Below are 57,671 nucleotides of genomic sequence, written 5' to 3' on the forward strand. Positions count from 1 at the left end.
ATCGAACTCAACGAAGAGCTGGAAAACTATTTCAGAAATACGATTATTCCCAAGCTGTTTGTCGATGCACATTTGATACTGAGAAAATTCACGCCTCCGGCCATGCGCCAGTTCAGTTTAAAGTATACTGATGTAGGAAGGCCTATTGAAGATATCAAAGAAAATTTTCGTTTTCCAACTATTATCGATAACATTAAGCATGTTATTGATTGTGGGGAAGTGCTGGAAAAGGAAATCCAGACGACAGACCTGCGTTGGTATCAGATGAATATTCTGCCTTATATTGTTCAGCGCGATAAGAAGACCAATGGCGTGATCATCACTTTTGTGGAAATTACGATGCGGATACGCGATTTAAAGGAACAGGAAAAACTGATTGCTGAACATGAGTTGCTTTTGGACACTATTTCGCATGATATAAAAACGCCGCTCACCAGCCTGGGCCTTACCATCGACATGCTGAGGAAACTACCAGAAAAAGGTATGGAACGTTTTCCGGTTCTTTTGGAAAAGGTGGAAAATAGCCTGACCAAAATGCAACAAATCATTTACGAGCTAACAGATTCCCGTGAGCAGGAGCATCGTTATAAGGCAGTGGAAGAACTGCTCGATTTTGAGCATATTCTGGAGGATGTTAGGCTCACGCTTGCCCCGCAGATAATTGAATCGTCTGGAAGTATAAAAACTGATATTGGTTTTTCCGAAATCTTATATATCCGTCGTAAACTGCGTAGTATAATTTATAACCTGGTCAATAATGCCATAAAATACCGTTCAAAGGAAAGAAAACCGGAAATACTTATTAAAACTCATCGTGAAGGGGATTTTATGGTGATTGCTGTAGAAGATAACGGAATGGGAATTGCTCAACATAACTTAAACGATATCTTTGGAAAATACCAACGAATCTCGCAATCTGGTGAGGGCTCAGGTATTGGGCTATACCTTGTTAAGGAAATTATAACGGCTTCGGGTGGAAAGATTACTGTAAGTAGTAATTTGGGAGAGGGGTCTGTATTTACCGTTTACCTGAAAATCAAGAATTAATCTTTTGTAAATCAACGCTGTTTTGGCAGGTATAAGTCATATTTAAATCATTTACCACTATTCTTCTTCAGTTACATTTTTGGAATTGGTATAATAATGAACTTAGCACGCAGCTAAGTTTCTATTAAACAAATAAGATAGTCGTATCAGTCGCATATTAGATGAATCAATGCTGACAGGTAACGGGCTTTTTTAGAAATGCAGGTCAGTTTTTACTTAAATTATGCTTGTCAGGATGCTGATGAATTAAACTAATGCTACGGATTTGATACCGTAGTAGCAGAAACATATTTCTTTCTCTCATTAATCCACTCCTTTAGCTTTGGGATAATATACAGGATTGCAAAAGCCAGGATAGAAATAACAGCTTGTAATAAAAGGTTTATTTTGGTCACTGGATTAACTTCTGCTTCACCCGTCACCACATAAAGGCGGTGGATACTTCTTATAATAATGATTATCAATAGATATTTGCTGATTTCAAACCTGCGTTTAATCAGGATGAAAAGAAGATAGCGCATGGACAGGATAGATAGAAATATAATAGTTTCCTGTGTACTCATGTAATCGTAAAAGAACAGGTTGACGATCCCGATCAGAAAAGTAAGTAAAATAAGCTTGGAGGACAAGGAATACTTGTTCTTCATTAGTTTAAAATTTGCCAACTGAAATATGAAATAGTTTATGACGACGAATGTTTCAAAGTTCAATAAAAAAATGCTACATAACTAATTTACATTGTAAAGAACTTTAAACAATTGATATTTGTCATTATTTTTTTGTGCCTTAGGAAAGGAAAGACAAAGGCCACTCATGGCGGCCTTTGATAGGTATTAATAAAATTAAATCTTATTCTTCTATGATACGTTCTTTGATTTTAACCGCGGGGTTACCCTGGTAAATGGTGTAGGGCATCAAGTTTTTAGTAGCCATACTTCCCATCGTCAATACCGAGTGGCTATACAGGATTACCCCGGGGCAAACCTTGGCCGATGCACCGATCCATACGCCGTCTTCAAGTATTATTGGAGCAGTTATCAGATCAAAACTGGTCGCTTTGTAATTATGATTACCCGTAATCAGAATTGCTTGTTGAGATATACAACAGTTTCGACCTATTTTAACCTGATCAAGGTTATCGATATAACAATCAGCTAGCCAGCTGTAATCGCCCAACTCAAGCTTCCAGGGATATTTAATATGGATACCTGGTTTTATACGTACTTCTTTACCTATTTTGGCACCAAATAACCTTAAAAAAGAGACAAGTACTGAACTGAATGGCACCATGCGGCTCTTAAAAAAGATAATATCTGTAAAATACCACAAAAACTGTTTGATTACGGAAGCACCAATTTTAAAGTTTCCGGTATCGAAATTCTTGTGTAACTGCGTTTTTAACAAAATTTACTAATATTATTGAGCATTTATTGGTTTATTACATTTTTTAATCCAGAGATATAATATGGTAAAAATGCATATATATATAAGGATATTGAATGCTTCATGATGATAATTAAAATTATGGCGCTGTGATTTAAAAAATCCAAGTAATACGCCCAGGCCTGCAATGCGGAGCACATTTAATACGTATATAGTGATTAATCCGACCACCAGCATTTTAAAAGTCGATTTCCATGGTGCAGGAAATGCCAGTACAAAAGCAGCTAAAAAGCTCATTACGCCTAAACCCAGGCACGAATAGTTAACCCGCAGATATGGTCCCGATATGACCATTACATCCATTTCGTTGTAGATGACATAAAAGCCAAAAGATTTAATAAGCCATACTGCAGGTACGATCAATGCCGACTTTAAACCCTGTATATAATTTAGATGATCGGAGATAAAAGGGTTGTAAAACCTGGAACCTGGCATCATCACACTGTTCATAAACAGGTTGCCCTGACTAAAAATGATGTATAACATAAACAGGGCAACCACAAATTTGATGGCCTTTTTACTTGCTTCTTTTTTTGCTTCTTCTGGAGTCATATCGGTATTATAAATTTAATGGCCTACCTTTTAGAATTACTTTAATTTTTTTATCTACCAGTCTTCTAAACCAGAAGCCTTGAAGATAATGAAATTTAATTCCAGTAGAGCCTTCCAATATACCAAGTTTGAAAAATATCCGGTAGCCAAAGTAAAGATAGGGACGCAATCCGAGTGGAAGTTTCCACCATAATTGTTTTAACCATGCCCGTTTTTCATCAGGGCTACCCAGTAAGTTGGGCTTTAAACTTTGCATCCGTAGCTTTAACATCCTTTCAACCTCTTCCTGCGCCACCAGATCACTATAGCGTTCATGTTTGGCTTTCCAAAAAGCAATATCATTCTCTTTTAGATTTTCTTCCAATATCCAGCCTTTTTTCCAGATTTTGGTTTTACCCGGCACAATAAACCGGTGATCCATGTTCTCGTTCAGATCAGAAAAACCGATTCCTGTTCTGAACATTTTTAAAAGGTAAAACGGATAGAAGGTGCCAAATCTGATCCAGCTTCCCTGAAAGAAGTTTTTGCGGTTAAAGTAAATACCGTTGATATCAGAATGGTCTTCATCTTTAAAGTTGATTAGCATTTCAAATAACTCCGGTGTAACGGTTTGATCAGCATCGAGGCCAATTGTCCAGGGAGTGTCCACCTTAAAATTTTTTAAGGCGAAATCCCATTGCCTGGGATGGTTTATAAAAGGATTTTGTTTTACCTCAGCACCATAGTCTTTAGCAATTTTCCGGGTTTCATCCGTACTACCGCTATCCAGAATAAATACCCTGGCGTTGAGTTTTTTGATGGATTCCAATAGCCTGGGTAGATGAATCTGCTCATTAAAGGTAAGAATAATGAAACTAAAATTTCGGTTCATGTAAGCGTTAAAGTGCTGATGGCTGGGCTAAAATTTTCTGGTAGTACTCCATGTATTGTTCAACCAAAGTATTATCGTTAAAATCTTCATTAATTAGTAAGCGTGCAATTTCTCTGATTTTTTTTCTTTTTTCAACATCCTGATAGGCCTGAATTATCCCGGTTTTAATCTCTTCGATATCTAGCCCCGTAATCCATCCCAGGTTTTTATCTGCAACATAATCAGCCAGGCCAACAAATTTACTGATCAATACAGGGGTGCCTACACCTAAACTTTCAACAATTACGTTAGCGAAATTCTCGTTGTAAGAGGTGAGCGCAGTTAAATCATGCTCTGCCATTAAATTAAACTTGTTCTCATTACTCACCAGTCCAAGCCAAATAATCCGATCGTTAAGTTTCAGGTTTTCAGCTTTTTCTTTTAAACTTCGCATATAATCATCATTCCCAGTACCGCCAATGGTTAACTGCCATGGGAAATTAATTAGGGATAAAGCCTCAAACAATAATTCGAGGCCTTTCTTTTCTTCAATGCGTGAAAGAAAAATGATTTTAAAAAAGTTTTTTTGATTTTTATTGTCTGATATTTCGTTTTCAATAGTTAATTCTTTTGACGGTAACTTAACCAGGTTAGAGACTATCCTGATGCTTTTTGGCGTTACAATTGCTGATACGTCTCTTTTTTCCTGATTGCTCGTAGCATGGATATGGCAATATTTTAATAACTGATTGCCCATTACTTTATGAATGCATCTCTTAAAAAATGAATTCCGGTTACCAAACGTATAGGTGGTAAGCATTCCCCTGGGAGACAAAACTACAGGTATTTTATACCATTTGGCAACTAAACAGCTCAAAACCGAAACTAAATTCCACCAGGAATGGATGTGGATAATGAGGTTGGAGTTTTGACTTTGAAGGATTTCTTTCCTCAATTTAAGTAACAGTTGAGGAGAAAAGTGACTGTGATCTTTTGTCCAGCGTTTAAAATAGCTTACTGCTACGTTATCAATTAAAATAGGTGTATCAGTATTTACCTGTAGTTCTTCAGTTCCATTGGCAGTTGTAGTTAATACCTTTAGTTGATGTATAGCAGTCTTATCTTCCCCAGCCGCTATCCGCCTATCGCTAAAGACTGTTAACGCCTCACATAACTTCGCTACACTTTGTATAGGTCCACCGTATACATAAGCGGGTTTATAGGAGGCTGTAATATGGATAATTTTCATTTGTTAAAATTAGTCAAAATTTGGGATTTAATACCTTTATCGTCCTGAGTAGATAAAATAGGAACCACATAATTACATAACCCCAAAAAATATTATTGAACATGAATTCGAAGTTATTTCCCCGCCAAAGTCCTTGAAAAATACTGTTAAACATAATTACGCAACCTAGTTCGTAACCGCCAAATATCTCCTCAGCTTTATCTGACAGGTGTTGTACCAGCATTCCGTATAACAACATAAAAAAGAAAACCCCAGAGATACCAAAGCTTAAATAAGCATCAACAACAGGCCGGGTTTTAGCAGAAACTGTCGACGTTTGATGTGCCACCCCTGCATCGTAAACCCGCTGCATCGAAACGGTTTCCATATTGGGTTTCTCTGACCAAAAAATCCTGGGGATGAGTCCTTCCAAAGAATTTTCTACTATTTCCCAATCATAATAAGGATGATGGCTGGGAACATAATAGACAAATTGTGTGAACATTTCTATTTCACTTAACCTTCTGGTAAGAAAGCCCCAGTTCGTATCTTCAATTTTTTCTTTATTTTTAGCACTCAGATTTTCGAAAGCCTCACTCTGTGCTTCTTCTGCGCTAACATCACCACTCCAGCTTTGCCGAACGGTATTATTATAGGTAGGCAAAAAGTAAAGCAATACGTAAGCCATAGGAATGGCCAAATAAAGGATTAACTTCTTGTAATAGGGAAAGAATACACAAGCAATTACAATGATATTGATAATAATTGGTTCCTTATAGCCAGATAATGATGCATGTAAAAAGTTAAGAAAGAAAATTGTGGCACCTATACCCAGGTATTTAATGTTTTTGATTTTGAAACCTTTAACAAATAAAACTGCTGCACAAGAGATTCCGACCAAAGTAAGTGGTAAGGCGATCTGGCTAAGACCTGAAAAACGTTGTGCTAATGAACCAATTCCAAAAACAATAATGCTGAGCCAGATTAAAAAATCATCATCTTCAAAGGTTTTTATACTTTTAATCATGATATGCTGCTTTTGGACTAAAAGCATGCCCGTAACCAATGCCGCATGAGCCAATAAACTAATTCGCTGGCAACTGGCGATGATTGCTGTTTGTTCATTTTCTTTAAATTGTGCGCCATAATTAATCTCCGTTAAATATCTGTAACCCAAATGATCCATAAAATAAAATATAGATGTAGTACACATAAAACCTGCAAATATGAGCTGCGTGAGGAATAAGGGGCGCATAATCTGCTTATGGATGGGCAAGTCTTGGTTAATAATGGCTACCGGAGATAATATGGTGGTATAGAAGATGAAAAGTGAACCAAACCAAGCCATAAAATAAGATATGATTGGACTATTGATTAATGAATATGAAACCAAAACGGGAAGGTACAATGTTAGAATAAGTTTCGTAGGGTTGCTATTTTGCATCATTATTATCAAATAGTGTCTATAATTGTTTCACCTGTTTTTCGAATGACCAGTTTTGAATAATACATTGGGATTGAATTCCAATTTTTGTTAATTTTTTCTTTACTTTCTGTCAGTTTTCCTAATTTTTGCATGAGATCTTGCAGAACATTTAATGGCTGATTAACAAAATCTATAGCGTAGCCAACTTTGTGAACCAAAACTGCTTTATCTGCTGCCATGGCCTCATTTATGGCTAAGCCCCAGGTTTCTGCTAACTCTTGCTGAGGTTTTTTCAAGAGCTTAAAAACCGGAGCGTAATATTGGATGGGGTAGGTAGTATGCTGGCTGGTTTTATCAACCTAGTTATTTGATAGTATGCTGTTAAAAAGGTCAATTTGTTTTTTTGTCAGATCATCTGACCTATACTTCTCAAACTCTTGCCAATTGGTTAATGGGTGAGCCTTCAGTTTTACATTATTAAAATACAATTTAAACACAACAAATGCCTGGTCTATATCACTATCCAATGTGGTTAAAAAGCCAGCATTACATTCTTCAATTATTTGAGCCGCGCTGCTTTTGGGGTGTAAAATTGCTAATATGTTTTTTTTTGCTAAAATGTAAGGATAAAGCTTAGAAGCAGTATAAGCGGGGTCATTTGATCCGGCAACAATTAAACCATCAGCGCGGAGTAAGTGATTTATACTTTGATAAAAACCAATTCGATCTGTATATTCCGAAACATAGTTTGCAAGACCTAGTTGGTTTGCAATTGGCATAAGTGTTGGAATACCACTTCCATTTGGTGCATAACTGGTTCCAATAAAATGGAAATGTACGTTTTTAAATGCATCAACATCCTGATCTATTCCTTTTTTAAAAACTTTTAATAATAAACTCACTGATTGTTGCATATCAAAGCCGCCACGGCCAACATAAACCAGATTAATTTTTCCATTATCCGTATTGTAAACAGATTCAGATAAGCATAAATTTTGTTCTGCAATGTCAAAATCTGGTTCATGTGCGCCAAATGTTATAATGCTGCAGGGGTTGTGCACTAAATTAGGATATCTGGTTTTTAATGTATTAATGTATGCTTCAGAGACACCGATTAAGCCATCTACATTTCGCATGGCTATAGGTTCTAAATATTTATTTAACCGATAAGAGAACCAATGTTTTTTTGGATGTTGAGACTTTGGCTTATCTTGATAGTACTCAGAATGCCAGGGGTCTTGAATATCAATAACATAAGGAATGCCGAACTTTTTCTTCCAGAATGCGCCTAAAATACACACGGGAAATTGAGTTGTTGAAAAGTAGATTAAATCAAAATGGTTGCTCTTTAAAAGTTTGTTTACTTTTCTTCTATAAAAATATAATGACCTTAAAGCAATGCTTCCTAATCCAAATTTGCTGGTCCATTTTTTTGAAAAGGCTTTTACTTTATGCACTTTTATTTCTTTTGGAATAGAAGTCAAAAGCAGAGGATCGGTAATCATATCACTATAGGTTTCTTCAACCACAACTACTTCTGGTTCCCAGCCATACTTCTGAAAATAAGGCAAGCTCATTCTGATTCGCTGCATATCTGCTGCATTGCAAGGTGGGAAATAAGGTGAAATAATTAGAAGTTTTTTACTCACCAATAGTATCTGTTATAATTTTTATAAATTTTTGTTCCTCTTGTTCCCAGTTTAGTTGATGGTTAGCATATTCCAAAGCCTGAGCTTGATGCATTTTTAATAGTTTTGGATTTGAAAGATAATTCTGAATAAGAATTGCCAATTGATTGGGATTATTTCTCTTATAAATCGAACCCATTTCGGGGTAATTTTCTAGCAGCCATTTCTGCCCGGAAGTGTCAGACGCGATAATGGCTAAACCAGCTTGAATGTATGTGAATATTTTGTTGCTTAATGCTAAGTCGTTATTTTTTGAAAATGCCGGCTCTAAACATAAACCAATATGAAATTGATTTGCAAAAGCAAATAAACAATGAGGTGGAAGGGGGGCATGAAAGAAAATTTTTGGTCTTTTGTCAAATTTTAGGCTGTTAATTAAGCGGTCAAAGTCTAATTTTGTTTGATTATTAATTTTACCTAGCAGATGGAGTTCAATCTCCTGCTCTTCTAATATTTTTATTGCTCTGAATATATCTTGTATTCCTCTTGAAATACCTATTGTTTGTGAGAACCAAAAAAGTTTTAGGGGACTATTTAAGCTATTAGGCAATGAAAGCAACTGTTTTGGAAAAGTATTGAGTATAGTTTTAAATTTTAAGTGAGGAAAGAATATTTTATATTGATTAGCAATAGTTTGGCTGCTAGTTGTTATGTAATTTGTTTTAGTAAAGTATTTCTCTTCCAAAAACGCTTTTAGTCTTACATCGTAATTTGTTTTATCATTACTCATCTCAAACCTATGTAAATCTTCAGCATCAAAACCGCATTTTGCTTTATTATAATTCGCTGCAGCTACCGCGGCGGGTATCGCTCCTAAATTATGGGCGATATATAAATCAGCCTTTATTTTTTTTGTTTTACTGATTAGAATTGAGGTGCCTCTAGAAATCGAATATTCACCAAGCATATACTTAAAGCCAGCTAAAGACGCTATTAGGTTTGCAAGTCTATGTTTTACCCTACTTTTCCAATAGAGCCACTTTTTTGTCTGCGGATTGCCCCCTACACATACTGCTTTCCAATTTTTAGTTCGCAGTAAATCACTATCAAATTTTGTTCCCCAATCATTCCAATATAAATAAACAACAGTAACATCATAGCCACAATTAGCCAAAGTATCAGCCTCTTTTACAAGACGCGGATTTAGTGATGGTTGACCTGAAGTAACCAGAACAATTTTTTTTTGCATCAAGACCAACGTGTTGAAGACCTTAATGAATGATCTTCCTTCATAAATAAAAAGTCAACCTGGAATAGGGCGTTATCGAAAGGTCTTTTCATCAACGAACAGATATCATATAAAACGAAACCTTTGGTTTTCATATATAGAATTACTTCATGTGCAAGAGGCGCATCTTTATATATACCTAATAGTGAAACCTCCATTAATACAATTTGGGCGGATTGTAACACATTTGATGCCCCCTTTAGTATTTCTAATTCATAACCTTGAGTATCAAGTTTAATAAAATCAATGGTTTCAAAATGGCTTTTTGCAACAATATCATCTAGTAAAGATAGTTTTATGGTGCTTATTTTAGCATTAGTTTTATTATCCTCTTTATATACTGAACTGGCAGTTTCGTAAATGTTAAATTCAACTTCTTTTTCTGTGGCACCTAGTAGGGCGATCACAACAGAAGAATTTTTAATAAGTTTAGATTTTTCTAGCAGAATTTCCCTTTTGGCTTCTTGAGCTTCAATCATCAATATATTTGATTTTGGGAATATTGATTTCATTTCTAAAGCCCAGTTACCCTCATATGCACCAATATCCAATATGTTTACCGGATTAAATCCTAACTTTTTTAAGTTTAATAGACTGGATTTTTGATTAGGAACGCCAAACTTGTTTTTTAAATTATTTACAAATCTGTTCGGAATAAGCCTTCTTATCATTTTATATATCATATTTTAGCATTAGTTTTATTATCCTCTTTATATACTGAACTGGCAGTTTCGTAAATGTTAAATTCAACTTCTTTTTCTGTGGCACCTAGTAGGGCAATCACAACAGAAGAATTTTTAATAAGTTTAGATTTTTCTAGCAGAATTTCCCTTTTGGCTTCTTGAGCTTCAATCATCAATATATTTGATTTTGGGAATATTGATTTCATTTCTAAAGCCCAGTTACCCTCATATGCACCGATATCCAGTATGTTTACCGGATTAAATCCTAACTTTTTTAAGTTTAATAGACTGGATTTTTGATTAGGAACGCCAAACTGGTTTTTTAAATTATTTACAAATCTGTTCGGAATAAGCCTTCTTATCATTTTATATATCATCTCTAGCTATTTTAAGATAATCATTAGTTATTACGCTTACATCAAACCTCTTAAGTGCCGTATATCTACATTTTGTTCTATCAATATTTTTTAGTTTAGAAAGGGCATCTATCATATCATTTTTATCTTTCACTATAAACCCTGTAATACCGTCTTCAATTACTTCAGGGACTGATCCTCTTTTAAAAGCAATTACCGGGGTGCCACACGCCATCGCTTCAACCATTACCATCCCAAAAGGTTCATCCCACTCAATGGGAACAAGTAATGCCTTTGCTTTTCCTAGATATTTGTTCTTTTCTATGTCGTTTAACGCACCAAGGTAAAGAATCTGTTTCCCATCAAATAACGGCTCTATTTCTTCTTTAAAATATTTATAGTTATCTGGCGTTTCTGGAATATTACCACCGACTAGCAATCTGTGATTTGATTTTAAAGCTACTTGTATAGCATGATGGAGACCTTTTACCCGATCCAACCTGCCTAAAAACATTAGTGGAGCATGTTCCTCGAACTTTTCTACTAATCTATATTGGGAGAAATCGATAGCATTGTAAACTGTTTTCCAAGCCCCTGCCACATTTCCGGTAGAAACACAAAAATTGCTGCAAGCAGTGAAAATTAGATTTTTATTTGGTAAACCGACAACCAATTTAATCCCTTTTTGAGCTACTGATCTCCCATAGGTCATTATTTTTTTTACAGGACTATTTAGAACTGGTGATAAATAAGCGAGACGTCCAAAATTATGAATCAAATCAAATTGGTTTCTTTGTATAAAAAGGTATTTCCAGACACTGAAAAGCTCTTTAACCTTCTGGAATTTAGAACGTTTAAGATTATTAATGCCAAAGACAATAGTTTGGCCGGAAATTTTGGAATTTGGCCCAGCAAGTAGCGTAACTTCATGTCCCAGTCTTTTATATTCTTCGGCAAACATATACACAAGGCGTTCGTGCCCACCATAAAGTGGGGGTGGGACGGGAATGCCAGGATCCATTATTAAGAGGATTTTCATTTTATTGTTCTGGCGATAATACTATTGGTGAGCTGAACATATGCCAAAGCTTGCGATTTGAGCGTTAAATTTTCTACAATATAACTTCTTGGTGTATATCTTCTTTGTATAATACCAGTTAAAAACAGATCTAAACGATCATTAAATTCTTCTAAATTTTTAAACTTCTCACCGCAACGTTTATCCCAGTATGGTACTGAACTCACCCCTTCAAAGCTTACAACATCTGGAAAATAGTCAGGGTCCTGCCAAAAGCCACCTCTGTCCCAAGCCAATATTGGAGTGTTTGTGGATAAAGCTTGTTGATACGCAAAACCTTGAGTTTCATGCTCGCATAAAAAAATCATTCCATCAACTTTACTTAATAATTTATGGTATTCATCCTCCTTATAATTACCATATCTGATGTATTCTATCGTGATTTGTTTTTGATCTAAAGCATTTAATATGGGTTTTAAAAAGGTAGATTCTAAATAATTATAATCCCATCTTATTTTATCATAGACTAGAATTCTCGATCTATCTCCAATTTTTTTTTTTGTTGGCATCCATTTTTCTGTTTCAATACCGCTTGGCCATACTGATATGTTTTTTTTATTCGGTAAATCTCGTTCATAGAGTATTTTCATCCATTCACATGGTGCCAGAAGGTGTTTTAGGTTGCTATCGTCCCAGAAATCGTAATCAGTAGGATGTGACGGTAATGCTGGACCATAAATTATAGAGGTGTGTGTTGGTATTTTGTCTATTACATGTGGCCTTCCAACTACTAATGCCCATTTCGTAGGGTCCTTTCTTAATGCCTGGTAGTTATTAATTTCATACGGATGTCCAATTTCATCTAAACCGTGAATTAAATTTACAAACCATCTTTTTACTCCGCTTACTGGTGCTTTTCCACGTATTAATCTTCTAATTATTGAACGCGGATAACGATCATATCTTATCCACCTATCTGCTTCTATTTCTTCGTAAAAAATATGCAATTTATTCATTGATCATTTTTAGTTTGTCATCAGGATTACCTGAAATGCCTGCTATGTAAAGCTTTTTAAGGTTTTGGGTATTTAGAGATAGCACATGTATAGCTTCGCCCATAGCACGTTCAATAGAGATTGTTGGGCAAAAAACATTATCTTCAGGGCTTAGATTTATTGCATTTTTTAAAACTCTAATGAAGCTTGTAGGACCAACAATTCTTGAAGAATAGGCATACATAAAGTTTAGTGCGCAAATCAAAACTTCGTGAAGAATATTTTTGTTCCTGAAGTAATAAGCTCGGGTAGAAATGGTTTTTGGACCATCGAACTTTCCAACAAAATCAAAATCTTTTAAATTTTTAAAATCCCATTGCTCAGTCAAAATATATCTGCCAGAAATTTTGAAAATAGGTACGTTATCCGGTAGGTTTCTAATCCCGAGTAATAACAAATAAATTTCTGAAAGACCTTTATTTTGATAGGGAAACACATCTATTGACCATAACCTGGCTGGTTTTAATCTATCTTTTTCCCTTTCTGATATAAAGGGAAAAGAATTGTCAAAAACATAAATATTGGTAAATTCTTTTAGGGAATTAATCGTTGCTTCAGTCTGTTTCAATCGTTGGTCATTAGAAATGAAGTTTCGATATTTGGTTTCCGAAGTAGCTGCAGGAGGAACTAGTGTAGAGCTTATTATTGCAATCATTAATTACGAAATATACTTTTGTTTAAGGTATTGTAGGTTTCGAGCCAGCTTCCAGTGTAGTTGATTTGCTATAAAATCAAAAAAGTGATTTCCAATATAAAGTTTTGGTATACGTTTTTCTCCAAGAATTTTAAGCGCATATTTAATACTTGTCTGACTGAGGTCTTTAAATTCCGGATACGCCCTTACAGCCAATTGCCAAAATGCATCAGAAATCATCGTCTTAAATTCCATGTCATTGGGATAATAGCCTATCAAAGTCTCCGCTTTGCAGTTTACACTTTTTATCGATGCAGCAATATTTTTTCTTCCATTAGCATTAGAAAGACTTCCAAATTCATGCTTACGGTAGTATACTAAACTTTCTGGAACATATATTACCTTTTTAGCCTTTAAAATCACTCGAAGAAAAAAATCTCCATCATCATCAACACTTAAAGTTTCATTCCATCTTCCTGCATTCTCAATAATGTTTTTTGGACATAACCAAGAATGGATTTCTACCATACCAGCTGGAAGATTATCTATTACTCCGTAAAGTTTTTTGATAAAATTTTTAGGAGTTTCAATAAATTTAATTTTACGTGCGATATGGCTATTTACAATATTATGTTTAGCGGTTGGTGATATTTTAAAGTTAATACAGTCGCCGAAAGAAATAGAGTTGGGATGTTTTAATAATTCGCGCATCTGCAATTCAATTTTATTCTCTGCCAACAAATCGTCTGCATCTAAAAACTGAATGTATGTACCGTTAGCATGTTTAAGCCCAAAGTTTCTAGCTGCACTGGCTCCTTTATTAATCTGTTTGAAAACTTTAACCCCGAGCTTTACATACCTTTGTGCAAGTTCAAAAGAGTTGTCTTCAGAACCATCATCTACAACAATGACTTCGATATATGGATAAGATTGATTAAGAGCCGATTTTATACATGCCTCTATAAAATTTGCTGAATTAAAGGTGGGGATAATAATGGATACAAGTTGGGGCATCAAGCAGAGAAATTAATTTTTTTCGACAGCTTTATTGATGGGCGTTCAACAATCAAAAAAAATATTGATGCAGCTGCTATAGCCACTATTACATGGAGTAGCAACATCCAAATTTCAAAATGAAGTAAAGAAGGCCACAGCCTTTTAATAATACCATGTGAATAAACCAGAATTAATGGGTGTGTAAGGTAGAGTGAGTAAGATATTTTACCTAGATAATTTAAATAAATATTTTTCTTATGGGTATACAAAACTATCAGAATTGAAAGTAATATAAGAAGTCCTAAAAGCCATCCGCTTAAGTATATAATCATTCCTAAAAAAAGGACTATTAATAATAGGAAAATTTTGTTTTGGCCAAACTGGTATTGAAAAGTTGCCATTCCAATCGAAAAATATGGGGCGTAGGTATTTATAAGATAATAATCATTTGTAAAATTTAAAAAACAACTTAACCCAAGAATACATAAAAACCAGACTTTGTAATGTTTAGATTTATTTAGGAAATAAAATAACCCAATGAGAATATAAAATTGAAATTCTATAGACAGTGTCCAAAACACGTGGTTATAATATTCATACTTTGTAAAAGGGATGTAGTAAAAGATATGTGCTAAAAACTGAAAAATATTAAAAGGGATAACTTTACCATTAAATAGTGAAAATCTATATAATAAACTAAATGTCATTAGTGTTAATATAATTACTGTAATGTAAACAATATCTATCCGTATAGATCTTCGCAAAATAAATTTAGGAAATAATGTCGTGCGATAATTTAACTTCTGCATAGAAAGGAGAATAACATAGCCGCTGATAAAAAAAAAGACTTGTACCCCCAACTGACCATAGTTGAATAAATTTTTCAGGCTTTGGTGTTGGCTGAGCGCCATACTGTAATGGCAAAGCACAACACTAATTGCCGCAATACCTCTTAAATATTGGATACCAAAGTTAAATTTAGTGGCTAACTCCATTAAAAATTTTTAACCATCGTTTATGGTTTGTTGTATCTTCAGGAACCCTGTTGTTTTTAAACCACGGTTCTCTTAGATAAGCTAGATACAAATCTGGGTCGTTATCAATTTCAATAATTCGATCAATTAATGGAGAGAAATCAAGTTGATTGGTTTGTAGTGTCATTTTTAATTGTCTGCCCCAGCTCTTAACTTTTCGTCTTAATCTTATTGGCAAGCTTTTGTAAAACTGTGGACGAATATCTACAAAGTTTTGCTGTGCTTTTTTTTCCAAAAAACTAATTATTCTACTGTCTTTAAAATTTAAATATTCTGAAGCATTTATGAAACTTTTGGTATTGAATATTTCCCCAATGTTTGGGTCGCCAAGGTAGATAGGTATACTACCTGTTTGCATAGTGTCGTAAAGTTTTTCAGTTTGGTACCCTGGGTACATATAATTTTCAAAAGCAATTGTAAACTTATATGGTGTTAGAAATTGACGCTTTCTTTCCCAGACATCCCCTTTATACAGTTCATCAATAGATGCCATATTATTCATTGATTTGCCTGGAGCGTCTATGTGTTTGTATGTTGACAATTGTTTGAAGAAACTCTCCCGATATTTTACTGGATTTGAATAAAGGAAATTGCAAAATTTAGTTTTTGATTTAATTAGTTTGGCAAAGTCCTCGTTATCGCTTTTTATCAGAATTTGCGGGTCAAGGCCATGCCATTGAATTCGCTTATATCGTGAATCCCCGATTTCCTTCTCTTCCGGAATTCCGAAAGCCCATTCACAAACAGACAAATCTGGAATAATGTTCTCACAGAAATAACCAATTCTAGTATAGTCTCCTTTTGCCGGGAGATCATTTCCGTATGGGCCAAAAAGTATAAAATCGGGTTTCTCGGAATGGATAAACTCAAATTCATTGAGTAATTCTGAAAAGATTTCTTTCTTTGCTGTTTGAAGATTAATTCCGTTTTGACACTTTATGTAAATTTTTTTTTTCAATTAATAATATTTTGGAGCCTTAATTATACCCATTTTATGAGCAAGAAGTTTAATACAAAAGTTTAAAACTTTCCAAAAAGAAGTATTAACCAGGAATTTATAAGAAAAAAATACTTTTATAATTTTTAATGGTGGATAACCAAGGATATTCATTCGAAAAAACAGAATCTTTCTGTTGCGCCATTCTATATCATGTTGTTGTTTTTTAGAGAGATTACCAAGTGGTAGTAAGTGTTTCCATTTATCGGCATATTTTAACGAATATTCTACCCACTCTTTATTTAGCTGTCCCGAAGAAAAGTGCTCAATCAACATGTTGGTAAATACGTAAACTTTGTATTTTTGACCTACCTGGGTGCAGAAATCTAAATCATATAGATGGAATTTGTCAAAATTCTTCTCATCGAAAGGATGTTCTTCCCAAATCTTTTTAGGACAGAAAAGTAAAACTCCATCCAATGTTTTAACCTGGTTCCACTTACTAGGATAATCTGGATTAATGAGAGATTTACCTGTATTATAATGTTGTATAAGATTTAGATAATCTGTTTGATAAAGTCCTTGAGCCCATATGCTTGGTACTATTGATTTAAATGTAGAACCTGCAATACCAACTACTCCAATCTTTTCGTTTTGTTCAAAAAAATCAAGAATTTCCTTCCCCCAATTTGTCGATTTAACCAGAATATCCTCATGCATGAAACATAACATAGAACTCTTCGCTTGCGCAGCGCCTATGTTATACGCCTTGCAAATGCCATAATTTTTAATATTATTATCAATTTGAATAAGCTCGTACTCTACACCTATTGTAGCTTTAATATTTGCAGATACTTGATTGTAAAATTCATTGCTGATTGAACAAATAATTATAGAAATCATTTTTTTAATCGAATGTTTATTTGAGTTTCTTTTTTATCCAATTACTCAGTCTGTATAGTCTTGAATTTTGATAAGGCTTTAACAAGCTATCAATCAATATCTTTTCACCTTCAAAATAGCTACTGCCAATTGTTGGTAGAGAGGTGTCAGATGCAATGCAAATATTATAGATTGCATCTTTCATGTTATCATGTCTCGAAACTTCGTCATAAGTCCCACCATGATAACTAAAAAGAGTAAATTCTTTTTCTTGAGGAACAATCAAAGAACCCATTACTATCCTTTGAAAATAAAATGATTGATTTTTGAAATATCTAGAGATTAGATGTTTAAATTCTATATTCGTCAATTCCTTAACATGAAAGTGATTGTTTTCTGGGATTACTTTTTCAGGGGTAGACATTACTAGAACTCCACCAGGTTTTAAAACTCTTTTAATCTCAGACATCATTTCTTCATGTTTATCATGGTGCTCCAGTGTCTCGAAACTTACGACTATATCAACGGAAGCATCCTCTAAGGGAATCTGATCCGCCGCCCCATGTTTGTAGCTCAGATTTTTCTTTTGATATTTTGTATTGGCATGTTTTATCGATTCTTCGTCGATGTCTACTCCATATGTAAAGGTCGCAACATTAGATATCAAGTTGCTTCCATATCCTTCGCCACTCGCAATGTCTAGCACAACTTTATCTCTTACCAAATCCATAATAATACTATAGCGGTGTAGATGTTCAATCATGATGTAGTTTTCTACATAGGTAACCAAACGTTCACCAGTCCAAGGTAAATCTTCCATATTTATATTAAAAATTTATTGATTTTAATTTAGGCAACAGATCTTCAAGATCGTTTTAATTAAGATAACGAATGTGACTTTAACTCAACGAAAACAGCTATTCTAATCATCTTTTTGGATAAATCTAAAATCTGGATCGAGATTTTGCATTTCCAGTTGAGATTGAAGGTATTGATAAATAGCAGCTATTTGCTTAATATCTGTTGCTGTGTATTTATCTATTTTATTTTTTTTTTGCTTATCGAAGTATTTTCCAATACCGATTTTGATTTTAGACCATAGGGAAATTTCGGCTCCATCTCCGGCATATTCATAGAAAATAGATGCTCTATTTCCTTGGTCAGTAATATTTTTTTTATTCTTTAATGCAGATATACTTTGGTTGTGATAAACAGATAGTGCATTAAAACCTGTGTAATATGTAATATTAGCTTGAAGATAGCTAATGTGTAGAGAATATTCCCAATCGATCATTATATATCCCGTGTTATATAAACCAATGAAGGAAAGCGCTGTGCGTCTAATGAGCATATGCACATCACCAAAGGTAAATGAGGGTTTTAATCCCGTTCTCCATTGATCAAAGTGAAATAGTCTGCTATGTTTCTGTATTTCTTTATAATTGCTTAATGTAGCGCTTAGGTCATTTGATATGATTACGTCAATCTTTGGATTATCGATCATATACCTTGCACATTTTCTTATAGATTTATAGTCGAAAATATCGTCATCAATTATTTTTTTAATAATTATGCCTTTTGCTAGTAACATCGCTTTATTCCATCCGTGTGCCTGATTCCTATCTACTTCACTAATATAATAATTGATTTGCCCGTTATTGAAAAGCTCTTGTAAATAATCTTGTGTACCATCGGTACTATTCCCATCAACTACTACAATTTCTTCATTAGCCTGAATATTGTCAATAAGATTGGATAATGTAAGTCTTAAAAATGGCAATCTATTTCTGGTACAAATTATAAAGGAGATCTCAATTTTTGACATATATCAATATAATGGATTTCTAAATGTAGATTTTATGAGTGAGCTAATATAAAATCTACTAAATAAAAAGCTGGGATGCCTTAATAATAAAGAAAATAGGCCTGATTTTTTTTGAATTTGTTTTACCGTTTCGACATAAGCAAGAAATTTTATCTCATAGAGGTAAAGGCTTAAAAATTTATTAAGGTGAGTCTTTCTAAAGTCTTTAACACTTTGAATTTTTTCTTCTTTAAATTTTAATTCGTAGAGACTTGTTTTACTTTCTTGATGATGCCTAAAATAAGCGAGTAATTTATTAGTATAAAAAATATCATTTTCTTTGAGATTTAAACGAAGTAGTAAATCCCAATCAAAGGAATAGTGTAAGTTAGAGTTGATTTTGCAGTCTATTACATTTAAATTTAACCATTGTGAAGGTTGCTGAAAATTAGATTTCTCGCTAATTAATCCCTTGAATGTTAAATCCTGTTTATTATATTCATATTCGACTATTTCTTTACTTATTATAATCGCACAACCTCCAGCGATAACTTTTGCATCTGGATTTTGGATAAAATTTATTGCGATATTTTTCAATGCTCCTTCGGCTAATAGGTCATCGCTATTTATCCAATTAAATATTTGACCCGTGCAAAGTTTTAATCCCTTGTTTATAGCATCTGCCTGCCCATTATCCCTTTCGCTTATCCAATAAGATAATCTATCATTATATTTATTTATTATTGACAATGTCTCATCATCGCTCCCACCATCGATAATTATATATTCCAAATTTGGATAATTCTGGTTTAAAATTGATAAAATGGTTTCTTCAATATATTTTCCCTGGTTATAACTAGGAGTTACGATGGATATTCTAGGCCAATCAATTATTTTACCAGACATATCAATTTACTTAATACCTTTGATTGTTTGTTTATGATAGTATATTTCAATTATAGGTTTGTCCCCAAGTTTTTCGTACAGAAATACTGTCTTCTAAAATTTCTTCGAGTTTAGATACAATAGAATCCATTTGAAAAAAAACATTATCAGTTTTTTTATTCATTTTTAATAGCTTATCCATGCTGTTTTTTATCGAATCAGGTGAAAGAGGATCGAAATAAATTGCATTTTGGCTTAAAAGTTCTACATGCCCATTAAGTTGTGAGCAGGCAATATTACAACCTAGATAAAAGGCTTCTAATAAAGGCATATTTGTCGGGCCTAAAAAGGATGGGAAAACTAACCCATTTGAATGTAAATAGAGCCACTTCAAATTTTCGTTACGAACAAAACCTGTAATTATAACATTTTTTTCAATGCGTAGATCTCCTATAAGTTTGGAAATGTAATTTAAATTGCCTTTGTCGCTACCCGTTAGAACGAGTTTAACATCAGGTTTCTCACGAATAAATTTTTGGAAAGCCAGTAAAAGATTATAATGATTTTTATGAGGCCAAAATTGTGCAGGATATAAAAAGAATCTTTCGAAGCTTATCCATTTAGGCTTCTCACTGGAGATTACACTTTCAACAATTATGCTTGGAAACATGGGGAGGATTCGGATTTGCTGCTCGTTAATGTTATAATATTTTACAAGTTCCTCTTTTCCGGCTTTTGATTCGCAACAGATAAAAATTGCTTTGTTTAATGTTTTATTGAGGCTATAATCTCTCTGTTCATATTCATCATTAGCATTTAACTCAGGAAATGAATATGTGCTTTTGTGGCCAAGATCCCATAAAGTCATTATGTAAGGGAAATTAGCTATTTGAACATAAGGATTAGGGTAGAAAATTAATTCTATTCCACTTTTATTAAGTTGATCAATATTATTAATATTGTTTCTTTTAAGGTACTTATTCTTCAAATTTATCGAGAAATATTTATGGAAGAAATTCAACATTTTTCTATAAAAGAAATTTTCTCGATTGTTAAGATTAATGCTATTCTTTTTATAATGTCCTTTCAAATTGTAACCAATAAACACAACTTCCAGGTTGTCCGAATTTTTTTTTTCATTGATTGCCTGTACTAATCGTTGTGTATAAGAGAATCCACCACCAACTTCAGGTAAATCATCTTCATTTATCCAAATACCAACTTTAAAGGGTTTATCCATTAACAATTTCAATTACGATTTGCTGATCATCAGTATTCAAGCCCAAACCACTTGGTAAATAGAAACCGTTTCTTGATAATTTCTCTGCTATCGGATATTTTTCACCTTTAAATAATCCCATTTTCTGAAATACGGGCTGTTCGTGCATACACCAAAAGAAGGGACGGGTACCAATTTTTTGATCAGTTAGATAATTTATCATATTTTCTTTTTCCTCTTGCGTTGGTGCTACTAAGCCAAATACCCAATAAATATTCTCGCTATAAAGGGTATTAGCCAACGGTAATTGGTATGCCCTATTTTTTAAAGGCATTAATCCTACCTGATAAGCTTTCCCCATAGCTTTTTTCATTTCTAGAAAAGAAGTAATTTGTTCTAATTGTGCCAATCCCACTGCTGCTTGAAGATTAGTCATGCGGTAATTCCAGCCAAGTTCATAATGAACGAATCGTTGGCCATTTGGCTCAAAACAAAGATTTCTTAGTTTCTTACATTTTTCAGCCAGCTCACAATCATTGGTTAATAACATGCCACCTTCGCCAGTAGTAATATGTTTATTTGGATAAAAACTAAAAATGCTGATATCGCCAAAACTGCCACACATTTTACCTTTGTAGGTTTGTCCATGCATTTCGGCAGCATCTTCAATTATTTTGAGCTTATGTTTTTTAGCTATTTCTATTATTGGATCCATATCCACCGGTAATCCATAAATATGCACCACTAAAATGGCTTTGGTCCTGGAAGTTATTTTAGCCTCTATCTGTGTAACATCCATGTTCCATGTCAATGGATCACTATCTACTAAAACTGGCAATGCACCAGCAGTAACCAGAGATTGAGCTGGAGAGATAATAGTAAACGTAGGCATAATTACTTCGTCTCCCCGGCCAATGTTTAAGGCCTTCATGGCAATGTCTAAGGCTGCAGAACCACTACTAACCGCAATTCCGTACGAACTACCAATATATTTACTAAACTGCTCCTCAAATTTATTAATAAAAGGCCCTTCACTACTGATCCAGCCTGTTTCAATACACTCAGTTAGGTATTTTAATTCATTGCCTCTAAGTAGGGGAGTGTTAACGGGTATCGGATGCATTATAATTTTTTTAAAATATAACATACGCCCCAGGTGTCGCCTGTGGGCGTATTCTTGCTTAGAAATTCTTCGCTGTGAATAAGTTTAAATCCTGTTGCATAAGCTAGTAGTTCTATTTCTGGTCTGCTGAAATGCCTCATTGGATGCTGCTCTTGAAAGAAATGAGTCGAACCGTCGCTAAGGTTTTTTACTGTAATATCATAATTGACCTCAACAATATTTAATTCGTGATGTATCACTGGATTTGCATTTCTAGTAACTTCTATATTTTGATCCTGAAGTATTTTGGTTCGCTTTTCTGGAACTTGAAAGTTTACTGCTACACTATGCCAAACATCAAAAATAAACAGACCGCCCGAATTTAAATGACGATGTACATTTTTAAATGTATCAATTAAGCTTTGATTGTTGGTTAAATAACTGATAACGTGAAAGAGTGACAAAGCAATATCAAAGAATTGGCCAATTTCGAAATTGGTAATATCTGCTACTTTAAAGTCAACATTAATTGCTTTTGACCGATTCGCAATATCAACCATCTCCTGACTGCGCTCTAAACCAAGAATCTGGTAACTTCTTGCTGATAGCAGGTTTGCATGTTTGCCTGTTCCTGAACCTAATTCTAGGATTTTTTTACTATCAGAACCATATTGTTTAATCAGGTCATCCAAATAATCAACTTCTGCTTCATAGTTTTTGTCTTTATAAAGAAGGTCGTAATATTGACTATAAAGTCTAAAATTTTCGCTCATTATTTGATGTTGTTAGGAATATGGTCGAAACGCACTTTGTCTTCATCGCCACAGTACGGACCTTGTTTAATTTCTATGAGCTCTGATGATTCTAACATTTCAAAGCCGTGTCCACCAGCCGAAAGTAAAATTACATCTCCCGTTTCCACTATTCTGCTTTCGAGATAAACCTGGTCATTATTATAAAAATCTACACGTACTTTGCCTGATTTAACATATAGCACCTCTTGAGTAAGCGTAACCTTCCGCTCTACCAATTTATGTACATGGGGCTCGATGATATAACCTTTTGGCCTATTCATATAGCCAAGCTGTTGAGAGTAATCTTGCGGGGTGAAGAAAGTTATCCCTTCCCGATGGAAATTTGACCTTATGATCAGTGCGAGTAATAGTCCATTTACGGTAACACTTTCTATCATAGTTAAGCTTGATTAAAATAAATTTACTATCCGGGTTTTGTAAAGTAAGCAGTAGATGAAGTTAAAGTTCTGCGTTTAATGCTTTAAAATCTGCATCAACAGTTATAATATAATCTGTATTGAATTTTGGGAAGTTCTGAGGTCCGGAGTTCACCATAATTTTCGTTAATATCATCCCTCACATGATCAATTCCATTAGGAGAAGTAATCGTTTCATACCACCAAAATTTTTAATCCTTATTTTTCTGTATTGTTACATATCTGAATATAAGGATATGCGGTCCAATTTACTGCATATTCACTAAGATTTCTGGGGATGAGTACATTCAAATAAATGAATAATTTAGGATGTTGTTTTTCAATGATTAAGCCTATAATATATATATAAACTTTTAACGCTATAATCTCTAAACATGCAGTTTCCGGTTGATTACCAATATAAAGAACGTAGTGCACTTTCGCGTTATACTATCTTTCATTTAATTAGGTTTGGTCAATCCAGTTATCTCTCAATACAAGATTCCTCATTTGATGTCTGGTTATCAACTTAATGTCGTAAGCAATGCGGTTTTTGTGGTAAAAAGCCTGGGCCATTGTAATTCTCCAATTATCTTTGGCTCTTATGAAGTGCCAAGGTGTAGCTAAAGATTTATATAAGACAGCAATAAAATTATTCAAAATGTTATTGAATAGTTTTGAATTGCTCAACCCATTGGCAGCCCTGTAAATTGTAAAACTATCGCAGTTAGCCTGGTTTGCGAATCTTTTATTTATATAACTTTGCGTCATTCTGCTTTTTGGAATAATATGGTTAATGACAGATAAACCATTGTATGCTTGCAGATAACCCAGATCAAGAAGTTTTATGGATAGCCCTGTTTCTCCATCACCTATCCATTCGCCTTTGGTGTTTTCTGGATTAAAGCCTCCGGCCTTTATTATTGCCTCTTTTAAAATTGCTTCATGACAGCTAAAAATATTAATCATTTGATCGGAAATGATTAAAGGAGTTTCATCTAAATTGAGGCTTAAGTAAGAATTTAGGCAATATTTTAGTACCCAGTCTGGAGGATGAATATCCCATTTTGGCAATACCCGTCCACTTACCACTGCAATTTTATCATTCAGTTCGAAAGTTTGAACCAGGTTCGTTAACAAATCAGGTTCCGCAATCATGTCGTCATCTGTATAATATAATACTTCACCTTTTGCGTATTTTATTGCCGAATTACGTGCATAATGAACACCTTGCCTTGGTTCCTCGAAATATTTTATTATTGGATATTTTTCAGACAATTCTTTTACTACCGCTAATGTATTGTCTGTTGAGTTATTATCAATTACAATAATTTCGAGCATATTGGGATAGTTTTGTATTACAAAGCTTTCCAGGGTTAATTTTATGAAGAAATCTCTATTATAGGTAGGAATAATAACGGAAACAGTTTTCATTTTTTAATTTGTGTAAATATGCAAAACCATTAGACCGGGATGAGATTCCAGTTATCTAATAAAATATTGCAAGGAGATTCTATTTTTCCATAATCTGGAAACCATTTGTTTGGTGCATACACAGTTGCATTTTTAACATTTAAATAAGCCCCCCACCAACTAAAAGTACTATTGGAAATGATACAAATATCTGCCTGCATTAAAAACTGAAAATCGATAATTTCCGTTGATCGGGAAATATATTTTTTATTCAGGTATCCAAATTCGGACTCTAAAAAATCTGTATCGTCGCTAATTAATATGTAGTAATTGTTTTCGCTTTCAATGGCCGAAATTGCATTGTGATAATATTCTGCTGGTAATTGGATGTCATAATGAAAATAGTCCGATCGCCTAACGTGTATAACCACATATTTGTATCCTTGGGGCAAATCGTTAAATATATTTCTAAAATCTGTCTGATATTTTTCTTTAATAACTAATTTCGCTTTTATTTCTTCTTTAAAGTCAGCGAAATAATACTCCGATTGGAAAAAGCCGGTAAATAATTTCCGATCGTTCAGTTTTAAGCTCTCCAGCTGCGGTTCCAACTGATCTGATATATATACTTCTTCATAATTTAGGATTTTTTTTAACAACGCATAAAATTTTTGTTTGAGATAAACTGAAAAAAAATCATCAAACCCTTTTAAAGAAAATATCGTTTGATCTAAGTAATAGAAGATATCTTTTGTTTGTGCAAAATATTTGGGAATAAATAAAGCTTGCAGCCTCCTGTCAAAATAAAACTTCGAATTTAGTTTTTTAGCGGTAGCGTAGGCAAACGCATACTGGAATAACTGATTTCCTAATCTACCTTGTAATTTAATACTGATCATTTAAAGATTTTTTAAACCAAAAACAGCCACAGCCCCAATTTTGCTCATCTGCTTGTTTTTTGCTGGCATTTCTAATCATACCAATATTTTCAAATTTATCAGGGATCAGAGAAAACTCAATAAGTTCGAGTTTTGAAAAGTAAGAGATAATCTGATCATATGCGTAAATCCGGTGTGCGTTAAATGCTATTTTAGCTTTGCCAATCGGAGTAACTATAAGTAAGTTTCCATTAACCGCCAATACCCTAATCAATTCGTTAACTGCCTTGAGGTCTCCATCATAATCAATTTCGTCTCCATATCTTCCAAGTCCAATATGCTCAAGTGTATGCATGCAAGATAAAGAGTCGATCGTATTACTTCTGAATGGCAATTGTGTTAAATCGGCATGTTTGGTATCTAGTCCCACCAGCTTAATTTCCGCAGGTCTGTAATCATAAAATTCTACGGGTATAAATGCAGATACTATGGTGCTAAAGTGTAGGATTGAAGAAATATCGACGTGTTTTTTAGGTTGGGTTTTCGCTAAAATTCTCGCTGCCCATGCAGGATGATAAGTATAGTGAGGTTCAATTTCGGTAACTGATGTTCGGTCATCTAATAATGGATAATGATCGTAATTTTGATCGAATCTGAGATTAGTATTTCCTTCGCTCAGTCGAAAATTAACTAAGTCTGAATTAAAAGTTTCCACTTTTTTTCTAAACAATTTTCTTAAAGTGAAATAACCATACAGCTTTCCTACTGCAGTATAACGAAGTTTATTTTTAATTTTTCTTAACAATTTTTTCTTTTATGATTTTTTAAGGAAATAGTTTATTTTTTCCGGGTCATTATTGTTGATATTTTATGCCTGATTTTTCTAACAATTTGGTTTTTGATTGAAGGCATTGGCACTACATCGACATTTAAATCTTCTGTAGCCAGGTTTTGAAGCAGAATACTAAATTCGTGCTGGTAGGATTTTGGAACGGCCAGTATAATATCGTTGAATACATAAATTTGACGTTCGGGTGTAAGTGCTTGCATGATTTCAGCAAGATCAGGATAATCTGTTAACGCATGCGGATGATGAGGTGGGGATAAAAACAAACGAGCATCATCAATCATGATGAACAATTTGTCGAACAGATGTTTAAACCTGTTAATGATTTCCAACTCAACTAATAAGGGGCATTGATCTTTTTCTCCAAAAGAATGGTTACCGCACCAATGTGCATCGAGCCACAAAATGGCGTTATTTACTTTTGGAAGGAGATCTGGAAGTATACTTTTTGTATCGCCAAATAAAAGATTTACATTTTCCCTTGATTTTAGTCTTTCTTTAGTATAGTTATACCAATGTTCAGAAAATTCAATTGAATATACATTTTTGAAAACATCAGCTGACCATTCAGTAGTACCGCCTTGGTAGGTGCCGGTTTCTATAAAGTTGGTAATTTGATATTTTTCTTTTATAAATTTAACAAGCCTTTTATCAGGCCCCATTGTTATCGATCCCATTTCATTTTTCTAATTTCCAGTTAAATTTTTTTGCGAGAATCCCTGGCCTCTTTTCCGTCCAAAAGTTTGAAAAATCAAAACCGCCATTAATTTCAAAATATATTCTATCATTGTTATTATCGGGATCTATAATCCAAAACTGGTTGAATATTGCAACACCTAGGGAAATGTAGTATTTTCCCTCGTTCAACAAATAAGGAGTAATGGACGTTGTGAGTTTGATTTTGCCTTTTGGAAAGTTATTTTGAGTAATTGTGTCTGTGTGAAATGACCATAATAGATTATTGCCATCAGCATCATACAAGGAAAATCCTATTTGCAACGAGCTATTAGGTTCCAAAACTTCTCCCAGAATAGAAATTTCAACTTCTTCTTTCAGGCTATATGAAGTTTTTTTAGTATTTATCATCAAGGGTATGAAATATTGATTTTTGTATTTTTTGCCATCAATATTAAGGCTGTTTGACAATTCTCTATCTTCTGTAGTCAGGTATTTATTAATAACTTCAGACATATCATCCGACTTGTAACTCACAAGACCGTTTTTAAGTACTATTCCACTGTTGCAAAGTTGCTTTACCGCACCCATATTATGACTCACAAAAAGTACCGTCCTGCCTTCTCCTTTACTCACCTCACCCATTTTGCCTAAACATTTCTTTTGAAACTCAGCATCGCCTACTGCTAATACTTCATCTACAATTAATATTTCGCTTTCTAAATGTGCTGCAACAGCAAAAGCCAGGCGAACATACATACCGGAGCTATACCTTTTTACCGGTGTATCTAAATAACGCTCTATCCCTGCAAAATCTACAATTTCATCTAGTTTGCGATGTATTTCCTTTTTACGCATACCCAAAATAGCACCATTGAGAAATATGTTTTCACGGCCACTGAGTTCGGGATGAAAGCCTGTTCCAACTTCAAGTAAACTCGCTATCCGTCCTTTACCCGAAATTTTGCCGGCAGTAGGAGCGGTTACTTTACTTAATATTTTGAGCAATGTACTTTTTCCAGCTCCATTTCGGCCAATAATGCCAACAGCATCGCCTTGTTCAATCTCAAAATTAATATCCTTTAAACTCCACACTACATCACTCGCACTTTTCGTATTTTGATCATTGCTTTCACCGATACGTAGAAAAGGATCTTCTTTGCCCCGAATACGGGCGTACCAACGCTCTAAATCGCGGCTGATCGTTCCGGTTCCAATCTGTCCTAACTGATAAGCTTTGCTTAAATTTTCTACTTTTATCGCAATGTCAGACATTTAAAATATGCTTAAAATTACGCTTTCCATTATTCATATTATACCTTCCATTTCCCATCTAAACTGTATCAACGAAATTCCGTTCCACTTTGTTAAAAATTATAGTACCAACAATAAGCAGGATTAATGTAACAATCATTGAGTAAGCTAAACTAAACCAGCTAAAACTCCCTTCGCCCAAAAAGCCATACCTAAAAGTTTCAATAATTGGGGTCATGGGATTATATTTAATGATCCAGGCATAGGTTGGGTATTTTTTGATGGCTTCGGATAGGGGATAGATTACTGTGGTAGCATACATCAGTAACTGTACCCCAAAGCCAATCAGGAAAGCCAGATCCCTATACTTTGTTGTCATCGCAGAAATGATCATGCCTGCCCCCAAACCCAATAAAGCCATTAATAATACAATAACCGGAAACAGGGAAATTGCCCAACTGATGTTGAAACTGGCGCCGATGAAATAATAATAAGCCATTAAGACGAGGAACAGAAGCATCTGTACTCCAAAACGAACCAGGTTACTCACTACTATGCTCAAAGGCATAATTAATCTGGGGAAGTAGACTTTGCCAAAAATACCTGCATTATCTCTGAAAACAGAAGATGTTTTGGTTAAACAATCTGCAAAATAGTTCCAGGCGGTAATGCCTGCCATATAAAAAAGCGGTTTAGGTAATCCATCTGTTGATATGCCGGCTAAATTGCCAAATATAAAGGTAAAGATGATAGTGGTAAACAATGGTTGAATAAAAAACCAGAGTGGGCCTAAAATAGTCTGTTTATAAAAAGAAACGAAATCCCTTCTCACCAATAGTATCAACAAATCCCGGTACGCCCAAACCTCATTTAGCTTTAGATCGAGCAAAGATGATTTTGCCTCAATCGTCCACTTTTGTTCTTCTTTAGAAATATTGGGGCTATCCATTAATTTTATTGTTGCTGATTTATTTTGAATGCAGGACTGATTGTCCCATTTAAAAGCAAGTTTTTTATCGATTGAAGATAAGGATCATATCCAAATGCCTCTATGCATTTTTTTTGAAGGTTTTTTTTCTCGTTGTCGGTTTGATTATGACTTAATAAATTGCAGATACTGGCTAAAATTTCTTCCTGATTATCAGGATCAACTAAAATACCAAGCGTTCCGCCTTTAAGTGCATCTACACTGCCATCTTTATTGCCTGCAATAACCCTCAGGCCGCTGGCTAATGCCTCTATAAATACAATGCCGAAGCCTTCTTTTTTACTGGGTAGGATAAACATGTCAGACAGTAAAAAGTGTTCAGTAAGTTCGGTTTCATCAATAAAACCTACCATCCTGATATATTCTTGAAGCTGGTTCTTTGCAATTAAATCTTCTAATCGATTCTTTTCCTCCACATCCCATTTTCCACCCAGCAGGTAAACCAGGTTTGGGTATTTTTCCAATAGTTGTGGAAATAGCTTAATAGTGTGGTCGTATCCTTTATACTTTTCCGAAGAGGATAACCTGGATAATGAGAACAGAATTAAGTTTTTATCATCTAAATGATATCGATCCAATAAACGCTGTGGTTTTTCGAACCCGGTAGACAGGTGATAAAAAGGATCCAGACAATTGTTTAATATTTCAATGCGATCTTCGGGAATATGATGCATTTCCATAATTTTACCTGCTGTAAAATGACTGACACATATAATTTTATCCAATTGGTTTAATATTTTGAGCTTGGAGTTGGGTAACTTTCTCCAAATTTCTACGCCATGCGCCAATAAATATATCTTTTTATGGGGATGTATTTTCCTGATGAAATAAACGATGCTGATTAAGTGGATATGGCTCAATAAAATCACATTGGCTTTTAATCCACTTAAAAAAGATTGCAGCACGAATCGCTCCCTGTTTCCGTTAAAACCATAGAACTGGTGTTTGCTTAGGTATCTCGAATCGCGGTCAGTATTTTTATCGTACATCGAGTATACGGTAGACTGAACAATTTCCTCCTCGCTCAGGTCGTATAAAACACGTGATAAACTTCGGCATACTTTTTCAATGCCGCCAGTTAAACTAAAAGTTCTAAGTGTTAAAAATAAAACTTTAACTGACATGGTAAGTTTGGTATAAAGCCAGGGCTGAGCTCCAGTGTAGTTTGTTTTCTCCAAAACTTTTTATGAGCGATTTTGCCCGTTTATTTTGGTATCGTGATGGATCGGCAATATCGCGATTTTTTCTCATCCACTCCTGAAAAGGGAAAGTAAAACCCATTTTCGATCTTTTCCATGTTTCTGTCGGCAAATCCTCCTTGTATGCTTCTACCAAAAGTTTCTTTTTTTGTTTGTAACTGAACTTGATATCTGTTGAAATGGAAAGAACCAAATTTACAAAATTACGGTCGAGAAACGGAACCCTCACCTCAACACCATGGCTCATGCTCATAAAGTCGGTATCCTTTAATAACTGGTTTTGCATGTACATGTTAAATTCAAACCAACTTGCACGGGTTTCGTTACTGGTTCTCTTTATTGCAGGATGAAGAGGGATATTTTCCAGGCAATTGATAATCTCTGTCATATCAATGTCTAATAATTCAGCGATTACATCGGGTGAATAAACGCCTCTCAAGCATAGATATTCGCCAATAGGAGAATTTAAACTAAGGTAGTATAGTCTTTTAAACCTGGTATTATTGGAGAAACGCATGTTTCTTAAAACACTTTTACTTAACCAATTTAAGTCTTGTATCTTATAAATCCGGTCAAAAGAAGGGTATCCTCCAAAAAGCTCGTCGGCACCTAACCCTGACAGCACTACTTTTATCCCTTGTTCTTTAGCTGTTTTACATACAAACCAGGTATTGATCCCGTCATTTGTGGGTTGATCCATATCGGCTAGAATGGTTTCAAAATGCTGTAAGAAGTCGCGGTAGGTAATCAGCTGTTCGATCTTTTTGACGTTTATTTTTTGAAGCAAACTATTCCTTTGTTTTTTTTCGGAAAAGTCTATTTCGTTAAAATTTGCCGAAATACTATGTAACTGTTTGTTGTTGAATTGATTGGCCAGCATCGTAATAATACTCGAATCCAGACCACCACTAAACAGTACACCAATATCAACATCAGAAATCATCTGCTGCTTAATCGAAAGGCTAAGTTGTTCGCGGATTCTTTCTATGGCATGGGATTCGTTTTTAATATTAGAAGAACTTTCGAATTCATGATAAGATTGAATGAAGTGTTCAGCACTTCGCATGTTATATTTCAGAAAACAACCTTTACCGAGGCTAAACACATCTTTTAGTGTGGTATAAGGTTCAGGGATATGACCAAAAGCAAGGTAGTAAATTCGCCAGTTATCATTTTCCTGGTTGATATCGGCGTGTTTGAAAGCCTTTACTTCTGACGCAAAGGTTAAAGTTTCCTTATCAAAATGATAATACAAGGGTTTGATTCCGTTTTGATCGCGGACCAGATAGATACATTGTTTCCGTTTGTCAAAAATGCAGAAGGCAAAAAGTCCGTCTAGTTTTTCAAATGCGGCTTCTCCCCAGTGTTGATAGGCATATAGGATTACCTCAGTGTCTGTTTGGCTTTTAAATACATAACCCAAATTAATTAATTCAGTTCTGATTTGGCGATAATTATAAATTTCACCATTATACGTAATGACCAGGTCTCCGTTGTGACTTATCATTGGCTGGTGCCCACTTGAGCTCAAATCTAAAATAGCCAGCCTACGGTTACCTAAACATAATGGCATTTTGTCAATAGCATAAATACCTCGATCATCAGGGCCTCCATGCTGCATACTATCGCACATGGCCTTCACCTGTTGATTGACTTGTTCGAACGATTTTTTGCTATTGATGATGCCTGCTATTCGACACATTGGCTTTTTATTTTAAAAAACAGGTTATTTATTCTGCACCGGATACAGCTTCGCCACCTCAGTCACATTTTATTTTCAAAAATGAACTGATTATTTGTTTTTTATATTGTACTGCGCTTAAAGCATCAGTATTTTAATTTATTATTAAATAGTACCCTCTCACATCTTCCACCTCCCATTGTCTTTCCTTATAGTGGTTCAACAAAAGCTATCGATGTATTGATATTTATCGAATAGCCCATATTCTGTAAACGTAAAATAATACGCTGCTTATTATGTGCCGATACCAATTCGGCAATTACACCTTTGAAAGGCCCTGCTTTAATCAATACCTTTTCACCTGGTTTAATATCATAATCAATGAGTTCCAAATCCGCATCTGTAGCGAGTAAAAGTTTAAGATCATGAATTTGCTGGTCAGGGATATGAGCGATTTGGTGAGAGAAATAAATAAATCTGGCAATACCATTGGTCATCAAAACTTCTGAATATTCTTTTGCCGAAATATACGTAAATAGATAAGACTTAATCAAGGGCTCTTGTACGATTTTTTTACGGTCGCTCCATTGTTTAACTGTCTTTTTAAGAGGTAAATAAGTTTGGATTCCTTTTCTGCTCAACTCTTCACACGCTTTTTTTTCTGCTCTCGAACGCGTATAAACCGGATACCACCTATAATTTTGATCTATCATTAGCTATATCATATTTTGATTAAACCCTGTTTGCATTTTGTCAATTAACCAATTAGAGTGTAAGCCGATTATTCCTGCTATCATCTGTTATTTCCTCTATTACAAACATTAGCTTCCTTTCTTCCAAAATTCCCACCAGTTCTTCTCCTCATCATAATAGCCGCTTTTTCCGTAGCCGGTATAGTTCGAATAATAGTACGTTCCGGTATTGCCATGAGCATAGTTAGTGGTATAAATGTTTCCATGTAACTTCTCATCACCAAATGAATTCAGGATAATCGCAATGTTGTTAAGTCCATACTCTTTTGATAAACGGTCAGGAATAGTTGCAGCCCTGAATTTGGAAATACCTGAACGGATTATAAAGAGGTTGATATCAGCTTTTCTAATGAGCGGTATTGAATCTGAAACCAGGCCTACAGGAGCGGTATCAATGATAATATACTCATAACTTTCCCTAAGTTTTTCGATCAATATTTCCATCGATTTGTGATGAAGTAATTCTGAAGGATTTGGAGGCACCGGACCAGAAGTAATATAGTCAATATTATGCTTTTCATCTGTAAAGATAATATCAGTTAAAGCAGCCTGTTTTGACAAGTAATTACTTAAGCCAATACGGTTGTCAGAGTCAAAAGCATGATGGAGTTTGGATTTTCGCAAATCTGCTGCAATCAAAATCACCTTTTTGTCTATAATGGATAAGGTTCCTGCGAGATTTAAACTTACGAACGATTTTCCTTCTCCAGAAACTTCAGAAGTGATACAGATTACCTTGGTATCCTGGTCGCTGGCCATAAAACTCAGGTTAGTTCTCACAGATCTGACCGATTCGGCAAATATAGATTTTGGGCGCTCTATTGATAAAACACTTTCACCAGGGCTAACTTTCTTGGGATATTTTAAAATTACGCCAATAATTGGGGTTGTCGTCAATCCTTCAATTGTTTCGATATCGTACAAATAGGGATTTAATATTCTAACCAATAGAATTAAACCAATGCCCGAAAACAAACCCATAAATAAATAAGAAGAATAAATTTTCTTAGGCACTGGCGAAATCGGGAAAAAAGAAGGTTGTGCTACGCTGATAATTGTGGCGCCTGAAATTACGGCTGCTGAACTGATCTGAGCAGAGAGTTTTCGCTCAAACAACATTGAAAACATACGTTGATTAATATCAAAATTGCTCTGCAATTTCGCAAAGTCATTTTGTTTAGCGGGGATACTGCCCAGTGTCTGGTTAGCCTGGCCAATTTGCCCATTGATGTAACGGATGGTTTTTTGATTACGTTCGTGTAATAAGCGAATATTAGTTACAATGGCTTGTTTTACTTCGTTAATCTGCTTGTTAATATCCAGGATGGGCTGCGCATCTGCGTTAAAGCTCTGTAACTTATTTTCTCTGTTAACGATAAGCCCGTTAAGTTGCGTAATTAAACCAGTTAAGAGCGTATTATTGGTGCCTTCCAAATTAAGGTTAAGCTGTTGTATCCGATCCTTATTGTTTTTTACCTGGGTTTCTAATTGCTGGATAGCAAGCTCTTGCAGTTGTAATTCGGCAATCTGGTTTTCCAGGTTGCTTAGTTTCGAATTTCCCTGTTGCCTTTCGCTACTGGGGTCGATGAGTTTATTACTGCTTTGAAAACTAGAAAGTTTATTGCCCGATTTGCTAACTTGTGCATCTAAAAAGGCAATCTGGCTATCCAAGTAATCTATAGTTTGTTTGGCTGATCTTTTTTTAAGTGTTGCATCATTTTTTACATATTGTTTGATGATCTCGTTTAATACATTGGCAGAAAAAACAGGATTACTATCGGTGTGGGTAACCCCCATGATATTGGTGTTTTTTTCCTGTTCGAATACATTTAATCCTCCTGCAGCCCTACCGTACAAATCTCTGATTCCGTTGAATTTAAAACTGTAATTGCCTGTTGATGGTATTTCTGTTTTAATCGTGAATACCATATTGCCCATGCTAATTGGTTGACCGTAACGGTATTTCTTCAAATTTTTATTGTTGTCATCGCTGCTTGATAGTTCGAAGGTACGGTTGTCAATGGGCTTAACATTATAGGTAGCCCTGCTGAAGTTTACAGAATCCTGTGTTAAAATATCAACCTGAAAAGGTTGTTTCGGATAAAGTTCAGTAAATCGTACCCTTCCTTCTAAATAATAGCTGATTTTATAATCCAGGTTCTTTAAAGCGTTTAAAATTACATCTTCTGAGCGCATAATGATGCCTTCAGTTTGGATCTGATTCTGAATCTGATTAAAAGGCCGGTAGTTTAACGGAGAGCCAGGCAGCGAAGCCATTTGTTCCTGCTGATCACTATCTAATTTTAGCGAAGCCGAAGTAATATATATAGGAGTAATGCTGCGCACATAAAGCCAGGCAAGTACAAAACTGATTATTACCGTTCCGGCAACCCAATACCACCTGCTTAAAAAAATTAACAGGATTTTCCAATAGTTGACGGTTTGGCTGGCTAACTTTCTAGCTTCTGTTGGTTTAGTGTTATCCATTAGCGGGTTAGGGTAAAGATTAATACAGCCAGGTTGACTACAACGAGAAACGGTTGTACAATATTATTTACACTAGTCAGCTTTTCGCTCAATGCCGAACTTTTGGTTTGTTGGAGTACAATAATATCATTATTCTGAAGAATTAGTTTTTTGCTGGCCAGGCTGTTAATATCATTTAAGTTTACATAGATAATTTCGGGGTGGCTTCTGTCGCCGCGAATAATTTTAAGCGTTTTAGGATCAGCCGTTTTATTAATGCCCCCTGCTTCACCAATAATGTCAATGAGTGTCGTGTTTTCACGCTCCAGTAAAAAATTACCTTGTTTGCTGAATTCGCCCAATAAGGTTACCTTTAAGTTTACCACACTTAATTCGATAATGGGGTCGCGAAGAAGTTGTTTTGCATATAAATCCTGAATTTTGATGGCAGCATCTCTTCTGCTTAGGCCTAATACGTCTACTTTTCCAATCGCAGGAAGGTTAACTTTACCATCAATATCTACCGGATAGGAAAGTATATTATTTATTGAGCCGCCAGCTATATTCTGATTACCGTTTAAACCATTGTTTGAAGATTGAGATGCCCCAAATTCTTTATTCTGTACATTTCTGATGGCCAACTGATCATTTACTTTTATTTTGTAGTACGCATCACTAATGCCCGGGTCGTTTACCACATAAACTTGTTTAATGGTATCCGTAACGACATCACTTGGGGCGTTAAATAAACTATGCTCTTTTCTGGAAGCACAACTGGCAAGCGTAATGCAGAAAAATAAAACGTAAAGAAATTTTAAAATTGCTTTTGTCTGGATCATCATCTTAAATCGGATATTGAATGGAAGCTTAAGGCTAATGGGCGAAAATATGGTTAAAAATCGTTAAAAAAAAGTCAACTTAGAAGCGGAGCGACTTTTAAAATAGTTGTCTTTAAGATTTGAAAGTGGCGGAGAAATAACAGTTTATCTTTTTAATCTGTTAAATTCTAAATCAAAAAATCATCTTTAGGTCGTTTGATTTTTTGACTTTAGTCAATTTTAAAATATTATTGGGGGTATAGATATTAATTTATCATTGCCCTGATGTTTAGAAATTTGGTGTCAGGATCTATTGAAATTTAGTTTTTAAATACATTTATTGGAAGAGAATACATCGAGGTTTGTCCGGGATTACTGAGAAAAAGGCGGGTATTCTTCATTTATTGCGTCATGATCTCAATCCTTACCTGCACAACAAAAGCATTCATCATGTGGGATAACCCATCTTTATAATCATAAAAATATCCGATTTACATTGTCCAATCTTGTTAATATAGTGGCCTGGTTTATCTAATTTATAGAGGTAAAAGGTTGTTGAATAAATATTTTGTTATTGATAAAAATCAAGGTTCTTGTTAGCCTGAAATTAATCGTTTAAAGCCATTTTATCGCTCTATGTAGAATAGGGCTATCTTTTTTAATTTTTCAATTTTTTTTAAAGGATTACAATTGTCATATCAATCTGTTTAGTGTAGTTATTCATTTTGTTCAATACTCAATTAAGCTTATTTTTGTCGTTTTAATAATACGAATTGTTTGTTTTATGAAAAATATTTACACCCTTATTTTTTTAGTTAATTCCTTATAAATTGAAACATAATTTTTACATCCCGTTCTTACTTTTTTTAATTATTTCGTTAAAAACTTTTGCATCAGATCCAGGTCGCAACTATGGTTGTGTAATTCAAGGCTCACCAGCCAGATTGTATTTCTCTTATAGCAAAGATGGTAATCCATATAATTGGGGGCCAAATAATAATACCAGTAATGGTTTATATCACATTTATAATAACAATTCTAGTAATTATGAAATATACAATGATACCGAGGCTAATGGATATCATTGTGGCGTTATTAATAGTAAATTTGGTGAATATAATCAGGTTGGAGAAGTTTGTTATGTTTCCAGTGGTGGAAGTTATCTACAAGGTGACTTAGCAACTTATAGTGTGAACAATTCTACATATTGTGGCACCAATTCATTGCCTATCGATAATTATGCTGTTATCCTATTGGCATTGATGGGGGGTGGGGGTTTCTTTTACATCAGGAAGTATGGAGTTGGTTTTTTTGATCTTACTTCTGAAGTAAAGTAATACGTTAAAGCATTATTGGGTAGCTGCAATATTAAATTATCTTAGAAATTAAAATATTTCTCTTGTATTAAAGCAAAGTGCTTTAATACATCTCCTTAGCGATAATAGCCTTCAGGTTATTGAACAAAACGAACGGCGTTTTTAGTTTAGAACCATAGTAAATTCGTGCATCACCATTAAAATGATGCATGAGAGGCTTTTGTTTTTTAGTAATACTTATCGTAATTTCTTTTGATATGTATGCCCAGGGTTCCGCAACAGGTTGCTTAGTGCCTTATTATAACAGGGTTTATACTTCTAATTCGCTTGAAGTGTTAGGCTCTTCTCAATTATATAATAATTCTCCTTCAACACCTTTATCTGCTAACTATTGTAGTTGGACCCCAAGCAGTACAGGATCTTCTTGTGTTATTTGCGACGGAACGTTAGGCGTGGATGCATTAGGTATCAAGATATGTTTGTTAGGTTCATTCAGGTATGGTTCACAAGGTACATTTACCATGGTGCAATGCGATCTGGACAGCCATTTCTGGATTGTAGGCGCAATGGGAGGCCTATTTGGCCTTGTATTCATCAAAAGAAGAAATAGACTATAATCTTTACTCTGGGTAGATAGGAAACCATTCGGCAGATGTAGAGCTATTCTTTATCTTTACACAGTTTTTACTTTTAAGAAAGCCGAAGAATCCTGATTTGGTCACAATGAAAATATCGCTCATCACAGTTGTTTATAATGGAGAAACCTTTTTGCAGGAGTGTTTTAATTCAGTGATGGCACAAACCTATCCTGATATAGAATATATAGTGATTGATGGCGGATCGACAGACAATACACTGGATATTATTCAGGAAAACCATTCTGCCATTGATTATTTTATTTCAGAAAAAGATAATGGCTTATATGATGCAATCAATAAAGGGATTCAGCGCGCAACCGGAGAGGTAATTGGGATTTTAAATGCCGATGACCTGTTTGCTGGTACTGATGTACTGGCATCAGTAGCCAAAACCTTTACCAGCCTGCCGGAAATAGATGGACTTTATGGTGACCTTAATTACATCCATCCTGTAACGCATAAAGTGATCAGGACCTGGAAATCATACCAAAACACATTTGAAGATATTAAAAAAGGATGGATGCCCGCACACCCCACGCTATATTTGAAAAGGGCATTGTTTGAAAAAAATGGATATTATGCTTTGAATTTAGGCACTGCTGCCGATTACGAATTAATATTACGTTACTTTTATACTCATAAAATTGAGGCAGCTTATTTGCCTGTTTTAATGGTTAATATGCGCACAGGCGGCGTAAGCAATCAATCTTTAATGAGCAGGGTCTCTGCCTTTGCGAATGATTATAAAGCCCTGAAAAGAAATCGTGTACCATATCCGCTTTTTGTAGTAATCAGGAAAAAACTAAGTAAACTCAATCAATTTTAATCTTTTATATAGCAGGACTGTAAACGTTGAATAGTTATTCTAAAGCTTAATTTATTTCATAAAAATCAATATAAATGAAAAGAGAACTTAATAGTAATAAAATTTCTGCTGATTATCGTCCTTTCTTGGAGTTATCGGGTGATCTGGTGTCTGGTCAGCAAATAACGTGATATAATCCTACATCTCATTTGATTTATATCATATTAAACAATTGTAAAAGCCAGTTTTTTAAGCGTACATTGCTTATATTTGTATTACCAAGTTATCCCGCTTTGTTTGAAGATATACTGAATAGCAACACAAATTATTTCTACATAGCCATATTTATTCTGGCCTTTTCCATCGTAATCATCAGTATTCCGAGTGTGATTTATACCTCTTTAAAGTATGGCCTTTTTGATAAGAACGACCTTCATCGTAAAAACCATAAACGTAATATTTCACGTTTAGGTGGCTTGGCTATTATAGGTAGTTTTACAGTGAGTATCCTGCTTTTTTCTGCCATTATTAATTTTAAAGAGGCCAATTTTTTAATTGCATCGTGTATTGTGTTATCGGCACTTGGCTTAAAAGACGATGTTCATGGCACCAATACCAGTACAAAATTTATATTGCAGATTGTGGTCGCCTTTATCCTTGTGTTTTTTGGAGCTTTCCGTCTAACAAGTTTGTACGGTGTGCTGGGCATAGGCGATATGGCACCTCTTTGGGGAAGCCTTTTTTCCATCGCGCTCATTATCTTCCTGAACAATGCATTCAACTTAATAGATGGCATAGATGGATTGGCAGGTGGAATAGGCATTTTAACAAGCCTGGTTTTTGGTGTTTTGTTTTCTTCAATGGGGCAGGTGTCTTATGCATTTATCGCCTTTGCATTGGCAGGTGCAATCGCAGGCTTTTTAAAGTACAACTGGTTTCCTGCAAAAATATTTATGGGCGATACAGGGGCTTTAATCATTGGACTCATTTCTGCAGCATTGGCCATTAAGTTTATCGAACTAAATAAGTTTACAGGCGATAATAAACCGGCTTTTTATTCAGCCCCGGCAATAGCTGTTGCCATCCTGATTGTGCCTATATTTGATTCTTTAAGGGTATTTACGGTACGGATATTAAAAGGTCATTCTCCCTTTAAGGGCGACCGTAACCATATCCACCACCGTTTGGAAAATATGGGGATAAGAACAAACTGGATTGTAATTTCTGCACTTGGCCTTAACATATTTGTACTTGCTGCTACCCTTGTATTGCAGAACCTGGGAAATTTTGTTTTAATCCTGATCATTATTGGTATCTGTATTGTATTTAATAGTATGCTAACATTAAGTCTGTTCCTTAAGAAGAATAAATAAATGCTATTTTAGCCATTTTGAATTCTTAATTTTTGCCTCTCAATAGGTAATCTAAACTGGTATACTGCATTTTTATCATCTTATGTGATCAGGTCTTTGCTTTGATAAATAAATACTAATTTTGCGCTCTAATTTTAATATCATGAGGCTGGCAATAAATGGTTTTGGTAGAATAGGAAGAACATTTTTACGCCTGGCACTGGCTGAAGGCTATGAAGTGGTGGCCATTAACGATCTTGCAGATGCGAAAACAATGGCGCATTTGTTTAAGTATGATAGTGTTCATGGTGTTTTTGCAGGGAACGTTTCGGCAAAGCCTGATGCACTTGTAATTGATAACCTTTTGATTCCGGTTTTTACCATTGCATCAGCTGATAAGTTGCCATGGTCTGCATTGCGCGTTGACTTGGTCATTGATTGCACGGGCAGAAACCTCACAAAATCATCAGCCGAAAAACATATTGCATCGGGTGCAAAACAAGTATTAATTTCCGCTCCGGCAGCCGATGATATTCCAATGGTTGTATTGGGGGTAAACGATGATCATATTGATTTAACAAGTGCTGTACTATCAAATGCGAGTTGTACAACCAATAATATTGCTCCCATGATTAAGATTTTAAACGATAATTGGGGCGTTGAAGAAGGTTATATCACTACGATCCATTCCATGACGGGCGATCAGAATCTGCATGATGCAAACCATAAGGATCTGCGTAGGGCAAGGGCAGCTTCATCTTCCATCATCCCAACTACAACTGGTGCAGCAAAAGCCATTACACATATTTTTCCCGAATTGGATGGGCGTTTGGGTGGTGCAGGGATTAGGGTTCCGGTTTTAAACGGATCTTTAACCGATTTTACCTGTCTGTTAAAGAAGAAAACAACCATCGAAGAAATTAATTCAGCTTTCAAATACGCTGCCGAAAATGAATTGAAAGGTATTATTGAGTACACTGAAGATCCGATTGTGTCGATCGATATTATTGATAATCCACATTCGTGTATATTCGATTCGCTGTTAACCTCAATTGTCGGCGATCTGGTTAAGGTTGTTGGCTGGTACGATAATGAATACGGTTACAGCAGCCGTTTAATCGATGTGGTCAGAAAAATCGATGCCTTATCTAAGAAATAAGCTTTCTTTTCTGCGTTGATTTTAATGCCCAATAAACCAATACCGGTTGAAAAAACAGACGTAAAAAACGCTTACTATCAGTATTAAGCCCAAATGCGCTGCGTTTATGGGTGTACTGTGAAATATTCCCTGGGAATACGCCAACAAATAATCCTGCGGCAATTTTGCCTATTAAAGCTTCGTGTTTTTTCGGGGCAAGCACTAATGCGGTACCCAATGCAATTTCAACAAAACCAGAATAAACAACAGTATCGTCTTTTTTCAAAGGTACCCAATCTGGTACTTGCGCCTGGAAAGGTTTGCGCGCAAAGGTCAGATGACCAATTCCGGCAGTAATTAATCCTGCGCCAAGTAATATTCTGGCTGCTGTTTTGATGTTTTCTTCTTTCACGTTTTCTGCTTTAAATTCACTATCCTATATCATCAACAAGTAAATGGAAGGTCTGTTTGATAATATGTACATTTTACCCTTGTTTTAAATGATAACCGTTTGATCAGATCGGTTCTATATCCAAAATGTTAGCACTTTATGGCTATTATTATTATCGGGTTTCAATTGCTTTATTAACTTTGCAAACGTTTGCGGTACATCCTATAGCAATGTATTTAGGTATAAGCTGATGATAAAAATATGGTCAAATTTATTCTTCCGGAAGAAGTTCTACCTTTAAGAAGCCTCGTTTTACGCAATGGTAAGCCATTCGAAGCATGCGTTTTTGAAGGCGACCTGGCTTACGATACTTTTCACCTGGGTTTTTTAAAAGATGGTGAAATAAAATCTATTGCCACATTTATGCGTAACGATTTTTTCCCGGAAGAAGGGGAGGGTTACCAGCTCCGTGGTATGGCTACACATCCCGATGCCAGCGGGCAAGGTTATGGTGCTGCACTCGTTACTTTTGCCATCGATTACCTGAAAGAATACAATACCGATTATTTATGGTGCAACGCCCGCTCAACAGCAGCAGCTTTTTATAAAAAAATCGGTTTCACTACTGAGTCGCCGGAATTTGATATCCCAGGCATCGGTTTCCATTACGAAATGAAATTAAACTTAAATCAAAAATAATTAACATGAACACCATTGACCAGTTTGACTTTAAAGATAAAAAAGCATTAATCAGGGTAGATTTTAACGTGCCTTTAGATGATGAATTTAAAATTACAGACGATAAAAGAATCAGGGCTGCATTACCAACCATCAGCAAAATTTTAAAAGATGGCGGTGCCGTTATTTTAATGTCGCACTTAGGTCGCCCAAAAGACGGCCCTACGGATAAATATTCTTTAAAACACATCTTATCTGATTTATCTGCTCTTGTTGGTGTAGAAGTTAAGTTTGCTGACGATTGCATTGGCGAAAGTGCAGTTAAACAGGCTGCTGATTTAAAATCGGGAGAAGTTTTATTATTAGAAAACCTTCGTTTTTACAAAGAAGAAGAAAAAGGTGATGTAGGCTTTGCAGAGAAATTATCAAAATTAGGCGACGTTTATGTAAACGATGCCTTTGGTACTGCTCACCGTGCGCATGCCTCAACTTCAATTATCGCTCAGTTTTTCCCGGATGCAAAATACTTCGGTTATTTAATGGCATCGGAATTGGAAAATGCAGAGAAAATCCTGAACCACGCAGAAAGACCTTTTACAGCAATTATGGGCGGCGCTAAAGTATCTGATAAAATTCTTTTGATTGAGAAATTATTAGATAAGGTAGATAACCTGATTATTGGTGGCGGTATGGCTTACACTTTTGCCAAAGCACAAGGTGGAGAAATCGGCACCTCGTTATTGGAAGCTGATAAACAAGAACTTTCTTTAGAACTAATTGAAAAAGCGAAAGCAAAAGGTGTAAAACTGATTTTACCTGTGGATACGGTAATTGCAGATAAATTTGCCAATGATGCTGATAAAAAAGATGTAACCTCGGGGCAAATTCCTGCAGACTGGATGGGATTAGATATCGGCCCGAAATCAGTTGAATTATTCCAGGAAGTAATCAAAAATTCCAAAACTTTATTATGGAATGGTCCGATGGGTGTTTTCGAAATGGAAAGCTTTCAGGTAGGCACTAAAGCTGTAGCAGAAGCAGTTGTGGCGGCTACTAAAGATAATGGTGCATTCTCATTAATTGGTGGTGGCGATTCGGCTGCAGCCATTGCAAAATTCGGAATGGAAGATGAAGTTAGTTATGTTTCTACTGGCGGTGGTGCTTTACTAGAATACATGGAAGGTAAAGAATTGCCGGGGGTTAAAGCAATTAATGGATAAAATACCATCATATTTATAAACGAGGCCCTTGCAGAGCAATTTGCAAGGGCCTCGTTGTTTATTATTCCAAAATATTAAAAATTATTGGTAGTACCGGTATCCCACCATAAGCGTGATGCAATATCATCTTTACCTGAGCTTAAAAATGTCGAAGCCTCTGCAACAGCTGAAGCATTTCCGGTTCTTTCTGCAGGTACAAATACCAGTCGCTTTATCCATTGGTCAGCTGTTATAATTCCCCAATCCGGGTTACTGTCATTTTTTGCAACATGTGGAATTTTAGGATAACCTGTTCTTCTAAAATCAACCCAGGCCTCTAATGTATTGGTAAAAGTGGCCAGGTATTTTTGTGTAATAATTTTTTCCAGTTTCAATTCATTAGAATCGCCTTCATTCCAAGCTACAGTAATGGTAGAAAGTGCGGTAAAATTATTTCTGCTATCTTTTGGGTCGATATAGTTTATTGGTTTGCTTGTAGCATCAATCAGGTAGGCATCTACTCCTGCTGCTCCCCAATCGGCAAAGGAGAGGCGTACTCCATTTTCATAGTTGGTTTTGGCATCGCCAGCACCTGCCCAACCCCTTAATGCTGCTTCGGCTTTTAAAAAGGCAATTTCCGATGCGGTGAAGCCTCTCCGTTTTTGGACTGATTTGAAATCCGTACTCACGGTAGAATATGGAACTCTATCATCTTTGGCATTTATAAATGCTCCGCTGCGGATACCTTTATACTTATATGAAGGGTGATCAGTAACCAATGATGCATCGCTCACCTCATTAAAATATTTAGCCACGCGGCCATCTTTTAAACCAACCATAAATGATTCCATTGTTGCACCCATGCGTGTGTCGTTCCAATCAAAACTAATCATAGAAACCGGCATAACATTGCCATTTAAAGGCAAAAGAAAATTTTCGGCATTGGTGCTAATCAATCCAGCTGCATCGGCTAAAGCTTTCTCACCCTGTGTTTTGGCAATTGTAGGACTAACCTTAACCAAACGCATGGCCAATCGGAAGCGTACTGAATTAAGCAATTTTAGCCATGAAGCAATGTCGCCTTTATAACTAGGGTCAAATTTGGTAAAGCCAGTGTAAGTGCTGTTTGCTTTCAAGTTGGTTTCAATCTGATCTAACTGGGTAAACATATTATTATATAAATCAGACTCTTTATCGTATTTAATTGCACCCAAACCTGAAGTTCCATAGTTAGCGTAAATTACCGGGCCATGTATAGCTGTTAATTTAGATATCGCTAATATCCTAACCAGTTTAGCCCAATCGCCAAATAAGGGTAATTTTTTTTCAACAGCAAGCTCAATAACCTGTTTTGACGGAGACATTACGCTACCATATATCCGGTTCCAATAGGCATCAATCCAGCGCAGGTAATAGGTTGTATTATTTACATTCCCAACATAAGGCGTTGGTGTACCCATATAACCCATCCAGTTATCATAGCATAAATCTTCTTCAATTTGATGACCCATCAGGTTAAATAACATTACTGAAAAAGAAGAACCCACTAAATTGAAATCCTGCTCTAATAACTTATCTGTGATCTGATTGGGATTTGTATTGATCTCTTCGAAATTTTTGGTGCAGGAGTTGAATAAAATCAAGGCAAGCACCATTAAACATAATTTTTTCATTACTTTAATATATTAAAAGTTCAACTTAAGATTAAAACCGTAAGAACGTGTAGCAGGAACTGCAAACACGTCATTTGCCTGATTACTATTGTTCGTACTCATTGCTTGCTCAGGATCAAATGGAGCTTTTTTGTAGAAGAAGAACAAGTTACGGCCAATTAACGAAACAGATGCAGATTTAATAGCCGAACCTTTTATTGGTATGTTGTAGGCTAATGATATTTGTGCTAAACGAACATTAGTACGTGAGAACACATAGGGTTCCATAATTCCATTTCGGTCACCTATCACGTTGTAGTAATCTACCGGATCGATTGATGTAACTGGTGTATTGCCTTTAATGGCATTAATAGGCATGGTTGTACCAGCATCGCGAATATCGCCTGTTCTTTTACTTACACCGTATGCGTCTAAGAAAGCTTCGGTTTTAGAAAAGGCAACACCACCAAACTTAGCAGATACCAATGCACTTAAACTTAGGTTTTTGTATGTAAAGGTGTTATTCCAACCCGTTATCAAATCAGGATTTAAATTTCCTACATATTCTTGTATTGCTGTTCTGGTTGGCTTTCCATCGGCATCCAATATGATTTGGCCAGCTGCATTACGCGCAAGTTTAAAAATATACAAATCGTTAAAAGAACCTCCAGATTTAATGATTGAATTAAATCCTTCATCATTGCTACCTACCTGGTATTCCGGGTTTTCGGCGATAAGCTCTACGATCTTATTTCTATTGCGCGATAAATTAAGTGTTGAGTTCCATTTAAAGTCATCATTTTTTACAGGATCTCCACCAAATGTTAACTCAAAACCCTGGTTCGTTACCTTACCCGCATTTACATAATAAAAAGTATAACCAGAACCAGAAGGCGCTGTTAAAGATAAAAATTGATTCGTACTGGTATTTTTATAGTAAGTAAAATCAAAACTTAACCTATCATTTAGAAAACGACCTTCTAAACCAATCTCATTACTAATTATCTTTTCGGGCACCAATGTTGCAAATGGGGTTTGTGTATTTCTGTTAATCCCACCTATGCCATCTGGTCCGCCTGCACCACCTATGGTGTTACCAGGGTTTACAATGTTATAGGGTACCTCGTTACCTACCTGAGATGTAGATGCCCTTACCTTTAAGAAATTGATTTCTTTAGGCATGGCTACCATTTGGCTAATGATTGCCGATAAACCAGCTGAATAGTAAAAATAAGAGTCATTTCCGGTGGTAGCTAGTGTAGAGGCATAGTCGTTTCGGCCAGCCAAATCAACATAGATCATATCTTTAAAGCCCAATGAAGCATTAGCGAATAAGCCTTGTTTCTGAACTCTGCTGTAAGTTTGGTTAATAACCAGATTATATGGCAGGTTTGCAAAACTAAAAAAGTTTGGGTACTGAAGCGGCACTGTACCGTTTCCAAAAGTCATCCCATCGTTAAAAGTATAATCTTGGATGCTTGCGCCCAGTACACTGCTCAAGCTTAATTTACCAAAAGTATTATCATAGCTTAAAATAGCATCGCCATATAAGGCTTTGTCATTATATTTAGCGTAATTCCAGGTACCGTTAGAACTTACACTTACCGAGTTTCCACCTGCAGCATAACGATAATCTAATAGTCTGTCATTATAATCAATGTTACCACGTACATCAAACTTAAAATGTGGTAAAAATGCATACGATGCTTTTGCTGTAGCAATTACCCTGTTGCTGGTAGAAAGTTTTGGGTCGTTATACAACTCCCAATAAGGGTTGTTTTGTTTTTCCTCGCTGGAGTACCAGTTTTGTTTAAACAGATTTCGGGTAGCATCAAAAATTTGATAATTGTTTTTGTAATCATCAAAATTTCTTTCCCGTGCAAATAGATATAACCCTGTTATTGGGTTGTTGTAATAACCCGCACCAGGGCGGTTCTTCGACTTTTCGTAAGAAAATCTTACATTACCGCTTAAAGTAAGTTTGTCATCAAATAACTTTGTTTCCTGACTTAACGTAACATTATGCTTATTGTAAGTACTGGTTGGTACAATACCTGTTGCATAATTGTTACCGTATGAAAAATAAGTAGTTGTTCTTTCATTCCCTCCAGATACAGATACCGAATTAATCGTATTCACGCCGGTCTGAAAAAAATCATCGATATAATTACTCTGGTAATTTCCTTTGGTTTTAGACCAACTCCTATCATTTCCGGCATCAGCTCCATAACTGAACTGAAATTCTGGTAATGTAGCAGCACTGCTGAAATTGGTTATAGAATTTAAAGCAATTGCGATTTTGCCGTTTTGACCTTTTTTTGTATTAATTAAAATCACACCATTTGCACCCTGACTTCCATATAAAATGGCACCGTTTGCGCCTCTTAAAATAGTAACCGATTCAAAATCATCCTGATTTAGCGCTGATAAACCATCACCTGCATCAGTGCCTCCGTAAGATCCCGGCTGCCCGCCTTTGTTATTTACAACTGGTACACCATCAATTACAAAAAGAGCTTCGCTGTTTCCCGCAATTGATTTAGAACCCCTTAATACTGTTTTTGTTGATCCTCCTACACCAGAGTTACTGATTCCCACATCAACACCTGCAGCCTTGCCACTTAGAGCTTCCATGAAATTGGGACTGCCAGCTTTTGTTAATTCTGGACCAGCGAGTTGCTGAGCAGCAAATGTAAGTGCTCTTTTCTCACGTTTTACACCCAAAGCGGTAACTACCACCTCTGTTAAGTTTGCATTACCGGAAGGTTTTAGCTTTACTGTTACATTGGTTAAATTACTAATGTTTACCTCTTGCGAATCCATGCCGACATAAGAAATCACCAAAATTGTGGCCTCATCAGGAATGTTTAGCACGAACTTACCGTCATTTCCTGTAAGTGTTTTAGCGCTGGTTCCCTTAGCCACCACAGTTGCACCAGGGAGTGGAAGCCCGGTCTCATCAGTTACCAATCCATTGATCGTTTTAGCTAGTTTGTAGCTAACACTTTTTGGAGTGTTTACCATTGGAATGATGTTTTTGTTTCTTACAGTACCTTCACCCCTGGCTGCATTTTGTAAGCAAAGACCAGCTACAGCTACGAGTGCTAGGTTCCGCAGACCTTTGGTTGCGCTAGGAATTTTGATTTCTAGCGCATTGATAGCAGAATAAATGTTACTCATTTTCATACAATTTGTTAGTTTAGTTTTAGTTTACTCCATTAAATGTCCAGCCTTAGGCATTCAAACCGCATCAAATGATTTTTAGCACTGTTGAATAAAAAACATAAAACGTTTTATGAACTCTTAACAATGATTAGTTAGGAGGTGCAAATTTGAATAGTTTAGTTTTAGTTCTGTATTGTTAAGTGTTTAAATGCTCAAGTTTTAGGTTGTTTACTTTTAGGTTGATAAGACGATATTTAATTTTGTTGCTGTAATTTATAAAAATATTGTTACAATTCAATTAATTGTTAAAATTCAATTAATCAAAGAGAATTTTTAGCTAACCAAATGTGTTTAACTGCTTAATAAGTTAATTACATCACAAGAAAAAAGTTGGTTGGTTTAGGTTGTATGCTTATGGCAGGTATATCTGCCATAACATTTGCTGCAACTACAGAATCTGATCGGATTCTGTAGTTGCTGAGCCCAAAGAATTTTATCGGCCGGTGGGACATTACTGTTGAGGTAAACGGAAAACGGGCAGCCAGTAAAAGTATCAGGCTTAAACTGTAGCGAAAATAACCGCTACCAGAACCAAGGTTTCCTGTACTTTGGTTAATGTTACGTCAGATAAAAGCGGTACCAAATTATCAATAGTGATGAAGCTTACTCCAGTGGCAAGTTCGAAAAGCAACTGAAAGACTTTATACATAAGAAATAGCCACGATGTGTTTTCAGACGTGGGGTGTTGTCAGCTGTTACCAACTGACTGCAAGAGAATGTCTAAGCGTTCATACTAAAAAACTTCTAATCCCGTATTAAGCAGCACCATATAAACAGCTAAATAACATACCAAAAATGCCGTTGATAATGCAAAATATCGTGTTAACTTATGGCTGCCTTTTTTAAATGGGAGTAAAAACAGGATATTGAATATTTCAGATAACAAGGCGCAGATGAAATTTAAACAGACCATCACACAGCTAAACGCCACAACTAAAATGGCCGGCTGAATAATGATTCCCGAAGGAAGGCCATAGAGTGCCCCCATAATAAAACTGATTAATAGGATAATCATGGCATATTTTAATCCTGATTTAAACTGGATCAGGAAATAGCTACCCAATTTAGGGAGGGGCATTTTAACTTTCGCTGGTTTTAATTCTTTTTCAATTATCTGTGTTTCCAATCCCTCTTCTAAATTGGCTTCATTTGTTTTATGCTTTTTGCCTCTCTTTTGTTTCCTGTAACGTGGCCACCAGATTATAAAACCTGTAATAAAAAGCGCAAGTGGCATTAGGCCGGCAATAAGGGCGATAATTTGTGTAGGCCTGCCACCGAAGCTTCCGTAGTGGATAGGTGTTAACCAGCTGAGGTAAGCATTACCGACATTGGGGAAATCCTTACGGCTGTTTAACAATGTTTTGCCTGTGTATTGATCTACAATCAACATTTCCCGTTTTCCAACCCTCGGAAGATTTCCACTCATCATGTCGAGGCGATATGCACCCATTTTATCTGCAGGGAAGGCAATACCACCAATGTAAGCATTAGGCATTTTTTCCTTGGCTGCATGAACAATAGCTGTAAGTGGCAATGAAGTAGCTTCTGCGTGCCATGCTGATTTAGCACCCAGGAGTTGGGCAACACCCTGCGGCGATTTTCCGCTAAGCAAAAATAACAGCGGAATAACAAGCGTAGAAAAAGTGATTGAGAAACCAGTAAGGCTCAATATTGCTACAATAGGTGAGGAGTAAAAACCCAGTGAATTGTGCCAATCATAGTTTTGGCGTTTAAATGATCCGCTAAACCTTACCGTAAGTACCGATTTTAATTGTTTCCATTTCTTTGGAATCCATAAACGCAGACCAGAGATGGTCAGGATTAAAAGGCAAAGGGAAGCCAGTCCGCAGATATATCGTCCGGCAACCGGAATCAGCAGAGTCCGGTGCAGTTCGGTAACCACATGGATGAAAGAACTGGTATGTATTCTTTTACCACCTATTTTTCCGGTATAGGGATTAATAAAAGTTTCTTCATTACTTTTTAAATTGATTACGCTATAAGCTTCATTGGGGTTCTTGAAGTTATTTAGCATCAGGTAATCTATTTTTAGCTTAGGATAGTTCTTTTTTATGAGTGGCAAAATCTCTTCCACGGGCAGTTTTTGCTTTTGCGCAATCACCTCAAACAGATCTGGATTCAAAGCCCGGTCAATCTCGTCCTGAAAAACAAGTATGCTTCCTGTAATGCCTATAAAAGCAACAATTGCCCCGGCAATAATGCCAATATAAAGATGCCATTTACCAAACCACCTCTTTTGGTGTTTTGCCCAGCTTAGTTTTTTAGGATTCTGTTCTGATTTCATTTTGGAGCGTTTTACAGCTTTGCAAAAGTTACGTTGGTTTATACCCACAAAGAAATCGTTTTAATTGGTATTGTGCAAATTATATTTAATGAGTCTAAATAAGGTGCTTTAGATTGACGTGAAGACATTGGCAGGCCAACAACTGCCCAATTTTAGTTTGCTTATTTTCCAGGACAGGCATTATTTAATTGGCTTGAGTCGTGATCTTTGAGACACGATAATTGAGGAATATTACACCAGAATATCAGGTATTAAGCCGCTCGATTTTAAAGCTATTTAAGTTTTATGGTGAAAATTGGGCGGACCTGACACTTTTAAATAATGTATTTTTAACCTGCTTATTATCAGTTGTTAATGGCTTTTTGATTGTGCTGATAAGCTTATTCTCACTATATTGGCTGACCATTATTGTAACAAAAAAGATGTGGAAAACTTTTTTGTGGTAAAAAGTGGTAAAAAGTGGTAGAACTATTTACTTTTACAATTGATAAAAAGTGTAGATACCACTATGACCCAACTTTTAGGAGAATTCGATTGTAAACTTGACGCAAAGGGCCGCCTTATGGTACCTGCTGCGCTTAAGAAACAATTGCCTGAATCTGAGAAAGAAGGGTTGATCATTAACCGAGGTTTTGAGAAAAACCTGGTAATCTATCCAAAGAAAGTTTGGGATGCCATCGTTACTGATCTAAGCAAACTGAACATCTACGAAAAAAACAACAGAGAATTTATTCGTTCGTTTACCAGGGGTGCAACTGAGCTTTCGCTTGATGCAGCTGGTCGTGTGCTTTTGCCAAAATCGCTGGTTGATTATGCGGGTATAGGAAGTGATCTTGTGTTGGCTTGTCAGTTAGATCGTATTGAGGTTTGGGATAAAAAATCTTACGAAGATATTTTTGATGATGTACCTGAAAATTTTGCAAATCTCGCTGAACAGGTAATGGGTGGAAAGAAAGGAGGGGTTGATGTCGAATAATTATCATGTGCCCGTAATGTTGCAGCCGTGTATTGATGGCTTGAATATTAAGCCTGATGGGGTTTATGTTGATGTAACCTTTGGTGGTGGTGGTCACTCGAAAGAGATTTTGAAACATCTCGGTCCAAAAGGAAGATTGATAGCCTTTGATCAGGATCCTGATGCTCAGGCAAATGTTCCTGCTGATGCCCGTTTTATTTTTATCGACCAGAACTTCGGTTTTCTGAAAAATAATCTCCGTTTAAAAGGTTTTAAGCAGGTTGATGGTATTCTGGCTGATCTTGGTGTTTCCTCTCATCAGTTTGATGTGCCGCAACGTGGTTTTTCCATCCGTCATAATGCAGATCTGGATATGCGCATGGATCAGCACCGCGATTTAACAGCCGCTGAAATATTGAATACCTATACCGAAGATAAGCTGCATAAGATATTTGGGATTTACGGGGAAGTTAAAAATGCGAAATCTCTGGCGCGAGCTATTGTGACTTCGCGTTTAGAACAGCCTTTTACTGATATCGACAGTTTGAAGTCAGCTATTGCCGGTTATATCCCGAAGGGAAAAGAAAATAAATATTTAGCGCAGGTTTTTCAGGCGCTGCGTATAGAGGTGAATGCAGAAATTCAGGTGCTTGAAGATTTTTTGATGCAGGCCGCTGATGTGCTGAAGCCAGGTGGTCATTTGGTGGTGATGTCATATCATTCTTTAGAGGACAGGCCGGTTAAAAACTTTATGGCAAAAGGGAAATTTCAGGGAGAGGTAGAAAAAGATTTCTTCGGGAATCAGCAAAAGCCATTTAATGTAATTACACGCAAAGCGATAATTGCCACTGATGAGGAGATTGCGCAAAACAATAGGGCCCGCAGTGCGAAACTTAGAATTGCAGAAAAGATATGAACAGGTTTAGGGAAGAGATAGAAGAGGAAGAGGTTGGGCCTGAACCAGAGTTAAAAGCTGTGCCCAAAAGGCCAAAAACTGCTGAAGAAAAAATGGATAGCAATTCATTTATCAGCAAGCTTTTTAATGATGGATTAGTAAGTAAAGAGGCGGCAACTGATGCTTTGCCTTATTTGTGTTTTCTGGCCCTTTTAGGAATGATTTATATCGCCAATAGCCATTTTGCGGTGAACAATGTACGCCGTATTGATAAATTAAATAAAGAAGTAAAAGAATTAAGATGGGAGTATAAATCCCTTAAAGCCGACCTGATGTTCAAGAGTAAATTGACGGAGGTTGCTAAAAAGGTAGATACCCTTGGTATAAAAGAACTGATTGAACCACCAAAAAAAATAATTGTTAAAAGCGATGAATATTAGAGCAAACATCTTGCTTCGTGTATATCTGGCATTTGGCTTAATTGTGCTTTTTGCTTTCGCGGTGTTTTTACGCCTCGGTCAGGTGCAGTATGTGCAAGGGAAAAAATGGAAAGCTATGGCGGATAGTCTTTCTACACGATATGTAAATGTGGAAGCTACCCGTGGGAATATTTATTCTAACGACGGGAGTTTGCTGGCTACTTCGATACCGGAATACGAACTGCGTATGGATATGTTTGCCGGTGGCATAGCTGATGATAAAGTATTTAATGAAAAAGTAGATTCGCTGGGATATAAATTATCGCAGATTTTTCAGGATAAAACAGCTAAAGAATATGCACGTTATCTGCGCAAGGGCCGTCAGGATAGTGCGCGTTATTTGTTGATCCACCGTAAAGTAGGTTATGCTGATCTTAAAACCATCAGAACTTTTCCTTTATATAATATTGGTAAGTTCAGTGGCGGTTTAATCGCTGTTCAGCAAAACAAACGGATTCTTCCTTTTCAGGCTCTGGCTGCCCGTACCATTGGTTATAAAAACGAAAATGTTAAAAACGGAGTGGGTTTAGAGGGTGCATATAAAGAATATATCAACGGTGAAACCGGAAAAAGATTGATGCAGCGTATCGCAGGCGGTGTTTACATTCCAGTGAACGAAGAGGCTGAGGTAGCGCCAAAAGATGGTGCTGATATTATCTCTACCATTGATGTAAACATGCAGGATCTGGCACAAAGTGCTTTAGAAAAACAACTGATCAAATCGCAGGCCGATCATGGTACTGTGATATTGATGGAAGTGGCCACGGGCGAAATCCGTGCGGTAGCCAATTTCTCTAAAGTAGAAGAAGGGGTTTATAAAGAAAAGTTTAATTATGCCATTGCAGGTAACCAGGATCCTGGCTCAACTTTTAAACTGGCTTCTTACATGGCGCTTTTGGAAGATAAGCTAATCGATACCAATACAATGATCGGGACAGGTTACTATCAGATCCCTGGAAAGCTGATTACGGATTCACACCCGAAAATTGAAACAGTTACCGCAAAAAAAGCCTTTGAAACGTCTTCTAATGCAGCAATTGCCAAGCTGATCAATATGCATTATGGCAACGATCCGATAAAATTTACCGATCACTTATATGATTGGCATCTGAACCAAAAAATGGATTTACAGATTCCTGGCGAGGCAATGCCGGTAGTTAAAAATCCTAAAACGAACAAAAGCTGGAACAAAAACATGACCCTTCCACAGATGGCTTATGGTTATGAAATGCAGTTGACACCGCTAAAAATGCTTACGATGTATAATGCGGTGGCTAACAATGGAAAAATGGTGGCGCCAATTTTTGTAAAAGAGATCAGAAGATTGGGCAATCCGATTGAACAGTTTAAGGCCAGGGTGATCAATGATAAAATCTGTTCGGATGTTACCCTTAGCAAAATCAAGAAAATGCTCGAAGGGGTAGTAACTGAGGGCAGTGGAAAGCAGGTTGTTTACAATCCATTATATCCGATTGCGGGTAAAACAGGTACTGCCCAGGTGGCTGATGCAAATAAGGGATATAAAGCCAATAAACAATATCAGGCATCTTTTGTTGGGTATTTCCCGGCAGATAAACCTAAGTATTCGTTGATCGTTGTTATCAATGATCCTAAAGGTGCTTATTATGGTGCTACGGTTTCAGGCCCGGTGTTCAGGGAAATTGCCGACCGTATTTATGCCAGCGATATGCAGATGTACAATGATGTACCTACGCGCCTGGTTGGTAATACCGGAACACCGCCAACAAAAGCCGGACAGAGTAAAGCAACTCAGAAAGTATATAAGGCATTCGGATTTAAGCCGCTTTTTGCTTCAAAATCTGAGTATTACAATATTATTGATACCAGTGCGGGAACAGTTTTTCAGGAAAATAACGAGCGTAAAGGTGTAATGCCAAATGTTGCAGGAATGGGACTGAAAGATGCATTGTACCTTTTAGGTAACGCTGGTTTAAAAACCAAAGTTTTTGGATCAGGAAAAGTAATCAGCCAGTCTATTGCTGCCGGAACGAAGGTGGGTAAGGGATTGGGTGTACAAATAGAGTTGAATTAAGGTGTAAGGTAAAAGGTATAGGGTTTAAGGTCTTGCTACTCGATACTCACTACTTAATACTAAAAAAAATAAAAAAATGCAATTACAAGATTTACTTTACGGCGTAACGATTAAAGAATTGGTTGGTAAAACCGATAGGGAAATCAGTGCGCTGAATTTCGATTCGCGTAAAGTAGGTAAAGATGATATCTTTTTTGCAATAGTAGGAACTTTGGCTGATGGACACCAGTTTATTGAGCAAACCATTCAGCAAGGCGCAGGTGTGATCATCTGCGAAAATTTGCCGGAAATCCAGGACTTTACGGTTACTTATATTAAAGTAGAAAATACGTCAGTTGCTTTAGGGATTATTGCCGGTAATTATTTTGGAAACCCTTCAGCAGACTTAAAACTGATTGGTATTACCGGTACAAACGGAAAAACCACCATTGCTACCCTTCTTTTTAAATTATTTAAAGATTTAGGTTATAAAACCGGGCTTTTATCAACAGTAGAGAATTATATCAATGATACTGTAGTGCCTGCCACGCACACTACACCGAATCCTATTGCCCTAAACCAGCTTTTAAGGGATATGGTAAATGCTGGCTGCGATTTTTGCTTTATGGAAGTGAGTTCGCATGCCGTGTCACAACACCGGATCGAAGGATTAACTTTTTCTGGTGGTGTATTTTCGAATTTAACACACGATCATTTAGATTTTCATAAAACTTTTGATGCTTATCTGAAAGCTAAAAAGGCATTTTTTGATATGCTGCCTAAATCGGCATTTGCATTGACCAATATCGATGATAAAAATGGTATGGTGATGCTGCAGAATACCAAAGCACATAAAAAAACCTATGCTCTTAAACAACTGGCTGATTTCAAAGCAAAAATAATTGAAAACCAGTTCAGTGGCTTACACCTGGATATCGATAATGAAGATGTTTACTTCAAACTGGTAGGCTCTTTTAATGCATATAACTTACTGGCTGTTTACGGAACCGCAATTTTGCTGGAACAGGATAAGCTAAAAGTATTGACCTTGTTGAGCCGTTTATCAGGTGCTGAAGGAAGGTTTGATTATATCACTTCTGCCGATAAGATTATTGGTATTGTAGATTATGCCCATACGCCAGATGCCGTTCAGAATGTGTTGAGTACCATTGCCAATATCCGCAAAGGAACAGAACAGGTCATTACCGTAATCGGTTGCGGTGGAGATCGCGACAAAACCAAACGTCCGATTATGGCCCAGGTGGCCTGCGATTGGAGTGATAAGGTGATTCTAACTTCTGATAATCCACGAACAGAAGATGCCCAGACTATAATTAACGATATGGAAGCTGGGGTTTCGCCAAGCAATCAGCGTAAAACATTATCCATTTTAGATAGAAGAGAAGCGATAAAAACAGCCTGTCATTTAGCACAACCAGGAGATATTATTCTTGTTGCTGGTAAAGGACATGAGAAATACCAGGAAATTAATGGTGTAAGGAGCCATTTTGATGATAAAGAAATTTTACTTGAACAATTAAAACCAATCAGCTAATGTTATATTTATTATTCGAATACCTGCATAAGCATTATGATATACCTGGTTTAAGGTTGTTTCAGTACATCACTTTTCGTGCATCTATCTCTATTATTTTATCGTTGGTCATTACTACCGTTTATGGCCGTAGGTTGATAGATTACCTGCATAAAAAACAGGTTGGAGAAACGGTAAGGAATTTAGGATTAGAAGGACAGATGCAAAAACAAGGTACGCCAACTATGGGTGGTATCATTATTTTGCTGGGGATTCTTATTCCGACCTTGTTATTTGCCAATATTTCCAATATTTACGTCATCCTGATGATTATTACCACCATTTGGATGGGTGCAATCGGGTTTTTGGATGATTACATTAAAGTATTCAAAAAAAATAAGGAAGGTTTAGCTGGTCGCTTTAAAGTAGTTGGCCAGGTAGGTTTGGGCTTAATTGTAGGTACAACCATGTATTTTCACCCTAATATTGTGGTAAGAGAAACCGTGCAGGATAATGTTAAAAGCACTTCTACGGTTCCGATGGTATTGCGCCAGAAAGGAGAAACCTTTTATTATACCCAGGATGTAAAATCTTCAAAGACCAATATGCCTTTTTATAAGAACAATGAGTTCGATTATGCCAAGGTATTGAAGTTTTTAGGTGGCGATTATCAGAAATATGCGTTTATTATATTCCTGATCTTTACCGTATTTATTATTACAGCGGTTTCAAATGGGGCTAATATTACCGATGGTATTGATGGTCTTGCTACAGGTACTTCTGCTGTAATAGGCATTACACTTGGGATTCTGGCATATGTTTCAGGTAA

The 57,671-nt window shown here is 35.9% G+C and carries 55 protein-coding genes (2 of these 55 cut by a window edge); 14 read left to right on the forward strand and 41 right to left on the reverse strand.

Annotated features, from left to right (window positions below):
- Window positions 1-1,047, forward strand: the 3' portion of a protein-coding gene (locus tag KYH19_RS01575; RefSeq protein WP_219077323.1) for an ATP-binding protein. 33 nt of this gene lie to the left of the window's left edge; only the last 1,047 of its 1,080 coding nucleotides appear in the window; its start codon lies beyond the left edge, outside the window; it ends in the stop codon at window positions 1,045-1,047.
- A gap of 257 nt (window positions 1,048-1,304) precedes the next feature.
- Here KYH19_RS01575 and KYH19_RS01580 read toward each other — a convergent pair whose 3' ends face one another.
- From KYH19_RS01580 to KYH19_RS01755, 36 genes are all read right to left on the reverse strand, one after another.
- Window positions 1,305-1,694: a hypothetical protein gene (locus KYH19_RS01580; protein ID WP_219077324.1), complete on the reverse strand. Its 390-nt coding sequence runs from the start codon at window positions 1,692-1,694 to the stop codon at window positions 1,305-1,307.
- A 202-nt stretch (window positions 1,695-1,896) separates the two neighbouring features.
- Entirely contained in the window at window positions 1,897-2,451 is a 555-nt protein-coding gene (locus KYH19_RS01585; RefSeq protein ID WP_255562528.1) for a WcaF family extracellular polysaccharide biosynthesis acetyltransferase, read from the reverse strand.
- 12 nt (window positions 2,452-2,463) lie between these two features.
- Window positions 2,464-3,042: an exosortase Y gene (gene xrtY / locus KYH19_RS01590; protein WP_132395189.1), complete on the reverse strand. Its 579-nt coding sequence runs from the start codon at window positions 3,040-3,042 to the stop codon at window positions 2,464-2,466.
- Between the two features lie 7 nt (window positions 3,043-3,049).
- Complete coding sequence (locus KYH19_RS01595) at window positions 3,050-3,913, reverse strand: glycosyltransferase family 2 protein (protein ID WP_132395188.1); 864 nt, start codon at window positions 3,911-3,913, stop codon at window positions 3,050-3,052.
- 7 nt (window positions 3,914-3,920) lie between these two features.
- The gene (locus tag KYH19_RS01600) at window positions 3,921-5,141 is read right to left on the reverse strand and encodes an XrtY-associated glycosyltransferase XYAG1 (RefSeq protein WP_219077325.1); all 1,221 of its coding nucleotides are present in this window, start codon (window positions 5,139-5,141) and stop codon (window positions 3,921-3,923) included.
- Between the two features lie 13 nt (window positions 5,142-5,154).
- A complete protein-coding gene (locus KYH19_RS01605; RefSeq protein WP_370630313.1) occupies window positions 5,155-6,564 on the reverse strand; it encodes an exosortase Y-associated Wzy-like protein in 1,410 nt (469 codons plus the stop codon).
- A gap of 8 nt (window positions 6,565-6,572) precedes the next feature.
- Complete coding sequence (locus tag KYH19_RS01610; protein WP_219077327.1) at window positions 6,573-6,842, reverse strand: glycosyltransferase; 270 nt, start codon at window positions 6,840-6,842, stop codon at window positions 6,573-6,575.
- Between the two features lie 63 nt (window positions 6,843-6,905).
- Window positions 6,906-8,195 carry a glycosyltransferase gene (locus KYH19_RS01615; RefSeq protein ID WP_255562529.1) on the reverse strand — a complete coding sequence of 430 codons (1,290 nt, stop codon included), beginning with the start codon at window positions 8,193-8,195 and terminating at the stop codon, window positions 6,906-6,908.
- Window positions 8,188-9,423, reverse strand: a complete 1,236-nt coding sequence (locus KYH19_RS01620; RefSeq protein ID WP_219077328.1) for a hypothetical protein — start codon at window positions 9,421-9,423, stop codon at window positions 8,188-8,190. The genes KYH19_RS01615 and KYH19_RS01620 overlap by 8 nt, the downstream gene beginning before the upstream one ends.
- On the reverse strand, window positions 9,423-10,133 hold the full coding sequence (locus tag KYH19_RS01625) for an FkbM family methyltransferase (protein WP_219077329.1): 711 nt from the start codon (window positions 10,131-10,133) through the stop codon (window positions 9,423-9,425). Before KYH19_RS01625 ends, KYH19_RS01620 begins: the two co-directional genes overlap by 1 nt.
- 8 nt (window positions 10,134-10,141) lie before the next feature.
- The gene (locus KYH19_RS01630) at window positions 10,142-10,522 is read right to left on the reverse strand and encodes a hypothetical protein (RefSeq protein ID WP_219077330.1); all 381 of its coding nucleotides are present in this window, start codon (window positions 10,520-10,522) and stop codon (window positions 10,142-10,144) included.
- A complete protein-coding gene (locus KYH19_RS01635) occupies window positions 10,512-11,540 on the reverse strand; it encodes a glycosyltransferase (RefSeq protein ID WP_219077331.1) in 1,029 nt (342 codons plus the stop codon). The genes KYH19_RS01630 and KYH19_RS01635 overlap by 11 nt, the downstream gene beginning before the upstream one ends.
- The gene (locus KYH19_RS01640) at window positions 11,537-12,535 is read right to left on the reverse strand and encodes a hypothetical protein (protein ID WP_219077332.1); all 999 of its coding nucleotides are present in this window, start codon (window positions 12,533-12,535) and stop codon (window positions 11,537-11,539) included. The genes KYH19_RS01635 and KYH19_RS01640 overlap by 4 nt, the downstream gene beginning before the upstream one ends.
- A complete protein-coding gene (locus KYH19_RS01645) occupies window positions 12,528-13,229 on the reverse strand; it encodes a hypothetical protein (protein ID WP_219077333.1) in 702 nt (233 codons plus the stop codon). Before KYH19_RS01645 ends, KYH19_RS01640 begins: the two co-directional genes overlap by 8 nt.
- A gap of 3 nt (window positions 13,230-13,232) precedes the next feature.
- Entirely contained in the window at window positions 13,233-14,222 is a 990-nt protein-coding gene (locus KYH19_RS01650) for a glycosyltransferase (protein WP_219077334.1), read from the reverse strand.
- Window positions 14,222-15,199 carry an acyltransferase gene (locus tag KYH19_RS01655; protein WP_219077335.1) on the reverse strand — a complete coding sequence of 326 codons (978 nt, stop codon included), beginning with the start codon at window positions 15,197-15,199 and terminating at the stop codon, window positions 14,222-14,224. Before KYH19_RS01655 ends, KYH19_RS01650 begins: the two co-directional genes overlap by 1 nt.
- The gene (locus KYH19_RS01660; RefSeq protein WP_219077336.1) at window positions 15,183-16,196 is read right to left on the reverse strand and encodes a glycosyltransferase family 10 domain-containing protein; all 1,014 of its coding nucleotides are present in this window, start codon (window positions 16,194-16,196) and stop codon (window positions 15,183-15,185) included. The genes KYH19_RS01655 and KYH19_RS01660 overlap by 17 nt, the downstream gene beginning before the upstream one ends.
- Window positions 16,197-17,078, reverse strand: coding sequence for a glycosyltransferase (locus tag KYH19_RS01665; protein WP_219077337.1), 882 nt, complete (start codon window positions 17,076-17,078; stop codon window positions 16,197-16,199).
- A 16-nt stretch (window positions 17,079-17,094) separates the two neighbouring features.
- Complete coding sequence (locus KYH19_RS01670; RefSeq protein WP_219077338.1) at window positions 17,095-17,877, reverse strand: class I SAM-dependent methyltransferase; 783 nt, start codon at window positions 17,875-17,877, stop codon at window positions 17,095-17,097.
- Between the two features lie 102 nt (window positions 17,878-17,979).
- Window positions 17,980-18,882: a glycosyltransferase family 2 protein gene (locus KYH19_RS01675; RefSeq protein ID WP_219077339.1), complete on the reverse strand. Its 903-nt coding sequence runs from the start codon at window positions 18,880-18,882 to the stop codon at window positions 17,980-17,982.
- A gap of 3 nt (window positions 18,883-18,885) precedes the next feature.
- Window positions 18,886-19,767, reverse strand: coding sequence for a glycosyltransferase family 2 protein (locus KYH19_RS01680; RefSeq protein ID WP_219077340.1), 882 nt, complete (start codon window positions 19,765-19,767; stop codon window positions 18,886-18,888).
- 46 nt (window positions 19,768-19,813) lie between these two features.
- Window positions 19,814-20,986, reverse strand: a complete 1,173-nt coding sequence (locus tag KYH19_RS01685; protein ID WP_219077341.1) for a glycosyltransferase family 1 protein — start codon at window positions 20,984-20,986, stop codon at window positions 19,814-19,816.
- The gene (locus KYH19_RS01690; RefSeq protein ID WP_219077342.1) at window positions 20,979-22,112 is read right to left on the reverse strand and encodes a DegT/DnrJ/EryC1/StrS aminotransferase family protein; all 1,134 of its coding nucleotides are present in this window, start codon (window positions 22,110-22,112) and stop codon (window positions 20,979-20,981) included. Before KYH19_RS01690 ends, KYH19_RS01685 begins: the two co-directional genes overlap by 8 nt.
- Window positions 22,088-22,840, reverse strand: a complete 753-nt coding sequence (locus KYH19_RS01695; protein WP_219077343.1) for a class I SAM-dependent methyltransferase — start codon at window positions 22,838-22,840, stop codon at window positions 22,088-22,090. Before KYH19_RS01695 ends, KYH19_RS01690 begins: the two co-directional genes overlap by 25 nt.
- Window positions 22,840-23,259, reverse strand: coding sequence for a hypothetical protein (locus KYH19_RS01700; protein ID WP_132395170.1), 420 nt, complete (start codon window positions 23,257-23,259; stop codon window positions 22,840-22,842). The genes KYH19_RS01695 and KYH19_RS01700 overlap by 1 nt, the downstream gene beginning before the upstream one ends.
- Before the next feature lie 483 nt (window positions 23,260-23,742).
- Complete coding sequence (locus KYH19_RS01705) at window positions 23,743-24,711, reverse strand: glycosyltransferase family 2 protein (protein WP_219077344.1); 969 nt, start codon at window positions 24,709-24,711, stop codon at window positions 23,743-23,745.
- A gap of 29 nt (window positions 24,712-24,740) precedes the next feature.
- Complete coding sequence (locus KYH19_RS01710) at window positions 24,741-25,589, reverse strand: alpha-1,2-fucosyltransferase (protein WP_219077345.1); 849 nt, start codon at window positions 25,587-25,589, stop codon at window positions 24,741-24,743.
- Window positions 25,576-26,373, reverse strand: a complete 798-nt coding sequence (locus KYH19_RS01715; protein ID WP_219077346.1) for a DUF268 domain-containing protein — start codon at window positions 26,371-26,373, stop codon at window positions 25,576-25,578. Before KYH19_RS01715 ends, KYH19_RS01710 begins: the two co-directional genes overlap by 14 nt.
- Window positions 26,374-26,405: 32 nt before the next feature.
- Window positions 26,406-27,092, reverse strand: a complete 687-nt coding sequence (locus KYH19_RS01720; RefSeq protein ID WP_132395167.1) for a hypothetical protein — start codon at window positions 27,090-27,092, stop codon at window positions 26,406-26,408.
- Between the two features lies 1 nt (window position 27,093).
- Window positions 27,094-28,365, reverse strand: coding sequence for an ABC transporter ATP-binding protein (locus tag KYH19_RS24110; RefSeq protein ID WP_132395166.1), 1,272 nt, complete (start codon window positions 28,363-28,365; stop codon window positions 27,094-27,096).
- 58 nt (window positions 28,366-28,423) lie between these two features.
- Window positions 28,424-29,293 carry an ABC transporter permease gene (locus tag KYH19_RS01730; RefSeq protein ID WP_219077347.1) on the reverse strand — a complete coding sequence of 290 codons (870 nt, stop codon included), beginning with the start codon at window positions 29,291-29,293 and terminating at the stop codon, window positions 28,424-28,426.
- A gap of 5 nt (window positions 29,294-29,298) precedes the next feature.
- The gene (locus KYH19_RS01735) at window positions 29,299-30,456 is read right to left on the reverse strand and encodes a glycosyltransferase family 4 protein (protein WP_219077348.1); all 1,158 of its coding nucleotides are present in this window, start codon (window positions 30,454-30,456) and stop codon (window positions 29,299-29,301) included.
- Entirely contained in the window at window positions 30,446-32,233 is a 1,788-nt protein-coding gene (gene asnB, locus KYH19_RS01740) for an asparagine synthase (glutamine-hydrolyzing) (protein WP_132395163.1), read from the reverse strand. Before asnB ends, KYH19_RS01735 begins: the two co-directional genes overlap by 11 nt.
- Window positions 32,234-32,421: 188 nt before the next feature.
- The gene (locus tag KYH19_RS01745) at window positions 32,422-32,925 is read right to left on the reverse strand and encodes a UpxY family transcription antiterminator (RefSeq protein ID WP_219077349.1); all 504 of its coding nucleotides are present in this window, start codon (window positions 32,923-32,925) and stop codon (window positions 32,422-32,424) included.
- Window positions 32,926-33,033: 108 nt separating this feature from the next.
- Window positions 33,034-35,451 carry a tyrosine-protein kinase family protein gene (locus tag KYH19_RS01750; RefSeq protein WP_219077350.1) on the reverse strand — a complete coding sequence of 806 codons (2,418 nt, stop codon included), beginning with the start codon at window positions 35,449-35,451 and terminating at the stop codon, window positions 33,034-33,036.
- Complete coding sequence (locus KYH19_RS01755; RefSeq protein WP_132395160.1) at window positions 35,451-36,272, reverse strand: polysaccharide biosynthesis/export family protein; 822 nt, start codon at window positions 36,270-36,272, stop codon at window positions 35,451-35,453. Before KYH19_RS01755 ends, KYH19_RS01750 begins: the two co-directional genes overlap by 1 nt.
- An 806-nt stretch (window positions 36,273-37,078) precedes the next feature.
- On the opposite strand from KYH19_RS01755, the gene KYH19_RS01760 reads away from it, so the two are divergent.
- From KYH19_RS01760 to gap, 5 genes are all read left to right on the forward strand, one after another.
- Complete coding sequence (locus tag KYH19_RS01760; protein ID WP_132395159.1) at window positions 37,079-37,585, forward strand: hypothetical protein; 507 nt, start codon at window positions 37,079-37,081, stop codon at window positions 37,583-37,585.
- Between the two features lie 188 nt (window positions 37,586-37,773).
- Window positions 37,774-38,181, forward strand: a complete 408-nt coding sequence (locus tag KYH19_RS01765) for a hypothetical protein (RefSeq protein WP_132395158.1) — start codon at window positions 37,774-37,776, stop codon at window positions 38,179-38,181.
- A 106-nt stretch (window positions 38,182-38,287) separates the two neighbouring features.
- Window positions 38,288-39,028 carry a glycosyltransferase family 2 protein gene (locus KYH19_RS01770; protein WP_219077351.1) on the forward strand — a complete coding sequence of 247 codons (741 nt, stop codon included), beginning with the start codon at window positions 38,288-38,290 and terminating at the stop codon, window positions 39,026-39,028.
- 272 nt (window positions 39,029-39,300) lie between these two features.
- The gene (locus KYH19_RS01775; RefSeq protein ID WP_255562530.1) at window positions 39,301-40,380 is read left to right on the forward strand and encodes an MraY family glycosyltransferase; all 1,080 of its coding nucleotides are present in this window, start codon (window positions 39,301-39,303) and stop codon (window positions 40,378-40,380) included.
- A gap of 142 nt (window positions 40,381-40,522) precedes the next feature.
- Window positions 40,523-41,518 carry a type I glyceraldehyde-3-phosphate dehydrogenase gene (gene gap / locus KYH19_RS01780; RefSeq protein ID WP_207908371.1) on the forward strand — a complete coding sequence of 332 codons (996 nt, stop codon included), beginning with the start codon at window positions 40,523-40,525 and terminating at the stop codon, window positions 41,516-41,518.
- Here gap and KYH19_RS01785 read toward each other — a convergent pair.
- Window positions 41,508-41,909, reverse strand: a complete 402-nt coding sequence (locus KYH19_RS01785; protein WP_132395155.1) for a hypothetical protein — start codon at window positions 41,907-41,909, stop codon at window positions 41,508-41,510. The genes gap and KYH19_RS01785 overlap by 11 nt on opposite strands.
- 240 nt (window positions 41,910-42,149) lie before the next feature.
- Here KYH19_RS01785 and KYH19_RS01790 point away from each other — a divergent pair, with 240 nt between their 5' ends.
- The gene (locus tag KYH19_RS01790) at window positions 42,150-42,587 is read left to right on the forward strand and encodes a GNAT family N-acetyltransferase (protein ID WP_219077352.1); all 438 of its coding nucleotides are present in this window, start codon (window positions 42,150-42,152) and stop codon (window positions 42,585-42,587) included.
- A 5-nt stretch (window positions 42,588-42,592) separates the two neighbouring features.
- On the forward strand, window positions 42,593-43,786 hold the full coding sequence (gene pgk, locus KYH19_RS01795; RefSeq protein ID WP_219077353.1) for a phosphoglycerate kinase: 1,194 nt from the start codon (window positions 42,593-42,595) through the stop codon (window positions 43,784-43,786).
- A 74-nt stretch (window positions 43,787-43,860) separates the two neighbouring features.
- Here the strand turns inward: pgk and KYH19_RS01800 are convergent, their stop codons facing one another.
- The 4 genes from KYH19_RS01800 to KYH19_RS01815 form a co-directional block, all read right to left on the reverse strand.
- Window positions 43,861-45,438: a SusD/RagB family nutrient-binding outer membrane lipoprotein gene (locus KYH19_RS01800; RefSeq protein ID WP_132395152.1), complete on the reverse strand. Its 1,578-nt coding sequence runs from the start codon at window positions 45,436-45,438 to the stop codon at window positions 43,861-43,863.
- 12 nt (window positions 45,439-45,450) lie between these two features.
- A complete protein-coding gene (locus KYH19_RS01805) occupies window positions 45,451-48,597 on the reverse strand; it encodes a SusC/RagA family TonB-linked outer membrane protein (RefSeq protein WP_207908370.1) in 3,147 nt (1,048 codons plus the stop codon).
- Between the two features lie 544 nt (window positions 48,598-49,141).
- Window positions 49,142-49,291, reverse strand: coding sequence for a hypothetical protein (locus tag KYH19_RS01810; protein ID WP_165902548.1), 150 nt, complete (start codon window positions 49,289-49,291; stop codon window positions 49,142-49,144).
- An 84-nt stretch (window positions 49,292-49,375) separates the two neighbouring features.
- Window positions 49,376-50,947: a PepSY domain-containing protein gene (locus KYH19_RS01815; protein WP_219077354.1), complete on the reverse strand. Its 1,572-nt coding sequence runs from the start codon at window positions 50,945-50,947 to the stop codon at window positions 49,376-49,378.
- 508 nt (window positions 50,948-51,455) lie between these two features.
- On the opposite strand from KYH19_RS01815, the gene mraZ reads away from it, so the two are divergent.
- The 6 genes from mraZ to mraY all read left to right on the forward strand — a co-directional run.
- The gene (gene mraZ / locus KYH19_RS01820) at window positions 51,456-51,923 is read left to right on the forward strand and encodes a division/cell wall cluster transcriptional repressor MraZ (RefSeq protein WP_219077355.1); all 468 of its coding nucleotides are present in this window, start codon (window positions 51,456-51,458) and stop codon (window positions 51,921-51,923) included.
- Entirely contained in the window at window positions 51,913-52,818 is a 906-nt protein-coding gene (gene rsmH / locus KYH19_RS01825; protein WP_219077356.1) for a 16S rRNA (cytosine(1402)-N(4))-methyltransferase RsmH, read from the forward strand. Before mraZ ends, rsmH begins: the two co-directional genes overlap by 11 nt.
- Window positions 52,815-53,237, forward strand: coding sequence for an FtsL-like putative cell division protein (locus KYH19_RS01830; RefSeq protein WP_121282303.1), 423 nt, complete (start codon window positions 52,815-52,817; stop codon window positions 53,235-53,237). The genes rsmH and KYH19_RS01830 overlap by 4 nt, the downstream gene beginning before the upstream one ends.
- Window positions 53,227-55,329 carry a penicillin-binding protein gene (locus KYH19_RS01835; RefSeq protein ID WP_219077357.1) on the forward strand — a complete coding sequence of 701 codons (2,103 nt, stop codon included), beginning with the start codon at window positions 53,227-53,229 and terminating at the stop codon, window positions 55,327-55,329. Before KYH19_RS01830 ends, KYH19_RS01835 begins: the two co-directional genes overlap by 11 nt.
- Window positions 55,330-55,405: 76 nt before the next feature.
- Window positions 55,406-56,863, forward strand: a complete 1,458-nt coding sequence (locus KYH19_RS01840) for a UDP-N-acetylmuramoyl-L-alanyl-D-glutamate--2,6-diaminopimelate ligase (RefSeq protein ID WP_219077358.1) — start codon at window positions 55,406-55,408, stop codon at window positions 56,861-56,863.
- Window positions 56,863-57,671, forward strand: partial view of a phospho-N-acetylmuramoyl-pentapeptide-transferase gene (gene mraY / locus KYH19_RS01845; RefSeq protein ID WP_132395146.1) — the 5' portion only. The gene runs 439 nt beyond the window's last position; only the first 809 of its 1,248 coding nucleotides appear in the window; its start codon is at window positions 56,863-56,865; its stop codon lies beyond the right edge, outside the window. Before KYH19_RS01840 ends, mraY begins: the two co-directional genes overlap by 1 nt.

It is taken from the genome of Pedobacter sp. D749 (genome assembly GCF_019317285.1).
Classification (GTDB): domain Bacteria; phylum Bacteroidota; class Bacteroidia; order Sphingobacteriales; family Sphingobacteriaceae; genus Pedobacter.

Excerpts from the sequence above, each read along its gene's own strand:
- KYH19_RS01685 (WP_219077341.1), bottom strand. The coding sequence starts at position 20,986 with ATGGATAAACCCTTTAAAGTTGGTATTTGGATAAATGAAGATGATTTA.
- KYH19_RS01680 (WP_219077340.1), bottom strand. The coding sequence starts at position 19,767 with ATGTCTGGTAAAATAATTGATTGGCCTAGAATATCCATCGTAACTCCT.
- KYH19_RS01675 (WP_219077339.1), bottom strand. The coding sequence starts at position 18,882 with ATGTCAAAAATTGAGATCTCCTTTATAATTTGTACCAGAAATAGATTG.
- KYH19_RS01655 (WP_219077335.1), bottom strand. The coding sequence starts at position 15,199 with ATGGAGTTAGCCACTAAATTTAACTTTGGTATCCAATATTTAAGAGGT.
- KYH19_RS01800 (WP_132395152.1), bottom strand. The coding sequence starts at position 45,438 with ATGAAAAAATTATGTTTAATGGTGCTTGCCTTGATTTTATTCAACTCC.
- KYH19_RS01640 (WP_219077332.1), bottom strand. The coding sequence starts at position 12,535 with ATGAATAAATTGCATATTTTTTACGAAGAAATAGAAGCAGATAGGTGG.
- KYH19_RS01595 (WP_132395188.1), bottom strand. The coding sequence starts at position 3,913 with ATGAACCGAAATTTTAGTTTCATTATTCTTACCTTTAATGAGCAGATT.
- KYH19_RS01765 (WP_132395158.1), top strand. The coding sequence starts at position 37,774 with ATGAGAGGCTTTTGTTTTTTAGTAATACTTATCGTAATTTCTTTTGAT.
- KYH19_RS01700 (WP_132395170.1), bottom strand. The coding sequence starts at position 23,259 with ATGATAGAAAGTGTTACCGTAAATGGACTATTACTCGCACTGATCATA.
- KYH19_RS01720 (WP_132395167.1), bottom strand. The coding sequence starts at position 27,092 with ATGGGATCGATAACAATGGGGCCTGATAAAAGGCTTGTTAAATTTATA.
- KYH19_RS01830 (WP_121282303.1), top strand. The coding sequence starts at position 52,815 with ATGAACAGGTTTAGGGAAGAGATAGAAGAGGAAGAGGTTGGGCCTGAA.
- pgk (WP_219077353.1), top strand. The coding sequence starts at position 42,593 with ATGAACACCATTGACCAGTTTGACTTTAAAGATAAAAAAGCATTAATC.
- KYH19_RS01635 (WP_219077331.1), bottom strand. The coding sequence starts at position 11,540 with ATGAAAATCCTCTTAATAATGGATCCTGGCATTCCCGTCCCACCCCCA.
- KYH19_RS01790 (WP_219077352.1), top strand. The coding sequence starts at position 42,150 with ATGGTCAAATTTATTCTTCCGGAAGAAGTTCTACCTTTAAGAAGCCTC.
- KYH19_RS01805 (WP_207908370.1), bottom strand. The coding sequence starts at position 48,597 with ATGAGTAACATTTATTCTGCTATCAATGCGCTAGAAATCAAAATTCCT.
- KYH19_RS01730 (WP_219077347.1), bottom strand. The coding sequence starts at position 29,293 with ATGGATAGCCCCAATATTTCTAAAGAAGAACAAAAGTGGACGATTGAG.
- KYH19_RS01620 (WP_219077328.1), bottom strand. The coding sequence starts at position 9,423 with ATGCAAAAAAAAATTGTTCTGGTTACTTCAGGTCAACCATCACTAAAT.
- KYH19_RS01810 (WP_165902548.1), bottom strand. The coding sequence starts at position 49,291 with ATGTATAAAGTCTTTCAGTTGCTTTTCGAACTTGCCACTGGAGTAAGC.
- KYH19_RS01755 (WP_132395160.1), bottom strand. The coding sequence starts at position 36,272 with ATGATGATCCAGACAAAAGCAATTTTAAAATTTCTTTACGTTTTATTT.
- rsmH (WP_219077356.1), top strand. The coding sequence starts at position 51,913 with ATGTCGAATAATTATCATGTGCCCGTAATGTTGCAGCCGTGTATTGAT.
- KYH19_RS01745 (WP_219077349.1), bottom strand. The coding sequence starts at position 32,925 with ATGATAGATCAAAATTATAGGTGGTATCCGGTTTATACGCGTTCGAGA.
- KYH19_RS01695 (WP_219077343.1), bottom strand. The coding sequence starts at position 22,840 with ATGAGCGAAAATTTTAGACTTTATAGTCAATATTACGACCTTCTTTAT.
- KYH19_RS01770 (WP_219077351.1), top strand. The coding sequence starts at position 38,288 with ATGAAAATATCGCTCATCACAGTTGTTTATAATGGAGAAACCTTTTTG.
- KYH19_RS01605 (WP_370630313.1), bottom strand. The coding sequence starts at position 6,564 with ATGCAAAATAGCAACCCTACGAAACTTATTCTAACATTGTACCTTCCC.
- KYH19_RS01665 (WP_219077337.1), bottom strand. The coding sequence starts at position 17,078 with ATGATTTCTATAATTATTTGTTCAATCAGCAATGAATTTTACAATCAA.
- KYH19_RS01705 (WP_219077344.1), bottom strand. The coding sequence starts at position 24,711 with ATGAAAACTGTTTCCGTTATTATTCCTACCTATAATAGAGATTTCTTC.
- KYH19_RS24110 (WP_132395166.1), bottom strand. The coding sequence starts at position 28,365 with ATGTCTGACATTGCGATAAAAGTAGAAAATTTAAGCAAAGCTTATCAG.
- KYH19_RS01580 (WP_219077324.1), bottom strand. The coding sequence starts at position 1,694 with ATGAAGAACAAGTATTCCTTGTCCTCCAAGCTTATTTTACTTACTTTT.
- KYH19_RS01600 (WP_219077325.1), bottom strand. The coding sequence starts at position 5,141 with ATGAAAATTATCCATATTACAGCCTCCTATAAACCCGCTTATGTATAC.
- gap (WP_207908371.1), top strand. The coding sequence starts at position 40,523 with ATGAGGCTGGCAATAAATGGTTTTGGTAGAATAGGAAGAACATTTTTA.
- KYH19_RS01750 (WP_219077350.1), bottom strand. The coding sequence starts at position 35,451 with ATGGATAACACTAAACCAACAGAAGCTAGAAAGTTAGCCAGCCAAACC.
- KYH19_RS01815 (WP_219077354.1), bottom strand. The coding sequence starts at position 50,947 with ATGAAATCAGAACAGAATCCTAAAAAACTAAGCTGGGCAAAACACCAA.
- KYH19_RS01690 (WP_219077342.1), bottom strand. The coding sequence starts at position 22,112 with ATGTTATATTTTAAAAAAATTATAATGCATCCGATACCCGTTAACACT.
- KYH19_RS01710 (WP_219077345.1), bottom strand. The coding sequence starts at position 25,589 with ATGATCAGTATTAAATTACAAGGTAGATTAGGAAATCAGTTATTCCAG.
- KYH19_RS01735 (WP_219077348.1), bottom strand. The coding sequence starts at position 30,456 with ATGTCAGTTAAAGTTTTATTTTTAACACTTAGAACTTTTAGTTTAACT.
- asnB (WP_132395163.1), bottom strand. The coding sequence starts at position 32,233 with ATGTGTCGAATAGCAGGCATCATCAATAGCAAAAAATCGTTCGAACAA.
- KYH19_RS01630 (WP_219077330.1), bottom strand. The coding sequence starts at position 10,522 with ATGATATATAAAATGATAAGAAGGCTTATTCCGAACAGATTTGTAAAT.
- xrtY (WP_132395189.1), bottom strand. The coding sequence starts at position 3,042 with ATGACTCCAGAAGAAGCAAAAAAAGAAGCAAGTAAAAAGGCCATCAAA.
- KYH19_RS01650 (WP_219077334.1), bottom strand. The coding sequence starts at position 14,222 with ATGCCCCAACTTGTATCCATTATTATCCCCACCTTTAATTCAGCAAAT.
- KYH19_RS01670 (WP_219077338.1), bottom strand. The coding sequence starts at position 17,877 with ATGGAAGATTTACCTTGGACTGGTGAACGTTTGGTTACCTATGTAGAA.
- KYH19_RS01645 (WP_219077333.1), bottom strand. The coding sequence starts at position 13,229 with ATGATTGCAATAATAAGCTCTACACTAGTTCCTCCTGCAGCTACTTCG.
- KYH19_RS01625 (WP_219077329.1), bottom strand. The coding sequence starts at position 10,133 with ATGATAAGAAGGCTTATTCCGAACAGATTTGTAAATAATTTAAAAAAC.
- mraZ (WP_219077355.1), top strand. The coding sequence starts at position 51,456 with ATGACCCAACTTTTAGGAGAATTCGATTGTAAACTTGACGCAAAGGGC.
- KYH19_RS01835 (WP_219077357.1), top strand. The coding sequence starts at position 53,227 with ATGAATATTAGAGCAAACATCTTGCTTCGTGTATATCTGGCATTTGGC.
- KYH19_RS01840 (WP_219077358.1), top strand. The coding sequence starts at position 55,406 with ATGCAATTACAAGATTTACTTTACGGCGTAACGATTAAAGAATTGGTT.